Source organism: Streptomyces sp. NPDC047014 (assembly GCF_040644195.1).
GTDB lineage: Bacteria > Actinomycetota > Actinomycetes > Streptomycetales > Streptomycetaceae > Streptomyces.
In genome coordinates, this window is sequence record NZ_JBEYVX010000038.1 from 1 (window position 1) to 57299 (window position 57299).

Below are 57299 nucleotides of genomic sequence, written 5' to 3' on the forward strand. Positions count from 1 at the left end.
GACGAACAGCACGAGCAGCGCCGCCCCGAGCAGCAGCGGCACCAGCGCCTGCGCGCCGGGGGCGGTGGCGGAACCCGCGCCGGAGAGCGCCTGCACGGCCGGTACCGGCCCCTACCAGCGGGAGCTGGAGGCCCACCTCGGCCGCCCGGTCGACGGGACGCAGTCCGCCGGGGACTGCACCGCGGTCCGCGCCTTCCAGCGGCAGCACGGGGTCAGCCCCGCCGACGGCTACCCGGGCGTGGCCACCTACCGCACGATGCTCGTGGTGACCGCCCGCCCCGACCCCAACGCCGCGGGCGACTGCCCCGTACGCGAACACCGCGTCACCTGCGTGGACATGGACCGGCAACTGCTGTGGGTGCAGCGGGGCAGCCGGGTGGTCTTCCCGCCCGTGCCCATCCGGACCGGCCGCGACGCCCAGGAGACCCGGCCCGGCTGGCACGAGGTGTACTGGCGCAGCAGGCACCACGTCTCCACGCTCTACGACTCACCCATGCCCTACGCCCAGTTCTTCGACGGCGGCCAGGCCCTGCACGGCACCCCCGGCTCCCTCTACGGGTACGGCGGTTCGGCGGGCTGCGTGAACCTCACCGAGCCGGACGCGGCCCGGCTCTGGGACCTGCTCACGGAGGGCGACGCCGTCTACGTCTGGGGCACCAAACCCGGCACCGAGGACTGAGCCCCGGGCCGGGCCCGGGACGGGCTCCGACACGGGCCCGGGCCGGGCTCCCCGCCGAGGTCAGAGCCCCTTCCGCACCCCGCGGCCCGGTCCCCGCAGTTGGGACGGAACGGTGACAAGACCGTGGCTCGTCGTGATCCTCCCGTGTGATTACCTGTCGACATGCGCGCGACTGTCCGCGCGCGGGGGACATGGGGAGAACACGAGTGAACCTGCAGCCGATACGCGGCCGCGCCCGTGCGGGCCTGCCGGCCCTTCTGCTGGGGGCGGCCCTGCTGTTCACCACGGCGTGCAGCGGTGGTGGCGGCAACGGCGGCGGTGGCGGCACCGACAACGCCGGGGGCGGCGCGAAGACCGGTACCGAGGCGTCCAAGGCCGTCGTCAGCGTCAAGCCCGACGACGGGGCCAAGGAGGTCGCCACCAGCGGCATCCTGAAGATCACCAGCTCCGGCGGCAAGCTCACCACGGTGACCGTCGCCGACACCAAGGGCAACGCGGTCGAGGGCAAGCTCGCCGCCGACGGCGCCAGCTGGGAGCCGGCCCGGCACCTGGCCTCGGCCACCGAGTACAAGGTGCACGCGGTCGCCAAGGACGACGCGGGCCGGGAGTCCGCGAAGGACACCAGCTTCACCACCCTGACCCCGACCAACACCTTCGTCGGCCACTACACCCCCGAGGACGGCGCCACCGTCGGCGTGGGCATGCCGGTCTCCATCAACTTCACCCGCGGCATCACCAACCCCGAAGCCGTGGAGAAGGCCATCACGGTGACGGCCGAGCCGCCCGTGCAGATCGAGGGCCACTGGTTCGGCAACGACCGCCTCGACTTCCGCCCCGAGAACTACTGGGCCGCGGGCACCAAGGTCACCGTGAAGCTCTCCCTCGACGGAGTCGAGGGCCGGCCCGGCGTCTACGGCAAGCAGACCCGCACGGTGAACTTCACCATCGGCCGCTCCCAGGTCTCCACCGTCGACGCGAGCGAGAAGCAGATGCAGGTCGTCCGGGACGGGCAGGTCCTCAAGACCGTCCCGATCACCGCGGGCGCCCCCTCGACCACCACGTACAACGGGCAGATGGTCATCAGCGAGAAGTACGAGGTCACGCGGATGAACGGCGCGACCGTCGGCTTCGGCGGCGAGTACGACATCGCGGACGTCCCCCACGCCATGCGCCTGTCGCAGTCGGGCACCTTCGTGCACGGCAACTACTGGGCCTCCGCCGGTACCTTCGGCTCCGCCAACGTCAGCCACGGCTGCGTGGGCCTGCGCGACCAGCGCGGCGGCGGCGACCCGAACGCGCCCGCCGCCTGGTTCTTCAACGAGTCGCTGATCGGCGACGTGGTCATCGTGAAGAACTCCAAGGACAAGGAGATCGCCCCGGACAACGGCCTCAACGGCTGGAACCTGCCGTGGGCGGAGTGGATCAAGTAGGAGACCGCTCCTCAGGTGCGCGTGGCCCGGTGCTGTGACTGACAGCACCGGGCCACTTCACGTTAACCGGCGCTAACCTGAGCCGTATGACCCTCTCTCTCGAAGTCTCCGAAGGCGTCGGCACGATCCGCCTGGACCGGCCGCCGATGAACGCCCTGGACATCGCCACCCAGGACCGGCTGCGCGAGCTCGCGGTGGAGGCCACCGAGCGGGCCGACGTCCGCGCGGTCATCCTCTACGGCGGCGAGAAGGTGTTCGCGGCGGGCGCGGACATCAAGGAGATGCAGACGATGGACCACGCGGCGATGGTCGCCCGGTCCCGCGGCCTCCAGGACGCCTTCACCGCCGTCGCCCGTATCCCCAAGCCCGTGGTCGCGGCCATCACCGGCTACGCGCTGGGCGGCGGTTGCGAGCTGGCGCTCTGCGCCGACTACCGGATCGCGGCCGACAACGCCAAGCTCGGCCAGCCCGAGATCCTGCTCGGTCTGATCCCGGGCGCGGGCGGCACCCAGCGGCTGTCCCGGCTGGTCGGCCCCTCCCGGGCCAAGGACCTGATCTTCACCGGCCGCATGGTGAAGGCCGACGAGGCGCTGACCCTGGGCCTGGTGGACCGCGTGGTCCCGGCGGCCGAGGTCTACGAGCAGGCCCACGCCTGGGCCGCGAAGCTGGCGCAGGGCCCGGCCATCGCGCTGCGCGCCGCCAAGGAGTGCGTCGACGCGGGCCTGGAGGCCGACATCGACACCGGTCTGGCCATCGAACGCACCTGGTTCGCGGGGCTGTTCGCCACCGAGGACCGCGAGCGCGGTATGCGCAGCTTCGTCGAAGAGGGGCCCGGCAAGGCGAAGTTCGTCTGAGGGGGTCCGGTCCGGCGGTCCTCCCTGGGGGTGGATTAGCCAGGGCTTAAGGCAGCCTTAAGCGCGCGGAGTGATCCACTCGCTGTGATCGCTTCCCTGCGGTGCGTCACAGCAGTTCAGGGCCGGTACGAGACCCCTCCGGCGGCCTCCCGCCCCCCTCGGGGCACCCCCGCGGACCGGTGCGCGCCAGGGGGCGTATTCGCGGGGAACGGCCCGGCGGGGCGGGCGGGCCGTCCATGATGGGTCCATGGCGGGCCTGGAGGGTGTGGAACAGCCGCGGCAGCGCGGTGGTGCTTCGGCGGTACGGCTCACGGCGGCCCTTGGGGACGAACAGGGTCTCAAGGCGCTGGAGCTGTACGGGAATCCGGCCGAGGCGGAAGTGACCCTGCCGTCCATGCCGGAATCGGCGGGCACCGCCCGCCGACTCACCCAGTGCGTGGTGATCCGCCTCTGGGGGCTCTCCCCGCAGATCGCCGAGCACGCCGTCCTGCTGGTCTCCGAACTCGTCGGCAACGCGGTCCGCCACACCGGCGCCCGCTCCTTCGGCTTACGGCTGCTGCGGCGGCGCGGCTGGATCCGGGTGGAGGTGCGCGACCCCTCGCGCGGGCTGCCCTGTCTGATGCCGGTCCACGAGCTGGACACCACCGGCCGCGGCCTCTTCCTCGTCGACAAGCTGTCCGACCGCTGGGGCGCCGATCTGCTGCCGCGCGGCAAGATCACCTGGTTCGAGATGCGGGTGGCCGACCGCCAGAACGCCTGAAGCCCCCGCTCGCCGGTTGGGCGGGGTGGGGGCTTCATGGGTCCGCCGAGGATCGAAGGGGGTGTGATCCTCGGCGTAAGGACTTCGCTCGGGTCAATGGGGAAGTCGTGGTTCCGACTATGGCAGACGCGCGCCCGAACGCCAAAAGTCCCTACTCGGACATAAGTGTGCAAATCATAAGACTTTCTAGCTAAATCCTAGGTGAGGTGGGCCACGCACCTCGCAATCCATGAATAAGTATCGACTGCTCTGAGTAAATCGTTGATCACATGGCGATGAGACCCCTCGTTCGGCCGTTTGTGGGGGGCGTCCCGAAATGGGTCAATCGTTATCTTCCGGGTCATCGCGCACTTAAATGGGCAGGTGCTCTCACTTCCAGACCGCCGCGAAGCCCTGCGCACGGCCCTGCGCGCGGCCGGTCTCGGCGCGGCGGCCGCCCTCGCCGCCGGCTGCGGGCCGGGCCGCCCCGCCGCCGGAGCCTCCGCCGCCGCCTCGTCCCCGCCTCCCGGGCCGGCCCGCCCCGCGCGGGCGGCTCCGGCCGCCGCCCCGCGCCGGTTCCCCGGGCAGCCCGCCGAGATCGCCCACGGCCCCCGGGACGGCTCCCGGGTCGCCCTCACCTTCCACGGCAACGGGGACCCCGCCGTCGCGCGCGCGGTGCTGGCCGCGGCGGAGAAGGGGGGCGCGCGGATCACCGTACTGGCGATCGGCAGCTGGCTCGACGCCCACCCGGAGATGGCCCGCCGGATCCTCGACGGCGGCCACGAGCTCGGCAACCACACCCAGCGCCACCTCGCCCTCAACGAGCTGCCCGAGGCGGAGGCGCTGGCCGAGATCACCGGATGCGCGCAGCGCCTCAAGCGGCTCACCGGCTCCATCGGCACCTGGTTCCGGCCCTCCCAGACCCAGTACGCCACCCCGCTCGTCCGGCGGCTGGCCCAGCGGGCCGGCTACCCGCACGTCCTCTCGTACGACGTGGACTCCCTCGACTTCACCTCGCCCGGCGCCGCGGCCGTCCTCCGCAACGTCACCGGGACGATCCGCCCCGGATCGGTGGTGAGCCTGCACTTCGGCTACGCGGACACGGTCGACGCGATGCCCTCCCTCCTCGAAGAACTCGCGCGCCGCCAGCTGCGCGCGGTGACCACCACGGAGCTGCTGACGCCATGACCACCACCCGCCTCCACCGCAACGCCGCCGTGCTGCTGGCCGGTCTGGCCCTCGCCGCCCTGGCCGGCTGCGGATCGTCGGACGGGCCCGCCGAGGCCCTGGGCTCCAAGGCCCCGGCCGCGCCCGCCAAGGCCGTGCCCGCCGCCCCGCCCGGCCTGCCGGGCATGCCGCCGCTCCTCGACCCGAACGACGTCTACGCGGCGGACCGCCCGAACAAGCTCTCCCCGGTGGTGAAGGACTTCCCCTCCCGGGTCTACGTACCGAACACCAACTCCAACACGGTGTCCGTCATCGACCCGGAGACCTACCAGGTCATCGACACCATCCCGGTCGGCGTCCAGCCGCAGCACGTCGTCCCCTCCTGGGACCTGAAGACCCTGTGGGTCAACAACAACCGCGGCCACACCCTCACCCCCATCAACCCGGCCACCGGCGAGGCGGGCAAGCCGGTGGAGGTGCACGACCCGTACAACCTGTACTTCACGCCCAACGGCAAGTACGCCGTCGTCATGGCCTCCCTGGACAAGGAGCTGGTCTTCCGCGACCCGCACACCATGGACCGGGTGAAGACCGTCCCCGTCTCCTGCTTCGGCGTCAACCACGCCGACTTCTCCGCCGACGGCCGGTACTTCATCGTCAGCTGCGAGTTCTCCGGCGAGCTGCTCAAGGTGGACACGGAGAAGATGGAGGTCATCGGCCAGCAGAAGCTGCCCTTCGAGGGGGCGATGCCGCAGGACGTGAAGGTCTCCCCGGACGGCAAGACCTTCTACGTCGCGGACATGATGGCCCACGGCATGTGGGTGCTCGGCGGGGACAGCTTCGAGACGCCCAAGCTGCTGCCCACCGGCAAGGGCTGCCACGGGCTGTACGTGAGCCGCGACTCCAAGGAGATGTACGTCTCCAACCGCGGCGAGGGCACCATCTCGGTCTACAACTTCCCGCAGAAGAAGCTGACCAAGAAGTGGACCCTGCCCGACGGCGGCAGCCCCGACATGGGCGGCGTCTCCGCCGACGGCAAGGTCCTGTGGCTCTCCGGGCGCTACAACGGCGAGGTGTACGCCGTCGACACCACCACCGGCAAGCAACTCGCCCGGATCCCGGTGGGCGGCGGCCCCCACGGCCTCGCGGTCTACCCGCAGCCGGGCCGCTACTCGCTCGGGCACACGGGCATCTTCCGCTAGGCCGTCGCTTCCGGATCCTGCCGGGCCCGCGCCGCGGATCCCGGCGGGTCCGCCCCGGCCGGACCCGGGGGGCCCGCCCGCCCCGGGTGCCGCTACCCTGAGCCGGTCAACAAGCACCAAGAAGGGGTGGACCCAGTGGCGGACATCGAGAGCGCACGGGCTACGTTCGACAGGTTCGACGTGAACGGTGACGGCTTCATCACGGCCGACGAGTACAGCGCCGCGATGCGCGCCATGGGCGACGCCCACGTGAGCCCGGCGGTGGCGGACTCCGTCGTCGCCTCCAAGGACGCCAACGGCGACGGCCTGCTGAGCTTCGACGAGTTCTGGGCCGCCCTGAACAAGTAGTTCCCCGCGGACACGCGGTCTCCCGCGCTCCCGCTCCCCGGCCTCCGGCCCCGGGGGCGGGAGCGTACCCGTGTCAGGCCGCCGGGCCGGGCGGGTCCTCCATGTCGCCGACCTCGGCCAGGGCCTCCTCCAGCCAGTGCAGCCAGAACGTCTCCAGGGCGATCCCGCCGTGCAGCACGAGCCGGCGCAGCCGGTCCTCCACCGCGTCCCGGCCGGGCGGGAAGTCCTTCGCCTCGATGGCCTCGTACTGGGACAGCTGGCGCCGGTGCAGCTCCAGATGGCGCCGCAGCTCGGGACCCAGCCCCTGCGGCCCGACCACACCCGCCGCCCGGATCCGCAGCAGCAGCGGATCCCGCATCGGCTTCGGGTCCTGGCTCTCGGCGACCCACCGGGCCAGCTCCGCACCGCCCGCGGGCAGGACCTCGTACTCCTTCTTCTGCCCCCGTACGGGCACCTCGCTGGGCAGTGCCCGGATCAGCCCCGACTCCTCCAGCCGGCCCAGCTCGCGGTAGATCTGCTGGTGCGTGGCGGACCAGAAGTACCCGATCGACTTGTCGAACCGCCGGGTCAGCTCCAGCCCGGACGAGGGCTTTTCGAGCAGCGCGGTGAGGATGGCGTGCGGCAGGGACATGCCGCCCATCCTAGATTTGCCCGGGACGGCTCCCGACGGGCCCCGACGGGCCCCGCGTGAGCAACGTCACCGTCACCGAACCGACCGGAGGAAGCCCGTGCCGCAACTGCTGAGGGTCCAGAACTTCAACGTCTCCCGCGACGGCTTCGGAGCCGGGGAGCACCAGAGCCTGGAGCGGCCCTTCGGCCATGCCGATCCCGGCACCATGTTCGCCTGGGCGGGGGCCACCGCGAGCTGGCCGAACCGCACCGCACCCGGCGGCAGCCGCGGTCTCGACGACTACCTCACCCGGGACTTCTCGCACCACATCGGCGCCGAGATCATGGGCCGCAACAAATTCGGCCCGCAGCGCGGGCCCTGGGCCGACCACGAGTGGCGCGGCTGGTGGGGCGAGGAGCCGCCGTTCCACACGCCGGTGTTCGTCCTGACCCACCACCCGCGCCCGTCCTTCACGCTCTCCGACACCACCTTCCACTTCGTGGACGCGGACCCGGAGACCGTCCTGGCCATGGCGCGCGAGGCGGCCGGGGGCAAGGACGTCCGGCTCGGCGGCGGGGCCACCACGGTCCGCGCCTTCCTCGACGCGGACCTGGTGGACACCCTGCACGTGGCGGTCTCACCGGTGGAGCTCGGCTCGGGCAGCCGGCTGTGGGAGTCCCCCGAGGACCTGCTCGACCGCTTCCACCGCGATGTCGTGCCGAGTCCGGGCGGGAGCGGGGTCGTCCACCACCTGTTCTGGCGGAAGTAGGGCCTACGGCTCAGTGGGCGATGTCCACGACGAGCCGCTCCGGTGCGTGCAGGGCGTAGGCGCGGTAGTAGGGGAGGGTGTCGAAGGCGGCGCCGAAGGTCACGTACCCCTCGTAGTCGCCGGTCAGGGCGAGCCCCTTGAGCTTGCCGAGCGGGATCTTCTGGAGCTTGGGCCCCTGGTAGACGCTGTGCCCCGCGTCGTCGTGCGCGGCAGCGGGGTGCAGGCGGATCTCCAGGAAGTACCGCCCGGCGAGCGGCACGGGCTGCCCGGAACCGTCGTACCGCAGCTGTGCGACGGGAGTGACGGTGACTCCGGGGGAGCCGCCCTGGAGGTCGACGACGATCCGGTCGAAACCGGCGTGCCCGCCCCACCGGGCATTGACCACGAGCGGCGTCTGCGCGGCAGGGGCGGCGGAGAGCGAGGAGGCGGAGGCGGGCGAGGCGAACGCGAGCCCGGCGGCAAGCAGCGCACCGGAGGCCAGAGCCACGAACCGCCGAAGACGTGTGTGGATCATGTGGTCCCCTCGATTCCGAGAGACGGGGACTGATGGCACAGATACAGACGCCGCCACGGACCCCACGGTTCCGCGCTCCGCCTCACCCGCCCAGGGTCAGCACTCGATGACGTTGACCGCCAGGCCGCCGCGGGCGGTTTCCTTGTACTTGATCTTCATGTCGGCGCCCGTCTCCTTCATGGTCTTGATGACCTTGTCCAGGGAGACCTTGTGGGAGCCGTCGCCGCGCATGGCCATCTTGGCGGCCGTGACCGCCTTGACCGCCGCCATTCCGTTGCGCTCGATGCAGGGGATCTGGACCAGGCCGCCGACCGGGTCGCAGGTCAGGCCCAGGTTGTGCTCCATGCCGATCTCGGCCGCGTTCTCCACCTGCTCCGGGGTGCCGCCCAGGACCTCGGCGAGGGCGCCCGCCGCCATCGAGCAGGCCGAGCCGACCTCGCCCTGGCAGCCGACCTCGGCACCGGAGATCGAGGCGTTCTCCTTGAACAGCATGCCGATCGCGCCCGCGGCCAGGAGGAAGCGGACCACGCCGTCCTCGTCCGCGCCCGGGACGAAGTTCATGTAGTAGTGCAGGACGGCCGGCAGGACGCCCGCGGCGCCGTTGGTCGGGGCCGTCACCACGCGGCCGCCGGCCGCGTTCTCCTCGTTCACCGCCATCGCGTAGATCGTCGTCCACTCGCTGCGGTGCATCATCGGGTCGCCCTCGGTGCGCAGCTGGCGCGCCGTGGCCGCGGCGCGGCGCTTGACGCGCAGGCCGCCGGGGAGGATGCCCTCGCGGGACATGCCGCGCGAGACGCAGGACTGCATGACGCGCCAGATCTCCAGCAGACCCTCGCGGATCTCCTCCTCCGTGCGCCACGCCTTCTCGTTCTCCAGCATGAGGGAGGAGATCGACAGGCCGGTCTCGTTCGCCAGGCGCAGCATCTCGTCGCCGGAGCGGAAGGGGTAGCGCAGGGCCGTGTCGTCGAGCTTGATCCGGTCCTCGCCCACCGCGTCCTCGTCCACGACGAAGCCGCCGCCGACCGAGTAGTAGGTCTTCTCCAGCAGCGGGGTCCCGGCCTCGTCGTACGCGAAGAGCGTCATGCCGTTCGCGTGGTACGGCAGGGAGCGCCGGCGGTGCAGGATCAGCTGGTTCGGCTCGTCGAAGGCGATCTCGTGGCCGTCACCTATCTCGGCGCCCAGCAGCCGCAGGCGGCCGCTCTTGCGGATGCGCTCCACCTCGTCGTCGGCGGTCTCCACGTTCACGGTGCGCGGGGAGTGGCCCTCCAGGCCCAGCAGGACCGCCTTGGGGGTGCCGTGGCCGTGGCCGGTGGCGCCGAGCGAGCCGAAGAGCTCGGCGCGTACGGCGGCGGTCTGGGCCAGCAGGCCGTCCTTCTTCAGCCGCGTGACGAACATCCGCGCGGCCCGCATCGGGCCGACCGTGTGGGAGGAGGAGGGACCGATGCCGATGGAGAAGAGGTCAAAGACGGAGATGGCCACGGTTGGGGGCTCCCTAGTCTGCTCGTGGGGTGGGAGGGGGCAGGAGGGGGGATTGTTCGGATTATGTCCGACAGACGAGCTTAACGCGGTGCGGTGAACACCCCGGCTGTGGGAAGGGGTGGCGAGGATGACACCGACGTGACCGGCCGGAGCCGGGCCCCGCGCCGCCGGGAGGCGCGGGGGCAAAGGGGAAGGGCCCGGCCCTGTGCGGTGCGCAGGCCGGGCCCTTCCACCCCACCGCTAGAGCGACGGGTACAGCGGGAACTTCTCGGCCAGGGCCGAGACGCGGGCCTTGAGGGCCTCGGCGTCGTAGGCGGGCTTGAGCGCCTGCGCGATGATCTCGGCGACCTCGGTGAACGCCTCCGCGTCGAAACCGCGGGTGGCGAGCGCCGGCGTACCGATCCGCAGACCCGAGGTGACCATCGGGGGCCGCGGGTCGTTCGGGATGGCGTTGCGGTTGACCGTGATGCCGACCTCGTGGAGGCGGTCCTCGGCCTGCTGCCCGTCCAGCGCGGAGTTGCGCAGGTCGACCAGGACCAGGTGCACGTCGGTGCCGCCGGTGAGGACGTCCACGCCCACGGCCTTGACGTCGTCCTGGACCAGGCGGGCGGCGAGGATCTTCGCGCCCTCCAGGGTGCGCTCCTGGCGCTCCTTGAACTCGGGCGAGGCCGCGACCTTGAAGGAGACGGCCTTGGCCGCGATCACGTGCTCCAGCGGACCGCCCTGCTGACCGGGGAAGACCGCGGAGTTGATCTTCTTGGCCAGCTCCTGCGTCGACAGGATCACACCGCCGCGCGGACCGCCGAGGGTCTTGTGCGTGGTGGTGGTGACGACGTGGGCGTGCGGCACCGGGTTCGGGTGCAGGCCCGCGGCCACCAGGCCGGCGAAGTGCGCCATGTCGACCATCAGGTACGCGCCGACCTCGTCCGCGATGCGGCGGAAGGCGGCGAAGTCCAGCTGGCGCGGGTAGGCGGACCAGCCGGCGACGATCAGCTGCGGCTTGGACTCCTTGGCCAGGCGCTCGACCTCGGCCATGTCCACCTCGCCGGACTCGTCCACGTGGTAGGGGACCACGTTGTAGAGCTTGCCGGAGAAGTTGATCTTCATGCCGTGGGTCAGGTGACCGCCGTGGGCCAGGTTCAGGCCCATGATCGTGTCGCCCGGCTTGAGCAGCGCGAACATCGCGGCGGCGTTCGCCTGCGCACCGGAGTGCGGCTGGACGTTCGCGGCCTCGGCGCCGAACAGCGCCTTGATGCGGTCGATCGCGATCTGCTCGACCACGTCGACGTGCTCGCAGCCGCCGTAGTAGCGGCGGCCGGGGTAGCCCTCGGCGTACTTGTTGGTCAGGACCGAGCCCTGGGCCTCCATGACGGCGACCGGGGCGAAGTTCTCCGACGCGATCATTTCGAGCGTGGACTGCTGGCGCACGAGTTCGGCGTCGACGGCCGCGGCGACGTCGGGGTCGAGCTCGTGGAGCGGGGTGTTCAGTACGGACATCAGGATCCCCTGGGGTCAGTTACCGGCGGTGAGCTTGGTGTACTCCTCGGCGGAGAGCACGTCCTTGGGCTCCTCCGAGATGCGAACCTTGAACAGCCAGCCGCCCTCGAAGGGGGCGGTGTTCACGAGCGCCGGGTCGTCCACGACGTCCTGGTTGGCCTCGACGATCTCGCCGGAGACCGGGGAGTAGAGGTCGGAGACCGACTTGGTCGACTCCAGCTCGCCACAGGTCTCGCCCTCGGTGACGGTGTCGCCGACCTGGGGGAGCTGGGCGTAGACGACGTCACCGAGCGCGTCGGCCGCGAACGCCGTGATGCCGACCGTCGCGACGCCGTCCACGACGTCCGACAGCCACTCGTGCTCCTTGGTGTAACGCAGATTCTCGGGGGTGCTCATGGCCTGATTCTCCTGGATGCGGGGGAGTGGATACGAACTGCGGTCTTGGGTACTGAGACGGCACCGTACGGGCCGTACGGGCTGCCCGTACGGCGGACGCGGTGCGCGGAGCTACTTCTGCCGCTTGTAGAACGGCAGCGCCACGACCTCGTACGGCTCATGCGTACCGCGAATGTCGACGCCGACACCGGAGGTCCCGGGCGCGGCGTGCGCCGCGTCCACGTAGGCCATCGCGATCGGCTTGCCCAGCGTCGGGGACGGGGCGCCCGAGGTGACCTCGCCGATCACCTCGCCGCCGGCGACCACGGGGAAGCCCGCGCGCGGGACGCGGCGGCCCTCCGCGATCAGGCCGACCAGCTTGCGCGGCGGGTTGCCGGCGGCCTTCTCGGCGGCGGCCTCCAGCGCGGCGCGGCCCACGAAGTCCCCCTCCTTCTCGAACTTCACGACCCGGCCCAGCCCCGCGTCGAACGGGGTGAGGGCGGTGGTCAGCTCGTGGCCGTACAGCGGCATGCCCGCCTCCAGCCGCAGGGTGTCCCGGCAGGACAGGCCGGCCGGGACCAGGCCCGCGCCCGCACCGGCCTCGGTGAGCGCCTGCCACAGCTGCACCGCGTGCTCGGGCGCCACGAACAGCTCGAAGCCGTCCTCGCCGGTGTAGCCCGTACGCGCGATCAGCGCGGGCACGCCCGCCACGGTGCCCGGGAGCCCCGCGTAGTACTTGAGGCCGTCCAGGTCGGCGTCGGTGAGGGAGGCGAGGATGCCGGGGGACTCCGGGCCCTGCACGGCGATCAGGGCGTAGGCGTCCCGGTCGTCGCGGACCTCGGTGTCGAAGCCGGCCGCGCGCTCGGTGAGGGCGTCGAGGACGACCTGGGCGTTGGAGGCGTTGGCGACGACCATGTACTCGGTCTCGCCGAGGCGGTAGACGATCAGGTCGTCGAGGATCCCGCCGTCCTCCTGGCAGATGTGCGTGTAGCGGGCCCGGCCGACGCCGACCGTGGAGATGTTGCCGACCAGCGCGTAGTCCAGGGCCTTGACGGCCTCCGGGCCGGTCAGGGTGATCTCGCCCATGTGGGACAGGTCGAAGAGACCGGCCCGGGTGCGGACGGCGTTGTGCTCGTCGCGCTCGCTGGCGTACCGCAGCGGCATGTCCCAGCCCGCGAAGTCGGTCATGGTGGCACCGAGCGAGCGGTGCAGCGCATCGAGGGCGGTCAGGCGGGGGGCAGTGCTCATGGGTGTGGCTCCCGGGTCCCAGGGCATCGACATGACATGACGAGGACGTTCCTCCCCATCTGTCATCGGAACCTGAGAGGTTCGCCGAGAGTTCCGCCGATCGTCCGATCACCGGTCTTCTTGACTTGCACCTTGGGTGGAGCCGCCGCGCGGCTCGCTTTTCAGATCTGCCTCATCCACGCGGTACGGGGCCTGAGAGATTCAAGGGAGGTTCTTGCTCCTTCGGCGCCCGCGCACGCCGTCGGGCGTGCCGGGACTCTCCCGCGCGGATTCAAGCGGCCGGTATGCAGTTGGTCCAGATGGCGCACATCATTGCACGGCATGTCCCTGATCGGGGGTGCGGGTCCGAAAGTTCGTACGCCTCTCCGAACGGGCCCCGCGGAACCGTAGCTGCCGGATTACCGTCTCTTTACACTCGGTGGGGAAGGGTCCTGGTGACCCGATGCGGGGGAAGGCGAGCACTGTGCGGAGATTCGGAGTGGTGGCGACGACAGGGGCCGTGGAGGCGGTGCCGGCCCAGCGGCGCGGTGCGCACGGGCGCGGCGCGGCGGCGGGCGCCGGGCGCGTGCGGGACCTGCGCGGGGCGGCGGGGCACGGGCCGCGCCGGCTCGGCTTCGCCGCGGGGGACATCGTCGTGGTCTCCGGGCTCCCCGGCGGCGGCAAGAGCACCCTGATCGAGCGGGCCGCGCCGGAGGGCGGGGCGGTGGACTCGCAGAACACGCGCGAGCGCTGGGAGCGGCGGATGCCGGGGGCGCTGCCGTACGCGGTGTACCGGCCGCTGGTGCGCGTCGCGCACTACTGGGGGCTGTGGCGGATCCTGCGCTCCGGGGCCTCGGTCGTCGTGCACGACTGCGGTACGCAGAGCTGGGTGCGCGGGCTGCTCGCGGCGGCCGCGCGGCGCCGGGGGCGGGCGCTGCACCTGCTGCTGCTGGACAGCAGTCCCGAGGAGGCGCTGTCCGGGCAGGCGGCCCGGGGGCGGCGGGTCTCGGCGTACGCGTTCGCGCGGCACCGGCATGCGGTGGGGCGGTTGCTGCGGGGGGCGGAGGCGGGGGTGCCGCCGCGGGGCTGTGCGTCGGTGGTTCTGCTGGACCGGGGCTCCGCGGCGTCGGTGGACCGGATCGCGTTCCACGCCTGAGCGGTCGGTGTGGCGGGGCGGGCCGGGCCGGGCCGGTGCGGCGCCGTTGCCGGGCTCTGCCCGGACCCGCTCCTCAAACGCCGGAGGGGCTGGATCTGCGCTCCGCGGAGGGCGGAGGGGCTGAACAGGGCGCCGGGCCGGTAGCCTGCGGGGCGACAGGCAGTGGAGTGCGGAGGCGGGGGACATGCAGGGCAGTGGCTGGCCGGAGAATGAGCTGGAGCAGGTGCTCGGGGCGGCCCTCGGGCAGCCCGATGCCGGCGGCCGGATCCTGGAGGTGCTGGGCCGCAGCCGGCTGTGGGTGCCGCTGCCCGGTGGCGGCGGGCCCGAGCAGGGCGGGGCCGAGGGGCTGACCCTGCCCACCATGGACATCGGCGGTGCGGCCTACGTACCGGTCTACAGCTCCGCGTCCCAGTTCCTGGCCTGCGTCGGCCCCGGTACGGACTTCGCGGTGGCCCCGGCGGTCGAGTTCGCCCGCGGCCTGCCCCCGCAGCTCGGCATCGCCGTGAACCCCGAGGGCGCCGTCGGCGTCCCGCTCCCGCCGCCCGCGGTCGCCGAGCTCTGCCGCGCCGGCCGGACCCCCCTCGACGGGCCCGCCACCGGTGGTCGCGTCCGCCTCTTCGAGCCGGACTGGCAGGAGGACCCGGTGGACTTCCTGGCCGCCGCGGCCGAGGAGTTCCGCGCCACCGGTGTGGTCGGCTCCGCCCACCGCTGCCTCGCCAGCGTGGAGGGCGAGGCGCCGCAGCTCTTCGTGGGTGTCCGCCTGATGGGATGGGAGCCCGAGATGCGCGAGGCCCCGATGCGGGCGCTGGAGCGGGCCCTGGAGCGTGTCCGGCCGCCGTGGCCGGTCCAGTTGATCCTCCTGGACGCTGCCGAGGACCCGGTCACGGACTGGATTCGTGAGCGCGTACGCCCCTTCTACCTCCCGTAGGGCCGCTTAAGCTGGTTACCTCTCCCGGCCGCACGCACGAGCGGGGCGGAGAGCACACGTGGACCGACGGGCGGACGAAGAGACGAAGAGGGGTACCGGGTGAGTGCGTCAGGCACGGCCGCGGCCGGGCAGGTCGAGCACATGATGCGCCAGGTGACCCCCGGGCGCTACGAGAGCTACGAGTCGCTTCTGCACGCCCTGGCCGAGGGCCGGCTGTGGATGCTGCTCTGGCAGGGGCAGCCGGGCTCCCCGGACGCCCAGTACGGCGGCATGGAGGTCGACGGCCTCGGGTACGCGCCCTGCGTCACCTCCCCGCAGGAGCTGGCCGCCAGCGGCTGGAACCGGGGCTACGAGGTGGTCACCGGGCGCGACATCGCCCGCGCGCTCTACCCCGACCGCTGGGGCCTGTGGCTCAACCCGCACGCCCAGGGCGGCGGCCTCGGCGTGCCGTGGGCCGACCTGCGCCGCATCGCGACCGGGCTGGACCGGATGCCGGCCGGCCCGCTGCGGCTCTCCGAGCCCGCCATCGAGCTCCCGCAGTTCTACGGCCTGCTGACCCAGCACGCCCACCGCACCCCGGCCGTGCGCTCGCTGCGCCGCGCCTGGGTGCAGCCCGCGCTGGGGTCGCCGTACCTCGCGGTGGGGCTCGACCTGTACGACGCCTCCTCGCCCGCGCTGGAATCCGTACGGGAGATGATGCGGCAGTCGGTGGGGGCGGTGCCCGAGGGGGTGCCCGTGTGCACCGTCGCGCTGGCCGACGAGCACGACCCGGTGGCGATGTGGCTGCGCGCGCAGACCCGCCCCTTCTACGACCGCGAGGGCCAGGCGCCCGCGTACTGAGCCCTGTACTGAGTCGCGACTCGAAGGCCCCCGCCGTACGGCGGGGGCCTTCGCCGTACCCGGGTACCGGATTCCTCGCATCCGCCGGATCGCTCCAAGATCCGCGCCCTAAAGGGCAGTTGGGCGGGATGTCCGATCCGCGCCGAACGGGCGCTCTTTCACCGCTCAACAGGTCTGGCGGTTCGGATAACGGAAGGTGTAGGCGCAGATCACGGTTGCGCATCACATCCCCGGGGGGTCTGGCGGGCGGTTGAGAGGGCGTTGAAGACTCCCCCCACCGAAGGCCGGTCCCAGTCCCGATCACCAGCTCTTCACGTGCACTTCCGGCACATTTTCTCGCCAATCGCACCACCAGCGACGCCGATTGAACCAAGCCGCCACAGCGGCGGGCATGGGCCGGCCACCGTCGGCCGAGAGGGGTCCCCACCACGATGACGGCACCACTGCACGACACCAGCGCGGCCGAGCCCGCAGCCGTGGCCGCCCCCGGCGTTCCGCAGAAGGCGATCGAGGGGCGCTCCCCCTGGAAGATCGCCTGGCTGCGCCTCAAGCGCGACAAGATCGCGCTGGCCGGCGGCGTGATCGTGCTCCTGCTGATCATCGTGGCGCTCTTCGCGCCGCTGATCGTCAAGGCGTTCGGCCACCCGCCGGACGAGCTGCACGAGGACATGCTCGACCCGCTGCTCGGTCTGCCGCTCGGCGACTGGGGCGGTATGAGCGGGGACTTCCTGCTCGGCGTCGAGCCGGTCAACGGCCGCGACGTCTTCAGCCGCATCGTCTACGGCGCCCGGATTTCGCTGCTGGTGGCCTTCCTGTCCGCCTTCGTGGCGGTCTCGCTCGGCACCGTCTTCGGCATCATCGCCGGCTACTTCGGCGGCTGGGTCGACGCGGCGATCAGCCGGGTCATGGACCTGCTGCTGGCCTTCCCGCAGCTGCTCTTCATCATCGCGCTGATCTCCGTCATCCCCAACAAGCTCTGGGGATTCGAGGGTTCGGGCCTGCGCATCGCCGTCCTGGTGCTGGTCATCGGCTTCTTCGGCTGGCCGTACATCGGCCGCATCGTCCGGGGCCAGACCCTCAGCCTGCGCGAACGCGAGTACGTGGAGGCCGCGCGCAGCCTCGGCGCGGGCCGCCTCTACATCCTCTTCCGCGAACTGCTCCCGAACCTGGTGGCGCCCATCACCGTCTACGCGACGCTGATGATCCCCACCAACGTGCTGACCGAGGCCGCCCTGAGCTTCCTCGGAGTCGGCGTCAAGCCGCCCACGCCGTCCTGGGGGGAGACCCTCTCCACGGCCGTGCGGACCTACGAGGACGATCCGCTCTTCATGATCTTCCCCGGCGTGGCGATCTTCATCACCGTGCTGGCCTTCAACCTCTTCGGCGACGGCGTTCGCGACGCCCTCGACCCGAAGGGCTCCCGCTAGCCACCGCAGGGCAAACCAGGACCCGGCCTCGTGCCGTACGTACACCGGAACTACAACGGAGGGTTGCGAGCATCGTGACTACCCATCGCACGTCGAAGCGACGACTTGCTGCCGGCACGGCCGTCGTGCTCGCGGCCATGCTGACCGCGACCGCCTGCGGCGGCAACGCCAAGGACGACGAGAAGACGGCCGCCTCCGGCGGTGCCTTCAACGCCGGTATCGACAAGGTCTCCAACCCTTCGGACAAGAAGGGCGGCGAGCTCAAGTTCGTCGGCACCCAGGACGCCGACTCCTGGGACCCGCAGCGCGGTTACTACGGCTTCATGTGGGACTTCTCCCGCTACTACACGCGCCAGCTGGTCAGCTTCAAGCCCGCCCCCGGTCAGCAGAGCACCGAGCTCGTCCCGGACCTCGCCACCGCCAAGGCCGAGATCAGCGACGCCGGCAAGACGTACAAGTACACCCTCAAGGACAACGTCACCTGGGAGGACGGCACGCCCGTCACCTCCCAGGAGATCAAGTACGGCATCGAGCGCACCTGGGCCCAGGACGTCATCTCCGGCGGCCCGGTCTACATCCAGCAGGTCCTGGACCCGAAGGCCGAGTACGCCGGCCCGTACAAGGACGCCGCTCCGGACAAGCTCGGCCTCAAGGCCATCGAGACCCCGGACGCGAAGACCATCATCTTCAAGCTCCCCGCCGCGAACGGCGACTTCGAGCAGATGCTGGCCATGCCCGCGGCGAGCCCGGTCAAGCCGGACAAGGACACGGCGGCCAAGTACGGCCTCAAGCCCTTCTCCAACGGCCCGTACAAGATCGACTCGTACGAGCCCAACAAGAGCATGAAGCTCTCGCGCAACGAGAACTTCAAGGCCGACACGGACACCATCCGCAAGGCGCTCCCGGACACCATCTCGGTCACGTTCATGGCGAACGCGGACGACATGGACAAGCGCCTGATGAACGGCGAGTTCGACGTCGACATCAACGCCACCGGCATCGGCCAGGCCGCCCGCGCCACCGCCCTCAAGGAGCACAAGGGCAACCTGGACAACGGCCAGACCGGCTTCATCCGCTACGCGGTGATGCCGCAGACCGTCGCGCCGTTCGACAACATCGAGTGCCGCAAGGCCGTCATCTACGCGGCGGACAAGAAGTCCCTGCAGACCGCCCGCGGCGGCCCGCAGGCCGGTGGCGACATCGCCCCCAACATGCTCCCGCTGGGCATCAAGGGCTCCGACGCCAAGTACGACCCCTTCGAGGTCCTGAAGAACGACGGCAAGCCGGACCTGGAGAAGGCCAAGGCGGCCCTCAAGGCGTGCGGCAAGGAGAGCGGCTTCAAGACCACCATCGCGGTCCGCAACAACAAGCCGGTCGAGGTCGCCACCGCGGTCTCGCTGCAGAACGCCCTCAAGCAGATCGGCATCGAGGCCGACGTCGACCAGTTCGACGGTGCCCAGCACTCCGGGATCATCGGTTCGCCGAAGGTCGTCAAGGAGAAGAACTACGGCATCATCATCATGGGCTGGGGCGCCGACTTCCCGACCGGTCAGGGCTTCTCCCAGCCGCTGGTCGACGGCCGCTTCATCCTGCAGAGCGGCAACAACAACTACTCCGAGCTGAACGACCCGGCGATCAACAAGCTGTTCGACGAGGCCATCGCGGAGACCGACCCGGCCAAGGCCGGCGACATCTACAAGAAGATGAACGAGAAGGTCTCGGAGGCCGCCGTCTACCTCCCCTTCGTCTACGACAAGACGATCACCTGGCGCAGCAGCCGTCTGACGAACGCCTACACCACCGACGCCTACAACGGCCGCTACGACTACGCGTCCCTGGGTGTCACGAAGTAAAAGTCCGTCAGTCCGGTTCCAGTGTTCCAGTGCCACACCCGCTAGGCACGAAGGGCAGGTGATGGCCGCGGCCACGGCGTGGGGGCGCCCTCCAGAAGAGGGTGCCCCCGGGCCGCGGCCAGGCCGAGCGCAGTGCTTGCATACCTCATCCGACGGATCTTCGCCGTCATCGTCATGCTGTTGGTCATCTCGCTGGTGACCTTCGGAATCTTCTTCCTCTTCCCGAAGCTGATCGGGACGGACCCGGCGCTCTACTTCGTCGGCAAGCAGTCCGACCCCGTCGCCATCGAGGGCATCCGGCAGAAGATGGGTCTCGACGACCCGATCCTCGTCCAGTTCGGCAAGTTCGTCGTCGGGCTGGTGGCGGGTCGCACGTACGCCAACGGCTCCGACGTCACGCAATGCGCCGCGCCCTGCTTCGGCTACTCCTTCAAGACCGAGCAGGAGGTGTGGCCGCTGCTGCTCGACTGGTTCCCGGTCACCCTCTCCCTCGCCCTCGGCGCGGTCGTGCTCTGGGTCGCCGGAGGTGTCGCCACCGGCGTCGTCTCCGCCCTCAAGCGCGGCACGCTCGTGGACCGCTCGGCCATGGGCGTCGCCCTCGCCGGCGTCTCCCTCCCCATCTACTTCACGGGCATGCTCGCCATCGCCCTCTTCTCCGACCAGCTCGGCTGGTTCTCGCGCCCCGAGGCGACCTTCGCCGACGACCCGGCGAAATGGATCAACGGCATGATCCTGCCGTGGGTCTCGCTCGCCTTCCTCTACGCGGCGATGTACGCCCGCCTCACCCGCGCGACCATGCTCGAAGTCCTCAACGAGGACTACATCCGCACCGCCCGCGCCAAGGGCCTGACGGAGCCCGTGGTCATCGGCAAGCACGCCATGCGCTCGACGATGACCCCGATCCTGACCGTCCTGGGCCTGGACCTCGGCGCCCTGATGGGCGGCGCCGTCCTGACCGAGTACACGTTCTCGCTGCACGGCCTCGGCTACAGCGCCGTCCGCGCCATCAGCGAGCACGACCTCCCGGTCATCCTGGGCATCACCCTGATCTCCGCCTTCTTCGTGGTCGCGGCGAACCTCGTCGTCGACCTCCTGTACGCGGTGATCGACCCCCGAGTGAGGCTGTCATGAGCGACACGACCAAGACCGCAGCCCTCAACCAGCCCTACGACGGGTCACCGGCGCCCACCGCCTTCCTGGAGGTCCGCGACCTCAAGGTGCACTTCCCGACCGAGGACGGCCTGGTCAAATCGGTCGACGGGCTTTCCTTCACGCTGGAGAAGGGCAAGACCCTCGGCATCGTGGGCGAGTCCGGCTCCGGCAAGTCGGTCACCTCGCTGGGCATCATGGGCCTGCACCGCGTGGGCCAGTACGGCCGCCGGCGGGCCCGGATCTCCGGCGAGATCTGGCTCGACGGCAAGGAACTGCTCTCCGCCGACGAGGACGAGGTACGCCGGCTACGCGGCCGGGAGATCGCGATGATCTTCCAGGACCCGCTCTCGGCGATGCACCCGTACTTCACCGTCGGCAAGCAGATCGCCGAGGCGTACCGGGTCCACCACAAGGTCGACAAGAAGACCGCCCGCAAGCGGGCCGTGGACCTGCTCGACCGGGTGGGCATCCCCGAGCCGCACAAGCGGGTCGACAGCTACCCGCACGAGTTCTCCGGCGGTATGCGCCAGCGCGCGATGATCGCGATGGCGCTGGTCAACAACCCCGAACTGCTCATCGCGGACGAGCCGACCACCGCCCTGGACGTCACCGTGCAGGCGCAGATCCTGGACCTCATCCGGGACCTGCAGAAGGAGTTCGGCTCCGCCGTCATCATGATCACGCACGACCTGGGCGTGGTCGCGGAGATGGCCGACGAACTGCTCGTCATGTACGGCGGCCGCTGCGTGGAGCGCGGTACCGCCGAGAAGGTCTTCTACGAGCCGCGGCACCCCTACACCTGGGGCCTGCTCGGCTCCATGCCGCGCATCGACCGGGAGCAGACCGAGCGCCTGATCCCGGTCAAGGGCTCGCCGCCCAGCCTCATCAACATCCCGAGCGGCTGCGCCTTCAACCCGCGCTGCCCGTACGCCGACGTCCCCAAGGGCGATGTGACCCGCACCGTACGGCCGGAGCTCACGGCGGCGGACGGCGCGGGGCGGGACGGCGGCCGCCACTGGTCCGCCTGCCACATGTCGCAGGAGGAGCGGACCCGGATCTGGACCGAAGAGATTGCGCCGAAGCTGTGACCGACACCACGAAGACGGAGCCGGCCGCGCACATCCCGGCGCAGGCCGCGGACTCTCCTGGGCCGCTGCTCAAGGTCACCGGCCTGACCAAGCACTTCCCCATCACCAAGGGGCTGCTGCGCCGGCAGGCCGGTGCGGTCAAGGCCGTCGACGGCCTCGACTTCGACGTCCGGCGCGGGGAGACCCTCGGCATCGTCGGCGAGTCCGGCTGCGGCAAGTCCACCATGGGCCGGCTGATCACGCGGCTGCTGGAACCGACCGGCGGCAGCATCGAGTTCGAGGGCACGGACATCACGCACCTCGGCGTGGCGGGCATGCGGCCGCTGCGCCGCGATGTGCAGATGATCTTCCAGGACCCCTACGGCTCGCTGAACCCGCGCCACACGGTGGGCACCATCGTCAGCGCCCCCTTCAAGCTCCAGAAGGTCACCCCGGAGGGCGGGCTCAAGGCGGAGGTCCAGCGGCTGCTGTCGCTGGTCGGCCTCAACCCCGAGCACTACAACCGCTATCCGCACGAGTTCTCCGGCGGGCAGCGCCAGCGCATCGGCATCGCGCGGGCGCTCGCGCTCAAGCCGAAGCTGGTGGTCGCGGACGAGCCGGTGTCCGCGCTGGACGTGTCGATCCAGGCGCAGGTGGTCAACCTGCTGGACGACCTCCAGCAGGAGCTCGGCCTCACCTACGTGATCATCGCGCACGACCTGTCGGTCATCCGGCACGTCTCGGACCGCATCGCGGTGATGTACCTGGGCAAGATCGTCGAGCTGGCGGACAACGCCTCGCTGTACGGGGCGCCGATGCACCCGTACACCACGGCCCTGATGTCGGCGGTGCCGGTGCCGGACCCGCGGCGGCGGGGCGTGAAGAGCGGCCGCATCCTGCTCAAGGGCGATGTGCCGTCGCCGATCTCGCCGCCGAGCGGCTGCCGCTTCCACACCCGGTGCTGGAAGGCCACGCAGGTCTGCGCGACGACGGAACCGCCGCTGCTTTCGTTGAAGCCGGGGCACCAGGTGGCCTGCCACCACCCGGAGAACGCCCCGGACCAGTCCCCGGACGACACCCCGCTCCCGGGCGCGGCTACGGAGTAGCGAGGCCGAGGCTGAGGCGGGCCCCTCGGGGGGCCCGCCGCTCCAGCCCGGCGGGCGTTTGAGGCGCGGGGGTCCGGGGGCGGCGCCCCCGCAACGGCGCGGCACCGGCGACCGGGCCGGTGACCATGACCCGGCGGGTGACAATGACCCCGTGCTCCACGATCTCTTCCCGCCCGGGATCCAGCATGCCCTGGACCTCGCCGGCATCTTCGTCTTCGCCACCGCGGGCGCCCTGCTCGCCGTCCGCAAGAACTTCGACGTCTTCGGCATCGCCGTCCTCGCCCTGGTCACGGCCCTCGGCGGCGGCCTCTTCCGCGACCTCGTCATCGGCGCCGTCCCCCCGGCCGCCTTCGGCGAGCTCAGCTTCTTCGTCACCCCCCTGATCGCCGCCGCCCTCGTCTTCTTCCTGCACCCCGAGGTCCAGCGGATCAACCGCGCCATCAACGTCTTCGACGCCGCCGGCCTCGGCCTGTTCTGCGTGACCGGCACCACCAAGGCGTACGAGTACGGCCTCGGCCTCACCGCCTCCGCCGCGCTCGGCCTGGCCACGGCCGTCGGCGGCGGCGTCCTGCGCGACGTGCTCGCCAACGAGGTCCCCTCGCTGCTGCGCGACCGCGAGATGTACGCCGTGCCCGCCGTCATCGGCGCCGCCATGGTCGCCGTCTTCATCGGCCTGGACGCCCTGAACGCCGTCACCACCGCCCTGGCGATCGTGACCACCTTCGTTCTGCGGCTCCTCGCCATGCGCTACCACTGGCGGGCCCCGCTGGCCTGGAACCGCCGCTCGGCCGTGGCCGAAGAGCCCTGAGCAAAGAAAGCTACCGCTTAGTAGCACGCGGATGTATCGTCGTTCCATGTCATACGCAGCCGCCCAGGCATCCATCGGCGACAGTGAGTTCGACCGTGACACCCGCATCGCCGAGCGCGCGGACGAGCCCGGCGTCTACGACGCGGAACTCTCCGCCGGCTGGACGATCATCGCCGCGGTCAACGGCGGCTACCTGCTGGCCCTGGTCGGCCGGGCCCTGGCCGCGGCCCTGCCGCACCCGGACCCCTTCACGGTCTCCGCGCACTACCTGACCTCCTCCGTGCCCGGCCCCGCCGTGATCCGCACCGAGGTGGTCCGCGTCGGCCGCACCCTCTCCACCGGCCAGGCGTCGCTGTTCCAGTTCGACGCGAACGGCCACGAGGTGGAGCGCATCCGCGTCCTCGCCTCCTACGGCGACCTCGCCGCCCTCCCCGACGACGTGCGCACGGTCGCCACCCCGCCCGTCATGCCCTCCTACGAGGACTGCATCGGCCCCGAGGCCGGCCCGGCCCCGATCCCCGGCAGCTCCGCCATCGTGGACCGGCTGCGGCTGCGCCTGGATCCGGCCACCGCGGGCTGGGCCGTCGGCGCCCCCTCCGGCAAGGGCGAGATGCGCGCCTGGTTCGAGCTGGCCGACGGCCGCGACGCCGACCCGCTGTCCATGCTGCTCGCCGTGGACGCGCTGCCGCCCACCGCCTTCGACCTCGGCCTCGTCGCCTGGACCCCGACGGTCGAGCTCACCACCCACATCCGCCGCCGCCCCGCCCCGGGCCCGCTGCGGATCTCCATCACCACCCGCAACCTGGCCGGCGGCTTCCTGGAGGAGGACGCCGAGGTCTGGGACTCCACCGACCACCTGGTCGCCCAGTCCCGCCAGCTGGCCCGCGCCCTGCGCCCCGCCTGACCCGCCGCGGCGGGAGCCCGGCCCGCCGCGCGGGCCGGGACCGGCGGGCTCGTAGAATCGGGGGATCATGGCCTACCTCGACCACGCCGCAACCACCCCGATGCTGCCGGAGGCCGCTGCGGCGATGACCGCGCAGTTCGCCGCCACCGGCAACGCCTCCTCACTGCACGCCGCCGGCCGCCGGGCCCGCCGTACCGTCGAGGAGGCCCGGGAAGCCTTCGCCGAGGCCGTCGGCGCCCGCCCCAGCGAGGTGGTCTTCACCGCCGGCGGCACCGAGTCCGACAACCTCGCCGTCAAGGGCCTCTACTGGGCCCGCCACGACGCCGACCCCGCCCGCACCCGCGTCCTCGCCAGCCCCGTCGAGCACCACGCCGTGCTCGACGCGGTGCACTGGCTCGCCGAGCACGAGGGCGCGCGCGTCGAATACCTGCCCGTCGACCGGTACGGGCGCGTGCACGCCGACGCCTTCCGGGAGGCCGTCGCACGCAACCCCGACGACATCGCCCTGGCCACCGTCATGTGGGCCAACAACGAGATCGGCACCGTCATGCCGGTCCACGAGCTCGCCGCCATCGCCCGCGAGGCCGGGATCCCGCTGCACTCCGACGCCGTCCAGGCGTTCGGGCAGCTCGACGTCCGCTTCGGGGACAGCGGCCTGGCCGCCATGACCGTCAGCGGCCACAAGGTCGGCGGCCCCTACGGCATCGGCGCGCTGCTCCTCGGCCGTGACCAGAGCCCCGTACCCGTCCTGCACGGGGGCGGGCAGGAGCGGCACGTCCGCTCCGGCACCCTGGACGTGCCGGCCGTCGCCGCCTTCGCCGTCGCCGCCGTGCTCGCCGCCGAGCGGCGCGAGCGGTTCGCCGCGGAGATCGGCGCGCTGCGCGACGAGCTCATCGCCGCCGTCCGCGCGGCCGTGCCCGACGCCGTCCTCGGGGGAGACCCCACGGAGCGGCTGCCGGCCAACGCCCATTTCAGCTTCCCCGGCTGCGAGGGCGACTCCCTGCTGCTCCTGCTCGACGCCCAGGGCATCGAGTGCTCCACCGGATCCGCCTGCACCGCGGGCGTCGCCCAGCCCAGCCATGTCCTGCTCGCGGCCGGCACCGATCCGCGGCTGGCCCGCGGCACCCTGCGCTTCTCCCTCGGCCACACCTCCACCAAGGAGGACGTCGAAGCCCTGGCCGCCGCCATCGGCCCGGCGGTCGAACGCGCCCGGACGGCCGGCCTCAGCTGACCGGCTGACCATCCGACCGGTGGAACGGTCCGGGAGGCTCAGGCCGGAGCGGCCAGGGCCTCCCGGACCATGCGTATGTAGCGGTCCCAGTCCCAGTGGCCGCCGGGATCCGTGTGGTCGGCGCCCGGCACCTCGGAATGGCCGACGATGTGCGTCCGGTCCGCGGGGAACCCGTAGCGCCGGCAGACATCCGCCGCCAGCCGCGCCGACGCCGCGTACATCGCGTCGGTGAAGTCCTTCGGCCGGTCCACGAAGCCCACGTGCTCGATGCCGACACTGCGCTCGTTCATCGAGCGGTTGCCCGCGTGGTACGCCACGTCCAGCTCGCGCACCATCTGCTCCACATGGCCGTCCCCGCGCACGATGTAGTGCGCCGACGCCTTGTGCCAAGGATTCCGGAAAGCGTCCACCGAGGACTGGAATCCGCCCTGTGTGACATGCACGACGATCCGGTCCACCCGGTAGTCCTCGGGCCGGTCGGCCCGCCGCCAGTTCGCCGGGGAGGCCGCGGTCCAGCCCACCCCCGCGTGGTCCGTCTCGCCCTCCTTGCGCGGCTTGGAGACCCCCGGCAGCAGCCACCAGCCCCGTCTGATCTCGTCCCGGCCCGCGACCGCCGCCGCCGCGGCCAGGCCGAGGCCGCCGAACAGCACCGCCCTGCGCGTGCGGCTCCCCGGCTTCGGTCCCGCGTTCCCCTGCTCGGTCATGTGATCCACCCCCTGACCCGACAACGCGCTGTGACCCCGCGCGGTTCCCCCGTACCCTGGGAAGCGCTATGACTCAGAACCTGCCGCGCACCGACCGCCCCCTCCGCGTCCTGGCCGCCATGTCCGGCGGTGTGGACTCCGCCGTCGCCGCCGCCCGCGCGGTCGAAGCCGGGCACGAGGTGACCGGCGTACATCTGGCGCTGTCCGCGAACCCGCAGTCCTTCCGGACCGGCGCCCGCGGCTGCTGCACCATCGAGGACTCCCGCGACGCCCGCCGCGCGGCCGACGTCATCGGCATCCCCTTCTACTGCTGGGACCTCGCCGAGCGCTTCCGCGAGGACGTCGTCGAGGACTTCGTCGCCGAGTACGAGGCCGGGCGCACCCCGAACCCCTGCCTGCGCTGCAACGAGAAGATCAAGTTCGCGGCGCTGCTGGACAAGGCGCTCGCCCTCGGCTTCGACGCGGTCTGCACCGGCCACTACGCCACCGTCGTGGAGAACCCCGACGGCACCCGCGAGCTGCACCGCGCCTCCGACATGGCCAAGGACCAGTCCTACGTGCTCGGCGTCCTCGACGAGAAGCAGCTCGCGCACGCGCTCTTCCCGCTCGGCGACACCGTCACCACCAAGGACGAGATCCGCGCCGAGGCCGAGCGCCGGGGCCTCGCCGTGGCCAAGAAGCCCGACAGCCACGACATCTGCTTCATCGCGGACGGCGACACCCAGGGCTTCCTCGCCCAGCGCCTCGGCACCGCCGAGGGCGACATCGTCGACGAGGCCGGCACCAAGGTCGGCACCCACGAGGGCGCCTACGGCTTCACCATCGGCCAGCGCAAGGGCCTGCGCATCGGCCACCCCGCCGCCGACGGCAAGCCGCGCTACGTGCTCGACATCTCGCCGGTGAACAACACCGTCACCGTCGGCCCCGTCGAGGCGCTCGACGTCACCGCGCTCACCGCGATCCGCCCGCGCTGGTGCGGGGCCCGGGCCGCGGAGCCCGGTACGTACACCGCGCAGCTGCGCGCCCACGGCGGCGAGACCGAGGTCTTCGCCGAGCTCGTGGACGGCGAGCTGCGGGTCTCCTTCACCGAACCGGTCCGCGGCGTGGCCCCCGGCCAGGCGATCGTGCTCTACGACGGCACCCGCGTGGTCGGCTCCGCCACCATCGCGACGACCACCCGCGCGGCCGCCGCCTCCGTCTGAGGGCGGGCGGCGGCGGGCGGCGCGTCGCCCCGGGCTCAGACCACCGTCAGGACGATCTTGCCGGTGGTGCGGCCCTGCTCGCCGATCTCGTGGGCCCGGGCGGCCTCCGCCAGCGGGAGCACGGTCTCCACCAGCGGCTTGAGCAGCCCCTTGTCCGCGAGCTCCGCGATCGCCTCCAGGCCCTTGGGGTCGGGCTCGACCAGCACCCAGGAGGCGTGCACCGCGTCGACCCCGGACGGCACCGAGTCCGGGCCGGGCAGCGAGACCAGGTGCCCGCCGGGCCGGAGCACCTTCAGCGAGCGCTCGGCGGTGTCCCCGCCCAGCGCGTCCAGGACGACGTCGACGTCCGCGACGGCCTCCGCGAAGTCCGCCGAGCGGTAGTCGATCAGCTCGTCGGCGCCCAGCTCGCGCAGCACCTCGTGCTTGGCCGCGCTCGCGGTGCCGATCACGTACGCCCCGCGCGCCTTGGCGATCTGCACCGCCAGGTGGCCGACGCCGCCGGCCGCGGCGTGCACCAGCACCCGCTGCCCGGCGGTGACCCCGGCCGTGTCCACCAGGGCCTGCCAGGCGGTGAGCGCCGCCAGCGGCAGGGCCGCCGCCTGTACGTGGTCGAGGGAGGCCGGCTTGCGGGCGAAATGCCGGGCCGGGGCCACCACGTACTCGGCGTAGGCGCCCGCCTGCCGCGGGAAGTGCGGCATGCCGTACACCTCGTCGCCGGGGGCCCACAGGGTCACGCCGGGGCCGACGGCCTCGACGGTGCCGGAGACGTCCCAGCCGACGATCGGGGTCTCGCCCCACGTGATCAGGGCGCCGCTGGCCCGGGTCTTCCAGTCCACCGGGTTGACGCCGGCCGCGTGGACCCGGACCAGGACCTCGCCCAGACCGGGCTCGGGCCGGTCGATCTCCCGCTCGACCAGGTTCTCCGGGCCGCCCCACTCGTTCACGACGATCGCGCGCATGTTCCGTCCGCCTCTTTCATCCGGGTGTGTCCGCCTCCGGGTCGTTTCCCGGTGACGTGTCTCAGATTCGGGGACGGCGTACGCTCATGGTATTGGCCGTTTGGCCACTATGTGACAGGATCTGGCCATGAGTGAGACGCGGGACGACAGCACCGGGGGCGGCAGACCCACGCCCCGCCCCGGGCGCGGTACGGACGGCCGGCACCTGGTCGCCGTACTGGCCCTGCCCGGCTTCCCGCCCTTCGAGCTCGGGATCCCCTCCCGGGTCTTCGGCAGCGCCGTGGACGAGGACGGGGCCGCGCTCTACGAGGTCGTCGTCTGCACCGCCGACGGCGGGCCCGTGCTCAGCGACTCCGGCTTCACCCTCCAGCCCGCCGCCGGGCCGGAAGCCCTCACCGCCGCCGACACCGTGATCGTCCCGCCCACCCACGCCATGCCCGAACTGGCCCTCGGCGGGCCCCTGCCGCCCGCCGTCGCCGCGGCCGTCGCCGGGATCCGGCCCGGCACCCGGCTGGTCTCGATCTGCTCCGGCTCCTACGTGCTCGCCGCCGCGGGCCTGCTCGACGACCGGCCCGCCACCACGCACTGGAACCTCGCCCAGGAGTTCCGCCGGGCCTACCCCCGGGTCCGCGTCGACGAGGACGTCCTCTTCGTGGACGACGGCGACGTTCTCACCTCGGCCGGGGTCTCCTCCGGCGTCGACCTGTGCCTGCACCTGATCCGCCGCGACCACGGCGCGGCCGTCACCAACCGGGCCGCCCGCATGTGCGTCGTACCGCCCTGGCGCGACGGCGGGCAGGCCCAGTACATCGACCGGCCCGTGCCGGAGCCCACCGTGGCCACCACCACCGCCACCCGCGCCTGGGCCCTGGAACGCCTCGCCGGCCCCATCAGCCTCAACGAGCTGGCCGCGCACGCCCGGATGAGCCTGCGCACCTTCACCCGGCGCTTCCGCGACGAGGTCGGCATGACCCCCGTGCAGTGGCTCACCGCCCAGCGCCTCGAAGTCGCCCGCGGCCTGCTCGAATCCAGCGACCTCCCCGTCGACCTGGTCGCCCACCGCTCCGGCTTCGGCTCGGCGAACTCCCTGCGCCAGCACATGCGCGCCTCCCTCGGCGTCTCCCCGATCGCCTACCGCCGCACCTTCCAGCCGCACGCGGCGGCATGACCCCGGAGGTAATCGCCCCCGCGCCCCCGCCCTGCCAGGATCGGACCAACGGCCGCTACCGGCGGGCCGGTTGACACCGACAGGGGAGCAGACCATGACCGCCTACGCCATAGCCCACCTCCGCCCCGCGGCGATGAACGAGGACATCCTCGGCTACATCGAGACCATCCAGTCCACGATGGACCCCCACGAAGGCCGCTTCCTCGTGCACGGTCAGGAGGCCGAGGTCCTGGAGGGCCCCTTCCCCGGCACCGTGGTCGTCATCGCCTTCCCGGACATGGCACGGGCCCGCGCCTGGTACACCTCGGACGCCTACCAGGCCATCCTCCCGCTCCGCACCCGCCACATCCCGGGCGAGGCCATCCTCATCGAGGGCGTCCCCGCCGACTACGACCCCGCCCGGACGGCGGCCTCCCTGCGCGCCGCGTCCGGACTCTGACGGCCCCCCGGGCCTGTGCCCCCGGGCCGCCCGCGACCTGCGAGCATGGGCGGTATGGCTACTCATCTGATCACCGGTGCCGGGTCCGGTATCGGCGCTGCCGTCGCCGCTCGGCTGCACGCCCGGGGCGACGAGCTCGTCCTCCTCGCCCGTGACGCCGCACGCGGCAAGCAGCTCGTCGAGCGGTACCCCGGGGCGCGGGCCCTCGTGGGGGACCTCGCCGATCCCGACCGGCTGTCCTGGGCCTTCTCGAAGCAGGCCGTCCCGGAGCGCATCGACTCGCTGCTGCACATCGCCGGGATCGTCGACCTCGGGCCGGTGGGGGAGCTGCGGCCGAAGACCTGGCACCAGCAGCTCAACGTCAACCTCATCGCCCCCGCCGAGGTGACCCGGCTGCTGCTGCCCACCCTGCGGGCCTCCCGGGCCACCGTCGTCTTCGTGAACTCCGGCGCCGGCCTCACCGCCCACGCCGACTGGAGCGCCTACGCCGCCTCCAAGCACGGGCTCAAGGCCCTCGCCGACTCGCTGCGCGCCGAGGAGCGGGCCCACGGCATCCGGGTCACCTCCGTGTACCCCGGCCGCACCGCCAGCCCGATGCAGGCCAAGGTGCACTCGCAGGAGGGCAAGGAGTACGACCCGGCCGCCTGGATCGACCCCGAGTCCGTCGCGACCACCGTCGTCATGGCCCTCGACCTGCCCCGCGACGCCGAGGTCAACGACCTCTCCGTGCGGCCCGGCCGGTGAGCGCCGCCGCGACCGGTGTCGGCTCGCTGCCCGGCGGCGACGCCCGCGAGGCCGCGAAGACGGCGACCGGCTCCTTCGAGGACTTCCCGTACCTGCCCGAGCTGCCCGCGCGCGGCCCCGGCGCGGACATGATCGGCCGTTCCCTCGGGCTGCTGGTCGACCTGTACGCCCACGTCGAGCCCAGCGGCTGGCGGATCAGCGACCGGCCCGGCCGGGACACCCGCCGGGCCCGTTCCTGGCTCGGGGAGGACCTGGACGCCCTGGAGGAGTTCACCCAGGGCTACACCGGCAGGCTCAAGCTCCAGGCCGTCGGGCCCTGGACCCTGGCCACCGCCCTGGAACTGCACGGCGGCGAGGCCGTGCTCCAGGACCCCGGCGCCTGCCGGGACCTGGCCGCCTCCCTGGCCGAGGGCCTGCGCGCGCACCTCGCGGACGTCCGCCGGCGCGTCCCCGGCGCCGAGATCGTGCTCCAGTACGACGAGCCCTCGCTCACCGCCGTGCTGCGCGGCCGGGTCCGCTCCGCGAGCGGCTACCGCACCTACCGGGCCGTCGACCGGCAGGTCGTCGAGGGCACCCTGCGCGAGGCGTTCGCCGTCCACGACGGCGAGGTGATCGTGCACTCCTGCGCGCCCGAGGTCCCCTTCGGACTGCTCCGGCGGGCGGGCGCCGCCGGCGTCTCGTTCGATTTCTCCCTGCTCACCGAGCGCGAGGACGAGGCCCTCGGCGAGGCCGTCGAGGGCGGGACGAAACTCTTCGCCGGAGTGGTGCCCGGCACCGATGCCCCGTTGTCGGACCCGGGCGGTAGCGTCATGGGTGTCAGGAAGCTCTGGCGCAGGCTGGGCCTGGCCCCGGGGACCCTCGCGGGGTCCGTCGTGGTCACCCCGTCGTGCGGCCTGGCGGGCGCCTCGCCCGCCTACGCGCGCGCGGTGCAGGCCCATTGCGTCAGAGCGGCGAGGTCGCTCGCCGACAACCCTGAGTGACGGACGAGACGGGTCACGGGAGGAACGGCATGGCAGCCGAACAGCAGGACATGGCAGTACCGGCGGCGGTGCGCGAGCAGCACCAGCTGCTGGCCGAGCAGGTCGAGGAGCACCGCTTCCGGTACTACGTGAACGACCAGCCGGTCGTCAGCGACGCCGAGTTCGACAGGCTGCTGCGCTCCCTGGAGGCCCTGGAGGACCAGTACGCGGAGCTGCGCACCCCCGATTCGCCCACCCAGAAGGTGGCCGGGGCGTATGAGACGGACTTCGCCTCCGTGCAGCACCGCGAGCGCATGCTCTCCCTCGACAACGCCTTCGACGACGAGGAACTGGCCGCCTGGGCCGAGCGCGTGGCCCGCGATGTGAACACCTCGGACTACCACTACCTCTGCGAGCTCAAGGTGGACGGCCTCGCCGTCAACCTCACCTACGAGAAGGGCCGCCTGACCCGCGCGGCCACCCGCGGCGACGGCCGCACCGGCGAGGACATCACGCCCAACGTCCGCACCATCGCGGAGATCCCGGACCGCCTCGCGGGGGACCGGATCCCGGACCTCGTCGAGATCCGCGGCGAGGTCTACTTCCCGATGGAGAAGTTCGAGGAGCTGAACGCCCGGCTCGTCGCCGCCGAGGGCAAGCCCTTCGCCAACCCGCGCAACGCCGCAGCCGGTTCGCTGCGCCAGAAGGACCCGAAGGTCACGGCGAGCCGCCCGCTGCACATGGTGGTGCACGGCATCGGCGCCCGCGAGGGCTTCGAGATCGAGCGCCAGTCGCAGGCGTACGAGCTGCTGCGCGAGTGGGGCCTGCCCACCGCCCGGCACAACAAGGTGGTCTCCTCCCTCGCGGAGGTACGGGAGTTCATCGCGGGGTTCGGTGAGAACCGGCACTCCGTGGAGCACGAGATCGACGGGGTCGTCGTCAAGCTCGACGAGGTCGCGCTCCAGGGGCGGCTGGGCTCCACGGCGCGCGCGCCGCGCTGGGCCATCGCCTGGAAGTACGCCCCCGAGGAGGTCAACACCAAGCTGATCGACATCAAGGTCGGCGTGGGGCGCACCGGGCGCGTGACCCCGTTCGCGCAGGTGGAGCCGGTGACGGTGGCGGGCTCCGAGGTGGAGTTCGCGACCTTGCACAACCAGGAGGTCGTCAAGGCCAAGGGCGTGCTCATCGGGGACACGGTGGTGCTGCGCAAGGCCGGTGACGTCATCCCCGAGATCCTGGGCCCGGTGGTGGACCTCCGGGACGGCACCGAGCGCGAGTTCGAGATGCCGTCGGAGTGCCCGGCCTGCGGGACGGCGCTGCGGCCCATGAAGGAGGGGGACATCGATGTCCGCTGCCCCAACGGGCAGACCTGCCCGGCCCAGTTGCGCGAGCGGCTGTTCTACCTCGGCGGCCGGCAGTCCCTGGACATCGAGCACTTCGGCATGGTGGCGGCGGCCGCGCTGACCGCCCCGCTGGAGCCGGCGCAGCCGCCCCTGCTCGACGAGGGCGATCTCTTCGGCCTGACCATCGAGCAGCTGCTGCCGATCAAGGCGTACGTCCTGGACCAGGACAGCGGTCTGCCCAAGCGCGATCCGAAGACCGGCGAGGAGAAGGTCGTCACGGTCTTCGCCAACCAGAAGGGCGAGCCGAAGAAGAACGCCCTGGCGATGCTGGAGAACATCGCCGCGGCCAAGACGCGCCCGCTCGCCCGGGTCATCAACGGCCTGTCCATCCGCCACGTCGGCCCCGTCGCGGCCGAGGCCCTGGCGCGCGAGTTCCGGTCGATCGCGGCGATCGAGGCGGCCACCGAGGAGCAGCTGACCGCCACCGACGGGGTCGGCGCGATCATCGCCGCCTCCCTCAAGGAGTGGTTCGCCGTCGACTGGCACCAGGAGATCCTGCGCAAGTGGCGGGAGGCCGGGGTGCGGATGGAGGAGGAAGGTTCCGCCGAGGAGCAGGGCCCGCGGCCGCTGGAGGGGCTGACCGTGGTCGTCACCGGCACTTTGCAGAGCCACACGCGCGACGGCGCGAAGGAGGCCCTGCAGAGCCGCGGCGCCAAGGTGACCGGATCCGTGTCGAAGAAGACCTCCTTCGTCGTGGTCGGCGACAACCCGGGCTCGAAGTACGACAAGGCCGTGCAGCTGAAACTGCCCGTCCTGGACGACGCCGGCTTCGCGGTGCTGCTGGAGCAGGGCCCGGACGCGGCGAGAGAGGCCGCCCTTCCGGTGGATGGCGGGGCGGCGGAGGAGTAGTACACACAGGGGCGATGCCCGCGGGGGAGTGGCGAAGGCGAACGGATGCGTGGCGTGCGGCCGTACGGGCGGGCGCACGCCAGGCGCGGCGGGCGGTGGTAAACGGCCGGTACAAGGCTGTTGCCGGGGCGGTGACCTGTCGGATCATCGGAGGGGTGACGGGGGGTCCTGGTCCAAACTCACCCGTTCGGCGGATACCGTACTGATGAGGATGGCTGGGTCGCATTCGGGCAACCACTGCCGACCGCTGCCCCTGGGAGCCTCCCGCGTCCTACTGTTGAGGCGTGCGCCTGTCGTGCGCGGCTGCAGGATGCGATCTCGGCCGTGGTGACACGACACCGGGGCCATCGCGTGACATCGGCATCGCCGGCTGTGAGAGGTACGGGCATGAAACCCACCGAAAGCGCCGACCCGTCACCCGAATTCGGCGGGGATCCCCCCTCCATGCGGGCGGGCAGGTTCGGGCTGCTGGGTGCCAGGACACCGGAGACCACCCGGCCGGTCGACACCGGCGAGGGCGGGCAGGGACGGCGCGGAGTGCTGCCCTTCCTCGTGGTCGGGCTCGCGCTGGCGGTCCTCGTCACCGGCGTCGTGTCCGCCCTGAACGACCGTCAGGCCCTGTTCCCCGGCGGCCCGGTCGGCTGGGCCCTGGCCCTCCTCACCGGCATCATCGTCGGCCACCTCGTCGCGCTGGGCCGCGACCGCTGGTGGGGCGGCACCGGATCGGGCGCGGCCCTCACCCTCGGCGTCCTCATCCTCTACGGCTGGGTGCCCGCGGGCCTGGTCTCGCTGGCCGTGGTCTCCCTCGTCGGGGCCGCGCGCCGGCACCGCTGGCGGCAGGGCCTGCTGCACGGCTCCGTCGACATCCTCGGCATCGGCGCCGGCGCCCTCGTCCTCGCCACCTTCGGCGAGACCCCCACCGTCGAAGCCCCCTGGCTGCCCACCACCTGGGGCCTGGACGCCGTCCCCGAGATCGTCTTCGTCGCCGTCGCCTACCTGGTCTCCACCCGCCTGCTGCTGTGGATCGCCCTCGCCCCGCGCGGGGCCGGCCTGCCCAGCGTCGCCCGCACCGCCCTGCTCCGGCAGGCGTTAGTGGCCGTCGCGCTGCTCGGTATCGCACCCCTCATCGGCGTCGTCGCGATCACCCTGCCCGTCCTGCTGCCGCTGTTCGCCGTGCCGCTGATCGCCCTGGACTCCACCCTGTGGATCGCCCGCGCCCGCGCCGAGGAGCAGCTCCGCGACCCGCTGACCGGGCTGCCGAACCGGCAGTGGCTGCTGGAGCGCGCCTGGTCCGCCCTGGACGAGGCTGAACGTTTGGGCAGCCGCGCCGCGCTCGTGCTGATCGACCTGGACCGCTTCCGCGCCGTCAACGACACCCTGGGCCACCTGGCCGGGGACCGGCTGCTGCTCCAGATCGCCGACCGGCTGCGCCAGGCCCTCCCCGAGGACGCCGAGGCCGCCCGGCTCGGCGGTGACGAGTTCGCCGTCCTGCTGCCCGTGGCCGACTCCACCACCAGCGCCCAGCGCATCGCCCGTCACCTCGTGGCCGAGCTCAGCTCCCCGCTGGACCTGGACGGGCTCACCCTCGTCCTGGAGGCCAGCGCCGGCCTCGCCGTCTTCCCCGACCACGCGCTCGACGCCGAGGGGCTGCTGCGGCGCGCCGACGTCGCCATGTACCAGGCCAAGCGCGACCGTACGGGCGTGGAGGTGTACGAGTCCAAGCGGGACAGCAACACCCCCGACCGCCTGGGACTGCTCGGGGATCTCCGCAGAGCCCTGGACGCCGGCGAAGTGGAACTGCACTACCAGCCCAAGGTCCGCTTCGACGGGCAGGTCGCCGGGCTGGAGGCCCTGGTGCGCTGGGTGCATCCGGAGCGCGGCCGGGTCCCCCCGGACGAGTTCATCGCGATCGCCGAGACCTCCGGGCTGATGCCGCATCTGACCGAGTACGTACTGGAGACCGCGCTCGCCCAGGTGGCGCGCTGGCGGGCCCAGGGGCTCAAGGTCCCGGTCGCCGTCAACGTCTCGCCGCGCGATGTCCACACCCCCGGCTTCGCGGGCGCCGTCGCCGCGCGCCTCGCCCGGCACGGGGTCCCCGCCAGCGGTCTCCAGCTGGAGATAACGGAGCACGTCCTGCTGGAGGACCCCCAGCGGGCCGCGGACACCATGGCCGGGCTCACCGGGCACGGCGTGAAGATGTCCCTGGACGACTTCGGCACCGGCTACTCCTCGCTGGTCCACCTGCGCCGCCTGCCGGTCAGCGAGTTGAAGATCGACCGCTCGTTCGTGGGCCGGCTGGCCGTCGACACCCAGGACGCGGAGATCGTCCGCTGCACGGTGGACCTCGCGCACTCGCTGGGCCTGCTGGTCGTCGCCGAGGGCGTCGAGGACGACGAGACCTGGGAGCGCCTGCGGGACCTGGGCTGCGACGCCGTCCAGGGCTGGCTGGTGGCCGCCGCCATGCCGCCGCAGGAGGCCACCGCCTGGCTGCTGGCCCGCGGCGAGCGCGGCTGGCGCCGCCCGGCGGACATCACGGCGGAGCTGGCGGCGGCCGAGGCCGACGCGGTCTGACCCGGCCTCCGGCCCCGCCGGGGCTCCGCGCGGGGGTGCGGTTCGGGCCATGCCCCAAACCGTTTCGCAGGCCGCCCGCCCCGCCCCATAGGATTGAGCCCGAAACTACACATCCACCCACCCCCAGAGGATCGCTGCATGCCTGGCATTACGCGCGAGGAGGTCGTCCACCTCGCTCGGCTGGCGCGCCTTGAGCTGTCCAGCAACGAGCTGGATCACTTCGCCGGACAGCTCGACGACATCATCGGCGCGGTCGCCCGCGTCTCCGAGGTCGCCGACCAAGACGTCCCGCCGACCTCCCACCCGCTGCCGCTGACCAACGTCATGCGCGCGGACGAGGTCCGTCCGTCGCTCACCCCCGAGCAGGCGCTCTCCGGTGCTCCCGCCCAGGAGCAGCAGCGTTTCAAGGTGCCGCAGATCCTGGGGGAGGACTAACAGCCATGGTCGACATCATCAAGCTCACGGCCGCCGAGACCGCCGAGAAGATCGCCTCCGGCGAGCTCACGGCCGTCGAGGTGACCGAGGCCCACCTGGCCCGCATCGACGCCACCGACGAGAAGGTCAACGCCTTCCTGCACGTGGACCGCGAGGGTGCCCTCGCCCAGGCCCGCGCCGTCGACGCCAAGCGCGAGGCCGGCGAGAAGCTGGGCCCGCTGGCGGGCGTACCGCTGGCCCTCAAGGACATCTTCACCACCGTCGGGGTCCCGACCACCGTCGGCTCGAAGATCCTCGAAGGCTGGATCCCGCCCTACGACGCCACCCTGACGCGCAAGCTCAAGGAAGCCGACGTCGTCATCCTCGGCAAGACCAACATGGACGAGTTCGCCATGGGGTCCTCCACCGAGAACAGCGCCTACGGCCCCACCGGCAACCCCTGGGACCTCACCCGGATCCCCGGCGGCTCCGGCGGCGGCTCCGCGGCGGCCCTCGCCGCCTTCCAGGCCCCGCTCGCCATCGGCACGGACACCGGCGGTTCCATCCGCCAGCCCGCCGCCGTCACCGGCACCGTCGGCGTGAAGCCCACGTACGGCGGTGTCTCCCGCTACGGCATGGTCGCCTTCTCCTCCTCCCTCGACCAGGGCGGCCCGTGCGCCCGTACGGTCCTGGACGCGGCCCTGCTGCACGAGGTGATCGCCGGCCACGACCCGCTCGACTCCACCTCCATCGACGCCCCGGTCCCGCCGGTCGTCGAGGCCGCCCGCAACGGCTCCGTCGCCGGGATGCGCGTCGGTGTGGTCAAGCAGTTCGCCGGCGAGGGCTACCAGGCCGGTGTCGTCCAGCGCTTCAACGAGTCGGTGGAGCTCCTCAAGGAGCTCGGCGCCGAGATCGTCGAGCTGGACTGCCCCTCCTTCGACCTCGCGATGGCCGCGTACTACCTGATCGCGCCCTCCGAGTGCTCCTCGAACCTGGCCCGCTTCGACGCCATGCGCTACGGCCTGCGCGTCGGCGACGACGGCACCAAGTCCGCCGAGGACGTCACCGCCCTGACCCGCGAGGCCGGCTTCGGCGACGAGGTCAAGCGCCGCATCATCCTCGGCACGTACGCGCTCAGCTCCGGCTACTACGACGCGTACTACGGCTCCGCCCAGAAGGTCCGCACGCTCATCAGCAAGGACTTCGAGAAGTCCTTCGAGCGGGTCGACGTCATCGTCTCACCGACGACCCCGACCACCGCCTTCCCGATCGGTGAGCGCACCGACGACCCCCTCGCGATGTACCTCGCGGACCTGTGCACCATCCCGACCAACCTGGCCGGCAACTCCGCCATGTCGCTGCCCTGCGGCCTGGCCCCGGAGGACGGTCTCCCGGTCGGGCTCCAGATCATCGCCCCCGCGATGAAGGACGACCGGCTCTACAAGGTCGGCGCCGCCGTCGAGGCCGCCTTCGTCGCCCGCTGGGGTCACCCGCTGCTTGAGGAGGCACCGTCGCTGTGAGCGCACTGACCAAGGCCAAGGGCTTCAAGAAGTCCAAGTCGGGCATGTACCTGTCCATCGGCACCACCGCCTTCGGCGCCATCAGCGTGATCAAGCAGGCCCGCATGGCCCGCTCCGAGAACGACACGCTCAAGCTCGTCGACGCCGTCGTGTCCGCCGCCGCCATCGCCACCGGCCTCGCGATCCTGTACCGCGAGCTCAAGCGTCTGGGCGACGACGACGTCCTGATGGGCTGAGAGGGAAGTTTTCACCGTGACCACCTTCACCGAACTGCTGTCGTACGAGGACGCCCTGGCCTCGTACGACCCCGTCATGGGCCTGGAGGTCCATGTCGAGCTCGGCACCAGGACCAAGATGTTCTGCGGCTGCTCCACCGAGCTGGGCGCCGAGCCCAACGCGCAGACCTGCCCGACCTGCCTCGGCCTGCCCGGCTCCCTCCCGGTCGTCAACGCGATCGGCGTCGAGTCCGCCATCAAGATCGGTCTCGCGCTGAACTGCGAGATCGCCGAGTGGTGCCGCTTCGCCCGGAAGAACTACTTCTATCCGGACATGCCGAAGAACTTCCAGACCTCCCAGTACGACGAGCCCATCGCCTTCAACGGCTACCTCGACGTGCAGCTGGAGGACGGCGAGATCTTCCGCGTGGAGATCGAGCGCGCCCACATGGAGGAGGACACCGGCAAGTCGCTGCACGTCGGCGGCGCCACCGGCCGTATCCACGGCGCGTCCCACTCCCTGCTGGACTACAACCGCGCGGGCATCCCGCTCATCGAGATCGTCACCAAGCCCATCGAGGGCGCGGGCGAGCGGGCCCCCGAGGTCGCCAAGGCGTACGTCGCCGAGCTGCGCGAGGTCATCAAGGCGCTCGGCGTCTCCGAGGCCCGCATGGACAAGGGCCAGATGCGCTGCGACGTGAACCTGTCGCTGCGCCCGAACGGCACCGAGAAGTTCGGCACCCGCTCGGAGACGAAGAACGTCAACTCGCTGCGCTCCGTCGAGCGCGCGGCGCGCTTCGAGATCCAGCGCCACGCGGCCGTGCTGTCCTCGGGCGGCTCGATCGTGCAGGAGACCCGGCACTTCCACGAGGAGGACGGCTCCACCACGGCCGGCCGCATCAAGGACAACGCCGAGGACTACCGCTACTTCCCCGAGCCGGACCTGGTCCCCGTGGCCCCGGCCCGCGCCTGGGTGGAGGAGCTGCGCGGCGGTCTGCCCGAGATGCCGCGCGTGCGCCGCAACCGGCTCCGCGAGGAGTGGGGCGTCAACGAGCACGACATGCAGTCGATCCTCAACGCGGGCGCGGTGGACTCCATCGTCGCCACCATCGAGGCGGGCGCCGACTCGGCCGCCGCGCGCAAGTGGTGGATGGGCGAGCTGGCCCGCAACGCCAACGAGCAGGGCGTCGTCGTCGACGAGCTGCCGATCACCCCGGCGCAGGTGGCCCGGGTCGCGGCGCTCGTCGCGGCCGGCGACCTGAACGACAAGCTGGCCCGCCAGGTCATCGAGGGCGTGCTCGCCGGGGAGGGCACCCCGGACGAGGTCGTCGACAAGCGCGGCCTCAAGGTCGTCTCGGACGAGGGCGCGCTCGGCGCGGCCGTGGACGAGGCCATCGCGGGCAACGCGGGGATCGCCGACAAGATCCGCGGCGGCAAGATCGCCGCGGTGGGCGCCCTGGTCGGCGCGGTCATGAAGACCACCCGGGGCCAGGCCGACGCGGCACGCGTCAAGGAGCTCATCCTGGAGAAGCTGGGCGTCAGCGAGGGCTGATCCCCCGCTCCCGGTTGTCGTACGAGGGCCCCGCACCCCGGGTGGTGCGGGGCCCTCGGCATGTCCGGCGTGCCCTCGGGGAGCCGGGCCGTCAGCGCGTGAGCACCGGCGCGGCGAGAACGGCGCCGGGCGGTGACTTCCTCAGTGGGGCGGGGCGCCGAGGAAGGCCAGCCGGGCCTTCTTCGCCGGGATATGGACCTCGGGGAGGTCGATCTCCGGCAGTTCCACCTCGGGGCCGAGCACGAAGCCCGTGCGCTCCAGCCGGGCGATGGCCTTCGCGTTGCGGGAGTCGGGCTCCGCGACCACCCGCCGGGTGGCCGGGTCGGAGAAGACGAAGGCGAGGAAGGCGGTCATCAGGCCGCCGCTGAAACCGCGCTGCGGGGCGCCCTCGATCGGCCCGATCAGCAGGTGCACGCCGACATCCCCGGGCAGCACCTCGTAGCACTCGCCGACCCGGTCCTCGGCGCAGTCGTACGTCTGGAACAGCGCGACCGGCTCGCCCTCCAGGCGGACGAGGAACGCGTGGTGCGTGGTGCGGCGGTCGAGGTCCTCGTAGATCTCCTGGACCAGCTCGCGGCTGACCCCGGCCATGCCCCAGAACCGCGCCCGCTCCTGAGTCACCCACCCGTGGATCAGGGCGGAGTCGGCGGCCGGGTCGACGGGGGAGACGGTGACCTCGCCGAAGCCCTCCACGAGGTGGGTGTACACGGCCTCGGCCGCGCCGGCGGGGGGTGTCATGCCGACTCCTTCGTGAGGCGGGCCCAGTCCGTGACGACGGGGACCAGTTCGCATCGCGCCCACAGGGGCAGCTGGTCCCGGTGGTGCGGGCTGCCGGTGACCCCGTCGGCGCCCAGCGGCACGGCCCACAGGCTGTCCTCGCGGCGGGCGAGGTCCCAGACGTAGCGGGCGGCCGAGGCGCGGGCGGTGAGGTCGGTGAAGCCGGGGACCGAGGAGCTGGCGTTGACGCAGTCGTGGTCGCCGCCCAGGCCGGGCCACTCGGGCGCGTCCGCGTCGGGCAGGGCCTGCCAGGGGGTCAGGCGGTGCACCTGCGACCACGGGGCGTCGAGGGTGCCGGCCGCGGCCGTCTCCTCCAGCGCGGCGCGGACGTGCGCGGCCCGGTCCAGCTCCGGGACGAGGGAGCTGGTGAGCAGGCCCTCCAGGGCGTAGCCGATCTTCGGGAGCAGGTACTGCCAGGGGTGGAAGACGTCCGGGCCGGGGGGCGTGCCCCACAGGCCGGTGAAGACGGGATCGGCGGCGAGCCGCCGGACGGTCGCGGTCCGGAAGGCCGCGAAGACGGTGGCGTCGGCGCTGTCCGCCTCCATCCGCCGGTCCCAGCCGAGCAGCCGGGTACGCAGCTCCCGCGCGGCCGACGTCAGGTCCTCGAAGCCGGGCAGCAGGGCGAGCAGCGGCTCGGCCGAGGCCAGGTAGGTGTCCCGGTGTACGTCGGCCATCGCCTTCGGGGACCAGTCCGCGGAGCCGCTGAGCAGCTCGCGGATGCGGTCGGCGCGGTGCGGGGGCGCGAACTCCACGCCGAGCGGGGAGGCGATCCCGCGCGCGTTCGCCATGACGGCGAAGCCCTGCACGGGCTCGGCGGGGGTCGGGGCCCAGCCCTGCCAGGCGTGCCGCGGCTCCCAGGCGGGCACCGGGCGCAGCCGGTTGAGGGGGTCGCGCAGCGGGACCACCCCGGCCACGCGGTGCAGCAGCCCGCCCTCGGTGTCGGCGGCGTGCACGACGTTGACCGGCTCGGCCCAGCCGTCGAGGGCGCGGTCGATGTCGGCGACGGTACGGGCGCGCAGCAGCGCGGGCAGCACGGCGAAGCCGAGGTCGCGGCGGACGCGGGGCGGGTAGCGCAGGGAGAGGGTCTGCGGGCTGCCCCCGCTGCCGCCGATGCCGTCGGTGCCGTCCGCGTCGGTGCCGTCCGCGGCGGTGCCGGGGTCGCCGTCCGCGTCGATGATCACGGGGCCGCGGGCGGTCTCCAGGACCTCCACCTCGACGTCCTCGCCGCCCGCCACGGTGATCGTCTCGGTGTGCCGGGAGACGGGCTCCCACACCCCGTCCGGGCCCAGCGCCTCGACGGGGGCGCCCGCACCGTCCGGGCCGCGGCGCAACTGCTCGACGTACAGGTCCTGGTAGTCGGACATGGCGTTGGTGATGGCCCAGGCGGCGCTGCCGGTGTGCCCGAAGTGGGCCAGGCCCGGGACGCCGGGGACGGCCAGGCCCAGTACGTCGTACTCCGGGCAGGAGAGGCGGATCTGCTGGTAGACGCCCGGGTCCTCGATGAAGCGGTGCGGGTCGCCCGCGATGATCGCCGCGCCGCTGGTGGTGCGGTCGCCCGGCACCATCCAGCCGTTGCTGCCGGCGATGCGGGGGCCGTCGGTGGCGAAGAGGGTCATGGTCTCGTCGCCGAGGGCGCGGGCCACGCGCTCGCGCCACAGCTTGGTGGGGAAGCCGGCGAAGAGGATGTGCGTGGCGACCCAGATCGCCAGCGGCACCCACGGCTCCCAGGGGGCGGGGACCAGGCCGGTGCGGGCGAAGCGCTCGTCGCGGGCGGCGCCGGCGGCCAGGCCCTCGTTGACGCCGTCCACATAGGCGCGCACCCAGGCGGCGGTGGCCGGGTCCTCGGCCTCCATGGCCTCGTAGCAGCGGCGGGCGGTGTCCGCGAGGCGGCTGCGGCGGGCGAAGCGGTCCCAGGTGACGGACTCCGCGCCGAGGAAGGAGGCGCTGGAGCCGGCGGCACGGTGGCGCTCGACCTCCAGCTGCCAGGCCCGGTCGAAGGCGGTGACCCGGCCCTGCGCGTGGACGAGCCGGAGCTCGTCCTCCGCACGCAGGTGGGGTATGCCCCACGGGTCGCGGAAGACGCCGTAGGATTCCGGGGTCCGCGCGTGGGGGCCGCCTTCGGCGCCCCCGGTGTCCGCGTTCGACTCCGGGTCGCTTCCGCTGCTCAGACTGCTCACGCTGCTCACACTCTCCCCGATGGCGCATTAGGTTAGGCTGACCTAACTATAGGCGCGTCAGGGGAGGGGTCGTACATGGCTGTCGGCAAGGGCTGGGAGGGCGTCGTCCTCAAGCTCCTTCGGGGCAAGGACTTCACGTTCACGGTCACGGGGGCGGAGGACGTCACGGACCACTACCGTCGCGTGCACTTCACGGACGGCGGGCTGCTGGCGGCGGTGGGCGATTCGCTGCACCCCACGATGTGGGTGCGGGTGTGGTTCCAGAACGCCGGCAAGCCGCACCAGCGCGCCTACACCCTCGTCGACCCGGACCCCGCAGCGGGCACCTTCTCCTTCGAGTTCGCCCTGCACGACGGCGCCGCCAGCGCCTGGGCGCGCGAGGCGGCGCCCGGCGACACGATCGAGGCCACGGTGCAGGGCACCGGCTACACCGCCCCAGCGCCCGCGCCGGAACGGCTCCTGGTCATCGGCGACTCCGCCTCCCTGCCGGCGGTCAACTCGCTGCTCGACTCCTTCCCGGACACCCCGGCGACCATCTGGTTCGAGACCCAGCACGCCTCGGACACGGGGCTGCCGGTACGGCTGGACGCGGACCGGCACGACATCCGCCGCGTGGAGCGCTCCGGTTCGGCCCTCACGGACCGGGTGCGCGCGGAACTGCCGGAGCTGATCGGCGCGGACGCGTCCTCGGCGTACGTCTGGCTGGCCTGCGACACGGCGACGACCCGCGACCTGACCTCGTACCTCCGCAAGGACCTCGGCCTGCCGAAGCAGCGGGTGAACGGCCTGGGGTACTGGCGGCCGAGCGCGGCCTAGTCGTAGCGGTGGGGCGGGGGCCTCGTGCTCCCGCCCCGGCTACGGGCGCGTCCAGACGTACGGGACCGTGGTGCCCAGGACCGCGAAGCCCAGGCGTTCCAGGATCGGGCGGCTGTCCTCCGAGGCGTCCACCTGGAGGTACGGGATGCCGAGGTCCGCCGCGATCCGCGCCCGGTGCGCCACCAGCAGGCGGTAGATGCCCCTGCCCCGCCATCCCGGCACCGTGCCGCCGCCCCACAGGCCCGCGAAGGCCGTCCCCGGACGCATCTCCATCCGGGCCGCGCTCACCGGCGTACCGCCCGCCATCGCGACCACCGCGGCGATCGTCTCCGGCTCGTCCCGCAGCCGGTCCAGCAGCGCCTGCCGGAGCCGCGGCCGCTCCCTGCCGAAGGCCCCGGTGTGGACCTCCGTCATCAGGTCCACGCCCGCCTCGTCGGTCACCACCCGCAGCGTGACCCCCGCCGGGGGGTCCAGCGGCAGCAGGGCCAGGTCGGCGGTGCGTCCCACCATCAGCGTCTCGGGCGGCTCCGGGACCAGACCCGCCGCCCGCAGCCGGGCCCCGAGGTCCGCGGGGCGGTCGTGGCCGTACAGCTTCCACTCGAACTCCGGGCAGCCGGTTCCGGAGAAGAAGGCCAGCTGCGCGGCTATCTCCGCGTCCGCGCTTTCTTCGTCGAGGTCCGACCAGAGCACGCCGTTCCACCCCGGCCCGGGGCTGCTCTGCCGCACCACCCGCCCCACCCGTTCCACGCGCGCCCCGGCGCCGTCCGGCTGCGCGGCCTCGCGCACCTCGGCGTCGTACCGGGTGCGGACCGCCGTCAGGTCATCCCCATCGATCGTCATCGCGCCAGCTCACCAGTGTCCGGAGGGCCGCCACAACTGCATTAGCCTCACGTCCGTGAACGACAGCCCCGCCTCTGTGAACGACAGCCTCACGTCCGTGAACCACAGCCCCGCCTCTGTGAACGACGACCTCGCCATCTACACCGGCAAGGCCGGCCCCGACGCCGCCGCCGACCGCGGCTGGCTCCTCGGCCATTTCAAGGACCCCGCCGACCTCCGCCACAGCGAGGACGTCGAGATCAAGTGGGGCGTCCACCCCAAGGGCGACGCCCGCGAGCGCTGGGCCACCGCCGAGAAGCGCGTCGCGCTGCTCGTCCTCATCAGCGGCCGCTTCCGGCTGGAGTTCCCGGGCCGGACCGTCGTCCTGGAGGAGCAGGGGGACTACGTGCTCTGGGGGCGCGGGGTCGACCACTCCTGGTACGCGGAGGAGGACGCCGTCGTCCTCACCGTGCGCTGGCCCTCCATTCCCGGCTACCGGGTGGACGAGCCGGAGGGGCCCGCCGCGGCCCTGTGACACTGCACACGAAACGGGCCGACGATCACCGAATGCTGGGATCGTGGGCCCGCGGTTCCTCCGCGGCCGGACGACGGGGCGACCCCCCCCCGCGCTGCCGGCCACGCCTTCACGAGTTCACGCGTTCTTTGCGACGGGCTGTCTCCCGGTAAAGATCCGAACCCACCAGGGAGCACGTCCGTTGGCAGAATTCGCGCGGTGGTGCATGCGCCACCGTCTCCTCGCCGTGCTGATCTGGCTGCTCGCCCTCGGCGGGACCGCGACGGCCGCGCTGACCGCCGGAACGGCCTTCTCCAACGACTACGAGGTCCCCGGCACCGAGTCCGGCCGGGCCAACGCCCTGCTGCGCGAGGGCTTCCACGGGCAGGGCGGCGACACCGACACCATCGTGTGGCGGGCCCCGGACGGGCAGACCGTACGCGCCCCCGACATCGAGCAGCGCATGAGCCGCGCGCTCGACTCCGTCGCCCAGCTCCCCGGCGTCGGCTCGGTCGCCGGACCCTACGGGCCGGACCCCCGGAGCGCCGCCCAGATCAGCCCCGACGGGCGCACCGCCTACGCGGTGGTCACCTTCGACAAGCTGGCCGACGCCGTGCCCAAGGCCCAGGCGGAGGCCGTGGTCGACACCGCGAAGAACGCCCGCACCGAAGCCGGCGGGCTCCAGGTCGAGCTGGGCGGTCGCGCCATCCAGCTCACCGAGGCCCCCACGGCCCACCTGGCCGAGGTCATCGGCGTGGCCGTCGCCGCCCTGGTGCTCTTCCTCGCCTTCGGCTCGCTCGCGGCGAGCCTGATACCCATCGCCACCGCCCTGGTCAGCGTGGGCACCGCCTACTTCGGCATCACCCTGCTCGGGCATGTGATGCCGGTGGCCGACTTCGCGCCGATGCTCGGCACCCTCGTCGGCCTCGGGGTCGGCATCGACTACGCGCTGTTCATCGTCACCCGGCACCGCAAGGGCCTCGCGCGGGGCCTGCCGGTGGAGGAGGCGGCCCTCAACGCCGTCGCCACCACCGGCCGCGCCGTCGTCTTCGCCGGCGCGACGGTCTGCATCGCGCTGCTCGGCATGCTGGTGCTGCGGCTGAACTTCCTCAACGGCGTGGCCGTCGCCGCCTCCGTGACGGTGGTGCTGACCGTCGCCGCCTCGGTGACGCTGCTGCCCGCGCTCCTCTCGTACATCGGCATGCGCGCCCTCTCCGGGCGCGAGCGCCGCCGGCTCGCCGCCGAGGGGCCGCGGCCCGAGAAGACCTCCGGCTTCGCCGCCCGCTGGTCCGGCTTCGTCGAGCGCCACCCCAAGCTGCTCGGCGCCCTCGCCACCCTCGTCATGGTGGTGCTGGCCCTGCCGACGCTCTCCCTCCACCTGGGCACCTCCGACCAGGGCAACAACCCCGCCACCTCCACCACCCGGCAGGCGTACGACCTGCTGGCCGAGGGCTTCGGGCCCGGCAGCAACGGCCCGCTCGCCGTCGTGGCCCGGCTGGACGACGCCGCCGACCGGTACGCGGTGGACCGCCTCGGGGAGGTCCTGCGGACCACCGAGGGCGTGGCCTCCGTCGGCCCGGCCGTCGTCAACCGCGCCGGGGACACCGCCGTCCTGACCGTCGTACCGGAATCGGCCCCGCAGTCCCGGGCCACCAGCGACCTGGTCGACACCCTGCGCCAGGACGTGGTCCCGGGCGCGGTGCACGACAGCTCGATGGAGGTCCACGTCGGCGGTGTGACCGCCGCCTACGACGACTTCGCCGATGTCATCGTCGGGAAGCTGCCGCTCTTCGTCGCCGTGGTCATCGCCCTCGGCTGCGTCCTGCTGCTGCTGGCCTTCCGCTCGATCGGCATCCCGCTCAAGGCGGCCGCGATGAACGTCGCCGCCGTCGCCTCCTCCTTCGGCGTCGTCGTGGTGATCTTCCAGTGGGGCTGGGGGAGCGAGCCGCTGGGCCTGGGCAGCGCCGGGCCCATCGAGCCCTTCCTGCCGGTGATCATGGTGTCGGTGCTCTTCGGCCTGTCGATGGACTACCAGGTCTTCCTCGTCAGCCGGATGTACGAGGAGTGGCTGGAGACCGGCGACAACAGGCGGGCCGTGCGCGTGGGCCTCGCCGAGACCAGCCGGGTCATCAACTCGGCGGCCGTGATCATGATCTCCGTCTTCCTCGCCTTCGTGCTCAGCGGGGACCGGATCATCGCGATGTTCGGCATCGCGCTCGCCGCGGCCGTGGCCCTCGACGCCTTCGTCCTGCGCACCCTCCTGGTCCCGGCCCTGATGCACATGCTCGGCGGCGCGAACTGGTGGCTGCCCGCCTGGCTCGACCGCCTGCTGCCCAAGATCAGCATCGAGCCCCCGGACCGCGTCCCCCATGCGACACTTCCCGCACAGCGGCCCGGCGCGGCCGGCGCCACGAGCGAGGACGGCGCCGAGCCCGCCACCGCCTCCCGGTGACCGGCGACCCGCCGCACGAGCCCCAAGGAAGAAGCCGCATGTTCTCCATAGACCTGGCCGAAGGCGCCCAGCTGTTCCCGCTGGAGGCCCGGCACGCCGAGGAGTTCTTCGCGCACATCGAGCGCGGCCGCGAGTTCATCGGCCGGTACGTCGGCTTCCCCGACCGGTCCCCCGACGTGGAGGCGGCCCGGCAGCTGCTCGCGACCTACGCGGTGAAGGCCGGCGAGGACGGCGCGCGCTTCTTCGGTATCCGGCTCGACGGCACGCTGGTCGGCGGGGTCCTCTTCCCCGCCTTCGACGCGGCCACCGGGAACTGCGAGATCGGCTGCTGGCTGGAGCCCGCCGCCGCCGGCCGCGGCCTGGTCACCGCCGCCTGCCGGGTGCTGATCGACTACGCCTTCGGCGAGCGCGGCATGCACCGTGTCGAATGGCACGCCGCGACGGGCAACACGAAGAGCCTCGCCGTCGCCCAGCGCCTCGGCATGACCCGTGAGGGCGTCATGCGGCAGAACCACCTCCACCGGGGCGTCCGCCAGGACACCGAGGTCTGGTCGGTCCTCGCCCCGGAGTGGGCCGCGACCCGCTCCGCCTGAGCCGCGTCCCGCCGCCCCCGGGGCCGTCCGCCCCGGGGCCGGGGGATTCTCAGAGAACTCTCAGACACGGCACCTACGGTGCCCCGCATGGACACCAAGAAGACCCCCGCCCCGCAGCCCGCCGAGGCGGACCCCACCCCCACCGACCTCACCAAGGCCGAGACCTCCCCGACCCCCGAGGCCGCCGCCCCGGCCAAGGCCGAGGTTCCGGCGCAGGCCGATGCCAATGCCGACGCCGCGTCCGCCGAGGCGGAGCTCGCTGACGCGGACCTCGACGACGAGAGCTTCGACGAGGACCTTGCCGAGGACCGCAAGCCCGGCCACGTCGGCTCCGCCGCCTTCGCGATCGTCTCCGCCGGCCTCGGCGTCGTCGCCCTCAGCGGGAGCTGGGTCTCCGGCATCGTGTCCGAGCGCGCCAGTGTCCTCGCCCGCCTGGAGCTGACCCAGGCCGCCGACGCCAACGCTCAGATCGCCGCCCAGTTCGTCGACCCGTGGCACGCCACCGCCATGGTGAACGGGATCTTCGCCGTCCTCGCCCTGATCATCGCCACCTTCGTGCTGGCCCTGCCCGCCTTCAGCTCCCCCGAGCGCCACCTCCCCACCTGGGTACGGTCGGTCTCCTGGGCGGGCATCGGCCTGGGCGCCCTCGGCGTACTGCTCTTCGTCCTCATGTACTTCGACCTCCTCCTCGCCGTCCCCAAGGCGGCCGGCGCCGGCGCCTAGCCCCACGGGGCGCCCCGGCCCCCGGCGGTCCGGTCAGCGGCCGCCCGCAGGCCGCCCGGCCGGGCGTATGAGCACCTTGCCGGAGGCGAGGTCTATCGGTCCCCGTCCCGGATCGGCGTCATCGACGTCGGTCCGGGACAGCTCCAGCCGCTTCCGTTCCTCCTCGGTATGCCTGCGCCCCGGGCCGAACAGTTCCTCGATCATGTTGAACACCGCGTCCACCGCACCTTTCGTCCCCGGCCGGGGACTTGCCGGTCACCGCACCGTCAGGGTCAGGATCCTGTCGTCACCGGCCTCCGGCGACCCGCGACCGTCCGTCTCGCTCGTCACCAGCAGCAGCTTGTCCCCACCGAGCGGGACCACCGTGCGCAGCCGCCCGTACTTCCCTTGCAGGAAGGACTCCGGCTCCGCCGCCTGCGCGGCCCCGGCCAGCGGTATCCGCCACAGCCGCTCGCCCCGCAGTCCGGCCATCCACACCGACCCCTCCGCCCAGGCGATCCCGCTCGGAGAGGCTTCCTCGGTCTTCCACACCGCCACCGGATCCCGCATACCCGGTTTTCCGGCCTTTCCCTCGGCCTCCGGCCAGCCATAATTGGCCCCGGGCTCGATCAGGTTCAGCTCGTCCCAGGTGTTCTGGCCGAACTCGGCCGCCCAGAGCCGCTTCTCCTTGTCCCAGGTGAGGCCCTGCACATTGCGGTGGCCGTAGGAGTAGACGACGGAATCCGGCTCCGGATTGCCGTGCACCGGTTCCCCGTCCGGGGTCATCCGAAGGATCTTGCCGCCCAGCGACGCCTTGTCCTGCGCCAGCCCGGTGACGCCCGTCTCGCCCGTGCCCGCGTAGAGCATCTTGTCCGGGCCGAAGGCGATCCGCCCGCCGTTGTGGATCAGTCCTTTGGGGATGCCCCGGAACACCGTGTCCGGGGCGCCCAGTTGCTGGCCGGCCGGTCTCTGCTCGTCATAGCGCAGCCGTGCGATGCGGTTGTCGGACGCGGTGGTGAAGTACACGTAGACCAGGCGGTCCGAGGCGAAGGAAGGCGACAGGGCGAGCCCCAGCAGCCCGCCCTCGCCGCCCGGATCCACGCCGGGCACCTCGCCGATCCGCGTCACCGCGCCGGAGCCCGCCGCGACCCGGCTGATCGTGCCCCTGTCCCGCGAGGCCACCAGCAGATCGCCGCCCGGCAGCGGGGCCACGCCCCACGGGGACTCCAGCCCCTTGGCCACCTCGCCCGTGACGGTCACCGCCCCCTTCGCGGGCGGCACCGGAACCGAGGGGGAGACCTGCGCACCCCCGGAAGCCCCCGGCGACCCGGACCCGGAGGCCGCCGGTCCCGGTGGTGAGCCGCCCGGCCCGCTCCCCGGCCCGCCCTCCGGCGCGCAGCCCGCCGCCAGCAGCGCCCCGCACCCCGCCAGCACGGCCGCCGCCAGCAGGCCCCGGCGCCGCGCGCCCGGGCCCTCGTACCCCCTCGGTCCGGGAGACCCCGCCCGCCCGAAAGAACGTCCCCATCGCATCGCCCTGCTCCCTTCCGGTCCTCCGATCCTGCCCTTCACCCGTCTCAACAGCTCCGGCAGTTCTCGAAGTTCCACCACTCGTACACTCGATCGAGTGGTCATGGGCGCTCAGTCCCAGGCTCCCACCTCGACCGGAAGCTCCGCGATCTCCGCCAGATCCCCGGCCGAGAGCCGCAGCCACGCCGCCCCCGCGTTCTCCACGGCCCAGTGCGAGCGGTCGGCCCCCGGGACCGGCACCACCTGCGGCCCCTGCGCCAGCACCCACGCCAGCGCCACCTGCGCGACCGTGACCTGCGGACCGTGCCGCCGCGCCACCCGGCGCAGTCCCGCCAGCAGCACCTGGTTCGAGGCCATCGCCTCGGCCGTGAACCGGGGGTGCCGGGCCCGTACGTCCTGCGACTCGAAGCCCTCGCCCGGCGTGAGCGTCCCCGTCAGGAACCCGCTGCCCAGCGGCATCGCCGCCAGGAAGCCCACCCCGCGCGCCGCGCACCACGGCAGCAGCTGCCAGGCCGCCTCCGGCGACCACACCGACAGCTCCGCCTGCACCGCGCTCACCGGGAACACCTGCTGCATCCGCTCCAGGTGCCGCAGGGTCGTGCGGTACGCCCGGTCCCCGCGCCGCCCCGCGCCCGGTCCGGCCCCGGCGCCCAGCGCGCAGTAGCCGAGGGCCCGGACCTTGCCCGCGCCCACCAGCTCCGCCATCGCCCCCCAGGTCTCCTCCACGGGCACGTCCGGATCCACCCGGTGCAGCTGGTAGAGGTCGATGACGTCGGTCCGCAGCCGCCGCAGCGAGGCGTCGCACGCCCGCCGCAGATAGCCCGGCCGGCCGTCCGCCACCACGTGCTGCTCGCCCGCCCGCAGCCCCACCTTCGCCGAGACGAACGCCTCCGGGCGCCGCTCCCGCAGCACCCGCCCCAGCAGCAGCTCGTTGGTGAACGGCCCGTACACATCGGCCGTGTCCAGCAGGTTCGACCCCAGGTCCAGCGCCGCGTGCACGGCGGCCAGCGACTCCTGACCCCGCCGCCGCGAAGGCGCGTACGCCCAGCTCATCGGCATGCAGCCGAGGCCGACGGCGCCCACGGTCAGCGCCCCCGCCCCGATCGACCTGCGCTCCACCCCGTGGTCCCCCTTACGCTCCGGTGAACAAACTAACGGCTTGATCAAGACGGCTTGGCATAGCCTCGCGATCATGACTGCAACGCCCCATGACGTCTGGCTCCCCTTCCCCGCCGAAGAGGTCCCCGGTCTGCCCGGTTCCTTCCGGTACCGCCGCTGGGACGGAGAGGACGCGTTCCCGGCCGATCCGGCCGACTGCGTCTTCTACGTGACCCCCTACATGAAGTCGTCCGAGGTCACCGTGCGCCCGCTCGCCGCGATGCCGGCCGTCCGCGTCGTCCAGACCCTCACCGCCGGCATCGACCACGTCATGGGCGGCCTGGGGGAGCTGCGTCCCGGCGTCCGGCTGTGCAACGCCGCGGGGGTCCACACGGCCAGCACCGCCGAACTGGCGCTCACCCTGACGCTCGCCTCCCTGCGCGGGATCCCCGGAATGGTCCGGGGCCAGGACCGCGAGGAGTGGCGCTCCGGCTTCTACGACGCCCTCGCCGACCGGACAGTTCTGATCATCGGCTACGGATCCATCGGCTCCGCCATCGAGGACCGTCTGGTGCCCTTCGAGTGCGAACGCGTCCTACGGGTCGCCCGCACGGCGCGCACCACCGCGCGCGGGCCTGTGCACGCCCTCTCCGAGCTTCCCGCGCTCCTCCCGCAAGCCGATGTGGTGATCCTCGTGACCCCGCTGACCGAGGCCACCCGGGGGCTGGTGGACGCCGGCTTCCTGAGCCGCATGAAGGACGGCGCCCTGCTCGTGAACGTGGCGCGCGGTCCCGTCGTCGACACCGAGTCCCTGCTGGCGGAGGTGGAATCGGGCCGGCTGCGCGCGGCGCTCGACGTCACCGACCCCGAACCGCTGCCCGCCGGACACCCGCTCTGGCACGCCCCGAACGTGCTCATCACCCCCCATGTGGGCGGCAGCAGCTCGGCGTTCGAGCCGCGGGCCAAGCGCCTGCTCGCGCGCCAGCTCACGCGCTTCGCCGCGGGGGAGCCCCTGGAGCACGTCGTTCACGTCACCGAGTGACCCGATGCGGGTACGCTCCGCATTTGTCCGGGTGCGCGCCCCGCTGCAACTCCCCGATGGTGACGCTGAGTAGAGAAGCTATGTCCCTGAGTGACGAAAGTGGTGTATCGTCCGGAAGAAGGGGCTGCGCCACGAACGTCTGGCGCTGGGGAGTGATCGGACACTTTGGGGGGCGACGGGCGATGCACGGCCAATGGACGAAGGATCCGACGCGGTACAGCCGCCGGAGGCGACGCAGCCGCAACTGGGCCGCGCCGGAACCAGCCGGCGAGGGGCACCGGTGAGCACCCAGGGGGCGGCGCTGCTCGACCGGCCCTCCGTCTCGGGCGGGAGCCGGGGGCTGGCCATACAGCTGCTCCTCGCGGTCGTCAGCGGCGGATACGCCGTCGGCGCCGCCCTCAACTGGGGCTCGGAGGAACTGGCCGAGATCATGGGCGACTTCGGCCTCAGCTCCGCCGGGCTGCTCGCCGCCGTCTCCTGCTACACGTACGCGCGGACGATCGACAGCCGCGAGCGGCCCGCCTGGCTGCTCTTCGCCTTCTCCTCGCTCATGGGCGCCTGCGGGAACGCCGTCTGGGGCTGGTACGAGGTGGTCCTCGGCCAGGACGTGCCGAAGCCCTCCGTGGCGGACTTCGCCTTCCTCTGCTTCGCCCCGCCCGCCATCGTCGGCCTGCTCGTGCTCGCCAAGCGCCCGGTCACCCGCGCCGGCTGGGTCTGCCTCGGGCTCGACTCCTGGCTCATCGGCGGCTCGCTGCTCACCCTCTCCTGGAGTCTCGCGCTCGCGCACGCGGCGCGCACCGCCCAGTCCGGCGCCCCCGGCAGCGTCCCGCGCGCCGCCCTCTCGCTGGCCTACCCGCTGCTGGACATCGCGCTCGTCTCGATGGTGCTCGTCCTGCACTTCCGCCGCAGCGAGACCAACCGCTCCGCCGTCAACACCGCCATCGCCGCGCTCGCCCTGACGGTCCTCAGCGACGCCCTGTTCACCTCGCCGCTGCTGAGCGCCGAGTACCAGTCCGGCCAGCTGCTCGACGCCGGCTGGTTCGCCGGCTCGCTGCTCCTCGCGTACGCGCCCTGGGGCGCCCGGCGGCTCCACCCGGGGCCGGTGCCCGCCGCCCCGCCCCGCAGGGACCGCCCGCACAGCCGGCCGATCACCGGATCGCTGCCCGCGCTCACGCCGTACCTCGCGGCCGCCGTCTGCACCCTCGGCATCCTGTACAACGTGGTCGACGGCCGGAAGGTCGACCGCATGGTCGTCTTCACCGGCTGCACCGTGGTCCTCGCCCTCGTCATCCGGCAGGGCATCATGCTCCTCGACAACATCGCGCTCACCCAGGAACTGGCCCAGAAGGAGAACCACTTCCGCTCCCTGGTCCAGGGCTCCAGCGACGTCATCATGATCGCCGCCCCCACCGGGACCCTGCGCTACGTCAGCCCCGCAGCCGCCGGGGTCTACGGCCGGGAGGCCGAGGAGCTGGTCGGCACCGAGCTGGCCACCCTGATCCACCCCCACGACCTCGGCCGGGTGGTCCACGAGGTGCGCCGCTTCCTCGCCGCGCCGCCCGCCGAGGAGCCCACCACCCGCATCGAGTGCCGCTTCAAGTCCGGCACCGGCGAGTGGCTGAACGTGGAGTCCACCGTCAACCGCCACCAGGGCGGGCTCATCCTCAACAGCCGCGACGTCACCGAGCGCGTCCGGCTCCAGGCCCAGCTCCAGCACAGCGCCGAGCACGACCCGCTGACCGACCTGCCCAACCGGGCCCTCTTCACCCGGCGCGTGCGCCAGGCCCTGGCCGGCCGCCGCGCGGGCGACCACAGCACCGCCGTGCTCTTCATCGACCTCGACGGCTTCAAGGCGGTCAACGACACCATCGGCCACCAGGCCGGGGACGAACTGCTCGTCGAGGCCGCGCGCCGGCTCCAGGACTCCGTACGGGCGGGGGACACCGCAGCCCGGCTCGGCGGGGACGAGTTCGCCGCGCTCATCCTGGGCGACGGCGGCCGCGACCGCGGGGCCCGCGAGTACCAGGTCAGGGAGATCGCGGACCGGCTGCGCACCACCCTCTCCCAGCCCTACCGCATCGGCGGCAACGAGGTCCGGGTCGCCGCCAGCATCGGCGTGGCCTTCGCGGACCCCGGGATCACCCCCTCGGACCTCATGCGCAACGCCGACCTCGCGATGTACCGGGCCAAGGCCGGCGGCAAGGACCGGGTCGAGCTGTACGCGCCCCAGATGCAGGCCGAGGTGGTCCGCAAGGCCGAGCTGGCGGGCCGACTGCGCACCGCGCTGCACGAGGGGGAGTTCGCGCTGCTCCACCAGCCCGTGGTCTCCCTGGCCACCGGCGAGATCGCGGCCGTCGCCGCCCAGGCCCGGTGGCGCTCCGCCCAGGGCATCCTCTTCACCCCGGCCGAGTTCCTGCGGGTAGCCGAGTACAGCGAGGGCGGCGCGGGCGGTCCGGGGCACGGCCCCCCGGACGCCTCGCGCACCGCCGAGCTGGGGCGCTGGCTGCTGGAGCAGGCCGTGGAGCAGGCCGCCGACCGGCACCGGGCCGGGCACGACGTGCCCGTGGCCGTACGGATGACCGCGCAGCGCCTCCTGGACAGCGCCGTGCCCCTCAGCTCCGTCGAGGCCCTGCTGACCCGCCACGGGCTGCCCTCCGGGGCGCTGGTGCTGGAGCTCGCGGTCTCCGACCCCCGGGTGCCCTTCGACGACCTGGAGCGCCGCCTGGCGGCCCTGCACCGGCTCGGGGTGGGCATCTCGCTGGACGGCTTCGGCAGCGGCTACGCGGCCATCAGCGCCCTGCGCCGGCTGCCCGTGGACATGCTCAAGCTGGACCGGGGCCTGGTGGAGGGCGTGGCCGAGTCCGCCCGCCTGCACAAGATCACCGCCGGGCTCCTGCGCATCGCGAACGACCTGGGCATGCGCTCGGTGGCCGACGGGGTGGACCTGCCCGAGCAGGTGATGGCGCTGCGCGCCATGGGATGCACGCACGGTCAGGGGAAGGCGTTTTCCGGCCCCCTCGACGAGTACCGGCTGCGCCGCGCACTGGTGCGCGGTACGTTCGCCGTACCGGGTGGAGCGGCGCAGCCCGCGCTGGCGGGCGGTTCCCCCGGCGGCCCCCTGGCCCTCCACCGAGGCTCACATGATGAGACGCCCGTCCCACCTACTTGACATCACCCTCCCGCCAGGGGGAGGGTCAATGCCATGCGCACCCGAATTCTCGTACTTGGAAAGCGCGTCGGCTGAAGCAGGGACCTGCATGTTCCCCGCTCGACACACCCGACGCGCTCCCCTCGCTTGCCTCCGGCACGAGGGGTTTTTTGTTGCACTGGCACAGAATCGAATCCGCGTGAAACCCTCAGCTTCGAGAAGAGAATGCCGATGACCGAGCAGGCCACCGGGGCCCACCATCCGCAGCCGCGGCCCCGTTCCGGCGGACAGCAGCCCGCCGCAGTTGAGCACGTCACGGGTGCGCAGTCCCTCATCCGCTCTCTCGAAGAGGTGGGGTGCGACACCGTCTTCGGAATCCCCGGAGGCGCCATCCTCCCCGCGTACGACCCGATGATGGACTCCAAGAAGGTCCGTCACATCCTGGTCCGCCACGAGCAGGGGGCCGGCCACGCCGCCACCGGCTACGCGCAGGCCACCGGCAAGGTCGGCGTCTGCATGGCCACCTCCGGCCCCGGCGCCACCAACCTGGTCACCCCCATCGCGGACGCCCACATGGACTCCGTCCCGCTGGTCGCGATCACCGGCCAGGTCTCCTCCAAGGCGATCGGCACCGACGCCTTCCAGGAGGCGGACATCGTCGGCATCACCATGCCGATCACCAAGCACAACTTCCTGGTCACCCGTGCCGAGGACATCCCGAGGACCATCGCCGAGGCGTTCCACATCGCCGCCACCGGCCGCCCCGGCCCGGTCCTCGTCGACATCGCCAAGGACGCCCTCCAGGCGAAGACCACCTTCGCGTGGCCGCCCAGCCAGGACCTCCCCGGCTACCGCCCGGTCACCAAGCCGCACGCCAAGCAGATCCGCGAGGCGGCCAAGCTCATCTGCCAGGCCAAGCGCCCCGTGCTGTACGTCGGCGGCGGCGTCATGAAGTCCGGCGCCACCGCCGAGCTCAAGGTCCTGGCCGAGCTGACCGGCGTCCCGGTCTGCACCACCCTGATGGCGCTGGGCTCCTTCCCCGACAGCCACCCGCTGCACGTCGGCATGCCCGGCATGCACGGCTCCGTCACCGGGGTCACCTCCCTGCAGAAGTCGGACCTGCTGATCGCCCTCGGCACCCGCTTCGACGACCGCGTCACCGGCAAGCTGGACAGCTTCGCCCCCTTCGCCAAGGTCATCCACGCCGACATCGACCCGGCCGAGATCGGCAAGAACCGCGCCGTCGACGTCCCGATCGTCGGCGACGCCCGCGAGGTCATCGCGGACCTGATCCAGGCGGTCCAGGCCGAGCACACCGAGGGCAACGCCGGTGACTACAGCGCCTGGTGGAGCGACCTCAGCCGCTGGCGCGAGACCTACCCGCTCGGCTACGACCTGCCCGAGGACGGCAGCCTCTCCCCGCAGCAGGTCATCGAGCGCATCGGCGCCCTGGCCCCGCAGGGCACCGTCTTCGCCGCGGGCGTCGGCCAGCACCAGATGTGGGCCTCGCACTTCGTGAAGTACGAGGAGCCGCGCACCTGGCTGAACTCCGGCGGCGCCGGGACCATGGGCT

General features: G+C 72.4%; 51 protein-coding genes, 1 pseudogene and 1 riboswitch (1 of these 53 running past the window's edge). Of the genes and pseudogenes, 38 read left to right on the plus strand and 14 right to left on the minus strand.

Annotation, left to right across the window (positions count from 1 at the left end):
• Nucleotides 1-64: 64 nt before the first annotated feature.
• From ABZ873_RS20655 to ABZ873_RS20685, 7 genes are all read left to right on the plus strand, one after another.
• Entirely contained in the window at nt 65-679 is a 615-nt protein-coding gene (locus ABZ873_RS20655; RefSeq protein WP_360874012.1) for a L,D-transpeptidase family protein, read from the plus strand.
• A 212-nt stretch (nt 680-891) separates the two neighbouring features.
• Nucleotides 892-2109 (plus strand): Ig-like domain-containing protein, encoded by a 1218-nt coding sequence (locus ABZ873_RS20660; RefSeq protein WP_360874015.1) that lies wholly within the window; start codon nt 892-894, stop codon nt 2107-2109.
• A gap of 86 nt (nt 2110-2195) precedes the next feature.
• The gene (locus ABZ873_RS20665) at nt 2196-2963 is read left to right on the plus strand and encodes an enoyl-CoA hydratase-related protein (RefSeq protein ID WP_360873890.1); all 768 of its coding nucleotides are present in this window, start codon (nt 2196-2198) and stop codon (nt 2961-2963) included.
• Nucleotides 2964-3210: 247 nt separating this feature from the next.
• On the plus strand, nt 3211-3723 hold the full coding sequence (locus ABZ873_RS20670) for an ATP-binding protein (protein WP_360873893.1): 513 nt from the start codon (nt 3211-3213) through the stop codon (nt 3721-3723).
• Nucleotides 3724-4086: 363 nt separating this feature from the next.
• Nucleotides 4087-4890 carry a polysaccharide deacetylase family protein gene (locus ABZ873_RS20675; protein ID WP_360873896.1) on the plus strand — a complete coding sequence of 268 codons (804 nt, stop codon included), beginning with the start codon at nt 4087-4089 and terminating at the stop codon, nt 4888-4890.
• Complete coding sequence (locus ABZ873_RS20680; RefSeq protein WP_360873900.1) at nt 4887-6071, plus strand: YncE family protein; 1185 nt, start codon at nt 4887-4889, stop codon at nt 6069-6071. The genes ABZ873_RS20675 and ABZ873_RS20680 overlap by 4 nt, the downstream gene beginning before the upstream one ends.
• A 135-nt stretch (nt 6072-6206) precedes the next feature.
• Nucleotides 6207-6419, plus strand: coding sequence for an EF-hand domain-containing protein (locus tag ABZ873_RS20685; protein WP_360873903.1), 213 nt, complete (start codon nt 6207-6209; stop codon nt 6417-6419).
• A gap of 73 nt (nt 6420-6492) precedes the next feature.
• Here ABZ873_RS20685 and ABZ873_RS20690 read toward each other — a convergent pair whose 3' ends face one another.
• Entirely contained in the window at nt 6493-7050 is a 558-nt protein-coding gene (locus ABZ873_RS20690; protein WP_360873906.1) for a PadR family transcriptional regulator, read from the minus strand.
• Between the two features lie 97 nt (nt 7051-7147).
• Here ABZ873_RS20690 and ABZ873_RS20695 point away from each other — a divergent pair, with 97 nt between their 5' ends.
• Entirely contained in the window at nt 7148-7798 is a 651-nt protein-coding gene (locus ABZ873_RS20695) for a dihydrofolate reductase family protein (RefSeq protein WP_360873909.1), read from the plus strand.
• Between the two features lie 10 nt (nt 7799-7808).
• On the opposite strand, the gene ABZ873_RS20700 is transcribed toward ABZ873_RS20695, so the two are convergent.
• The 5 genes from ABZ873_RS20700 to gcvT form a co-directional block, all read right to left on the minus strand.
• Nucleotides 7809-8312, minus strand: coding sequence for a hypothetical protein (locus ABZ873_RS20700; RefSeq protein WP_360873912.1), 504 nt, complete (start codon nt 8310-8312; stop codon nt 7809-7811).
• Between the two features lie 96 nt (nt 8313-8408).
• A complete protein-coding gene (locus ABZ873_RS20705; protein ID WP_360873915.1) occupies nt 8409-9791 on the minus strand; it encodes an L-serine ammonia-lyase in 1383 nt (460 codons plus the stop codon).
• A gap of 240 nt (nt 9792-10031) precedes the next feature.
• A complete protein-coding gene (gene glyA, locus ABZ873_RS20710) occupies nt 10032-11288 on the minus strand; it encodes a serine hydroxymethyltransferase (protein WP_360873918.1) in 1257 nt (418 codons plus the stop codon).
• A gap of 15 nt (nt 11289-11303) precedes the next feature.
• Nucleotides 11304-11684 (minus strand): glycine cleavage system protein GcvH, encoded by a 381-nt coding sequence (gene gcvH, locus ABZ873_RS20715; RefSeq protein WP_360873921.1) that lies wholly within the window; start codon nt 11682-11684, stop codon nt 11304-11306.
• 111 nt (nt 11685-11795) lie between these two features.
• On the minus strand, nt 11796-12911 hold the full coding sequence (gene gcvT, locus ABZ873_RS20720; protein WP_360873924.1) for a glycine cleavage system aminomethyltransferase GcvT: 1116 nt from the start codon (nt 12909-12911) through the stop codon (nt 11796-11798).
• A 171-nt stretch (nt 12912-13082) separates the two neighbouring features.
• A riboswitch (glycine riboswitch) is annotated at nt 13083-13185 on the minus strand.
• Nucleotides 13186-13419: 234 nt separating this feature from the next.
• On the opposite strand from gcvT, the gene ABZ873_RS20725 reads away from it, so the two are divergent.
• From ABZ873_RS20725 to ABZ873_RS20775, 11 genes are all read left to right on the plus strand, one after another.
• A complete protein-coding gene (locus ABZ873_RS20725) occupies nt 13420-14046 on the plus strand; it encodes an AAA family ATPase (protein ID WP_360874018.1) in 627 nt (208 codons plus the stop codon).
• Nucleotides 14047-14230: 184 nt separating this feature from the next.
• Nucleotides 14231-14974: an enhanced serine sensitivity protein SseB C-terminal domain-containing protein gene (locus ABZ873_RS20730; protein WP_360873927.1), complete on the plus strand. Its 744-nt coding sequence runs from the start codon at nt 14231-14233 to the stop codon at nt 14972-14974.
• A gap of 99 nt (nt 14975-15073) precedes the next feature.
• Nucleotides 15074-15814, plus strand: a complete 741-nt coding sequence (locus ABZ873_RS20735; RefSeq protein ID WP_360873930.1) for an enhanced serine sensitivity protein SseB C-terminal domain-containing protein — start codon at nt 15074-15076, stop codon at nt 15812-15814.
• A gap of 431 nt (nt 15815-16245) precedes the next feature.
• A complete protein-coding gene (locus tag ABZ873_RS20740) occupies nt 16246-17241 on the plus strand; it encodes an ABC transporter permease (RefSeq protein WP_360873933.1) in 996 nt (331 codons plus the stop codon).
• 74 nt (nt 17242-17315) lie between these two features.
• Nucleotides 17316-19094, plus strand: a complete 1779-nt coding sequence (locus ABZ873_RS20745) for an ABC transporter substrate-binding protein (protein ID WP_360873936.1) — start codon at nt 17316-17318, stop codon at nt 19092-19094.
• Nucleotides 19095-19226: 132 nt separating this feature from the next.
• Nucleotides 19227-20225, plus strand: coding sequence for an ABC transporter permease (locus ABZ873_RS20750; protein WP_360873939.1), 999 nt, complete (start codon nt 19227-19229; stop codon nt 20223-20225).
• Nucleotides 20222-21334: an ABC transporter ATP-binding protein gene (locus tag ABZ873_RS20755; RefSeq protein ID WP_360873942.1), complete on the plus strand. Its 1113-nt coding sequence runs from the start codon at nt 20222-20224 to the stop codon at nt 21332-21334. The genes ABZ873_RS20750 and ABZ873_RS20755 overlap by 4 nt, the downstream gene beginning before the upstream one ends.
• A gap of 32 nt (nt 21335-21366) precedes the next feature.
• Nucleotides 21367-22419, plus strand: a complete 1053-nt coding sequence (locus tag ABZ873_RS20760; RefSeq protein WP_360874021.1) for a dipeptide ABC transporter ATP-binding protein — start codon at nt 21367-21369, stop codon at nt 22417-22419.
• A 151-nt stretch (nt 22420-22570) separates the two neighbouring features.
• Complete coding sequence (locus tag ABZ873_RS20765; protein ID WP_360873945.1) at nt 22571-23227, plus strand: trimeric intracellular cation channel family protein; 657 nt, start codon at nt 22571-22573, stop codon at nt 23225-23227.
• Between the two features lie 46 nt (nt 23228-23273).
• The gene (locus tag ABZ873_RS20770) at nt 23274-24131 is read left to right on the plus strand and encodes a thioesterase family protein (protein WP_360873948.1); all 858 of its coding nucleotides are present in this window, start codon (nt 23274-23276) and stop codon (nt 24129-24131) included.
• 67 nt (nt 24132-24198) lie between these two features.
• Complete coding sequence (locus tag ABZ873_RS20775; RefSeq protein WP_360873951.1) at nt 24199-25362, plus strand: cysteine desulfurase family protein; 1164 nt, start codon at nt 24199-24201, stop codon at nt 25360-25362.
• Nucleotides 25363-25400: 38 nt separating this feature from the next.
• On the opposite strand, the gene ABZ873_RS20780 is transcribed toward ABZ873_RS20775, so the two are convergent.
• Complete coding sequence (locus ABZ873_RS20780; RefSeq protein WP_360873954.1) at nt 25401-26066, minus strand: N-acetylmuramoyl-L-alanine amidase; 666 nt, start codon at nt 26064-26066, stop codon at nt 25401-25403.
• A gap of 68 nt (nt 26067-26134) precedes the next feature.
• On the opposite strand from ABZ873_RS20780, the gene mnmA reads away from it, so the two are divergent.
• Entirely contained in the window at nt 26135-27268 is a 1134-nt protein-coding gene (gene mnmA, locus ABZ873_RS20785; protein WP_360873957.1) for a tRNA 2-thiouridine(34) synthase MnmA, read from the plus strand.
• A 35-nt stretch (nt 27269-27303) separates the two neighbouring features.
• On the opposite strand, the gene ABZ873_RS20790 is transcribed toward mnmA, so the two are convergent.
• Nucleotides 27304-28227, minus strand: coding sequence for an NADP-dependent oxidoreductase (locus ABZ873_RS20790; protein WP_360873960.1), 924 nt, complete (start codon nt 28225-28227; stop codon nt 27304-27306).
• A 127-nt stretch (nt 28228-28354) separates the two neighbouring features.
• Between ABZ873_RS20790 and ABZ873_RS20795 the strand changes: the two genes are divergently transcribed.
• The 10 genes and pseudogenes from ABZ873_RS20795 to gatB all read left to right on the plus strand — a co-directional run bounded on the left by ABZ873_RS20795 (nt 28355) and on the right by gatB (nt 40061).
• The gene (locus ABZ873_RS20795) at nt 28355-29395 is read left to right on the plus strand and encodes a helix-turn-helix domain-containing protein (RefSeq protein ID WP_360873963.1); all 1041 of its coding nucleotides are present in this window, start codon (nt 28355-28357) and stop codon (nt 29393-29395) included.
• Nucleotides 29396-29489: 94 nt separating this feature from the next.
• Complete coding sequence (locus ABZ873_RS20800) at nt 29490-29834, plus strand: DUF1330 domain-containing protein (protein ID WP_360873966.1); 345 nt, start codon at nt 29490-29492, stop codon at nt 29832-29834.
• 54 nt (nt 29835-29888) lie between these two features.
• Nucleotides 29889-30578: an SDR family oxidoreductase gene (locus tag ABZ873_RS20805; protein ID WP_360873968.1), complete on the plus strand. Its 690-nt coding sequence runs from the start codon at nt 29889-29891 to the stop codon at nt 30576-30578.
• Nucleotides 30575-31558: a methionine synthase gene (locus tag ABZ873_RS20810; protein WP_360873971.1), complete on the plus strand. Its 984-nt coding sequence runs from the start codon at nt 30575-30577 to the stop codon at nt 31556-31558. Before ABZ873_RS20805 ends, ABZ873_RS20810 begins: the two co-directional genes overlap by 4 nt.
• A 29-nt stretch (nt 31559-31587) precedes the next feature.
• Complete coding sequence (ligA, locus tag ABZ873_RS20815; protein WP_360873974.1) at nt 31588-33789, plus strand: NAD-dependent DNA ligase LigA; 2202 nt, start codon at nt 31588-31590, stop codon at nt 33787-33789.
• A gap of 615 nt (nt 33790-34404) precedes the next feature.
• A pseudogene (locus tag ABZ873_RS20820) lies at nt 34405-36360 on the plus strand (EAL domain-containing protein); the annotation flags it as partial.
• A 138-nt stretch (nt 36361-36498) separates the two neighbouring features.
• Nucleotides 36499-36795, plus strand: a complete 297-nt coding sequence (gatC, locus tag ABZ873_RS20825; protein WP_030030671.1) for an Asp-tRNA(Asn)/Glu-tRNA(Gln) amidotransferase subunit GatC — start codon at nt 36499-36501, stop codon at nt 36793-36795.
• Between the two features lie 5 nt (nt 36796-36800).
• Nucleotides 36801-38294 (plus strand): Asp-tRNA(Asn)/Glu-tRNA(Gln) amidotransferase subunit GatA, encoded by a 1494-nt coding sequence (gene gatA, locus ABZ873_RS20830; protein ID WP_360873977.1) that lies wholly within the window; start codon nt 36801-36803, stop codon nt 38292-38294.
• Between the two features lie 44 nt (nt 38295-38338).
• A complete protein-coding gene (locus ABZ873_RS20835; protein ID WP_360874024.1) occupies nt 38339-38530 on the plus strand; it encodes a hypothetical protein in 192 nt (63 codons plus the stop codon).
• Between the two features lie 76 nt (nt 38531-38606).
• On the plus strand, nt 38607-40061 hold the full coding sequence (gene gatB, locus ABZ873_RS20840; protein WP_360874027.1) for an Asp-tRNA(Asn)/Glu-tRNA(Gln) amidotransferase subunit GatB: 1455 nt from the start codon (nt 38607-38609) through the stop codon (nt 40059-40061).
• Nucleotides 40062-40202: 141 nt separating this feature from the next.
• On the opposite strand, the gene ABZ873_RS20845 is transcribed toward gatB, so the two are convergent.
• A complete protein-coding gene (locus tag ABZ873_RS20845) occupies nt 40203-40799 on the minus strand; it encodes a GNAT family N-acetyltransferase (RefSeq protein WP_360873980.1) in 597 nt (198 codons plus the stop codon).
• Nucleotides 40796-42898, minus strand: a complete 2103-nt coding sequence (locus ABZ873_RS20850) for a penicillin acylase family protein (RefSeq protein WP_360874030.1) — start codon at nt 42896-42898, stop codon at nt 40796-40798. Before ABZ873_RS20850 ends, ABZ873_RS20845 begins: the two co-directional genes overlap by 4 nt.
• 192 nt (nt 42899-43090) lie before the next feature.
• Here ABZ873_RS20850 and ABZ873_RS20855 point away from each other — a divergent pair, with 192 nt between their 5' ends.
• On the plus strand, nt 43091-43831 hold the full coding sequence (locus ABZ873_RS20855; protein WP_360873983.1) for a siderophore-interacting protein: 741 nt from the start codon (nt 43091-43093) through the stop codon (nt 43829-43831).
• 39 nt (nt 43832-43870) lie between these two features.
• On the opposite strand, the gene ABZ873_RS20860 is transcribed toward ABZ873_RS20855, so the two are convergent.
• Nucleotides 43871-44671, minus strand: coding sequence for a GNAT family N-acetyltransferase (locus ABZ873_RS20860; protein ID WP_360873986.1), 801 nt, complete (start codon nt 44669-44671; stop codon nt 43871-43873).
• 118 nt (nt 44672-44789) lie between these two features.
• Here ABZ873_RS20860 and ABZ873_RS20865 point away from each other — a divergent pair, with 118 nt between their 5' ends.
• The 4 genes from ABZ873_RS20865 (at nt 44790) to ABZ873_RS20880 (ending at nt 48932) form a co-directional block, all read left to right on the plus strand.
• Nucleotides 44790-45185: a signal peptidase I gene (locus ABZ873_RS20865; protein ID WP_360874033.1), complete on the plus strand. Its 396-nt coding sequence runs from the start codon at nt 44790-44792 to the stop codon at nt 45183-45185.
• 181 nt (nt 45186-45366) lie between these two features.
• Nucleotides 45367-47616, plus strand: a complete 2250-nt coding sequence (locus tag ABZ873_RS20870) for an MMPL family transporter (protein ID WP_360873989.1) — start codon at nt 45367-45369, stop codon at nt 47614-47616.
• 38 nt (nt 47617-47654) lie between these two features.
• Nucleotides 47655-48209, plus strand: a complete 555-nt coding sequence (locus ABZ873_RS20875; protein WP_360873992.1) for a GNAT family protein — start codon at nt 47655-47657, stop codon at nt 48207-48209.
• Between the two features lie 87 nt (nt 48210-48296).
• Entirely contained in the window at nt 48297-48932 is a 636-nt protein-coding gene (locus ABZ873_RS20880) for a hypothetical protein (RefSeq protein ID WP_360873995.1), read from the plus strand.
• 33 nt (nt 48933-48965) lie between these two features.
• On the opposite strand, the gene ABZ873_RS20885 is transcribed toward ABZ873_RS20880, so the two are convergent.
• From ABZ873_RS20885 to ABZ873_RS20895, 3 genes are all read right to left on the minus strand, one after another.
• On the minus strand, nt 48966-49145 hold the full coding sequence (locus tag ABZ873_RS20885) for a DUF6191 domain-containing protein (RefSeq protein ID WP_360874036.1): 180 nt from the start codon (nt 49143-49145) through the stop codon (nt 48966-48968).
• 42 nt (nt 49146-49187) lie between these two features.
• Complete coding sequence (locus tag ABZ873_RS20890) at nt 49188-50441, minus strand: PQQ-dependent sugar dehydrogenase (protein WP_360873997.1); 1254 nt, start codon at nt 50439-50441, stop codon at nt 49188-49190.
• A gap of 108 nt (nt 50442-50549) precedes the next feature.
• Nucleotides 50550-51557 carry an aldo/keto reductase gene (locus ABZ873_RS20895; RefSeq protein WP_360874000.1) on the minus strand — a complete coding sequence of 336 codons (1008 nt, stop codon included), beginning with the start codon at nt 51555-51557 and terminating at the stop codon, nt 50550-50552.
• 73 nt (nt 51558-51630) lie between these two features.
• Between ABZ873_RS20895 and ABZ873_RS20900 the strand changes: the two genes are divergently transcribed.
• From ABZ873_RS20900 to ABZ873_RS20910, 3 genes are all read left to right on the plus strand, one after another.
• Entirely contained in the window at nt 51631-52578 is a 948-nt protein-coding gene (locus ABZ873_RS20900; RefSeq protein WP_360874003.1) for a 2-hydroxyacid dehydrogenase, read from the plus strand.
• 301 nt (nt 52579-52879) lie between these two features.
• Complete coding sequence (locus ABZ873_RS20905; RefSeq protein WP_360874039.1) at nt 52880-55747, plus strand: EAL domain-containing protein; 2868 nt, start codon at nt 52880-52882, stop codon at nt 55745-55747.
• Nucleotides 55748-55951: 204 nt separating this feature from the next.
• Nucleotides 55952-57299, plus strand: the 5' portion of a protein-coding gene (locus ABZ873_RS20910) for an acetolactate synthase large subunit (protein WP_360874006.1). 539 nt of this gene lie beyond the right edge of the window; the window shows 1348 of its 1887 coding nt (coding positions 1-1348); it begins with the start codon at nt 55952-55954; the stop codon falls past the right edge of the window.

Excerpts from the sequence above, each read along its gene's own strand:
- ABZ873_RS20855 (WP_360873983.1), top strand. The coding sequence starts at position 43,091 with ATGGCTGTCGGCAAGGGCTGGGAGGGCGTCGTCCTCAAGCTCCTTCGG.
- ligA (WP_360873974.1), top strand. The coding sequence starts at position 31,588 with ATGGCAGCCGAACAGCAGGACATGGCAGTACCGGCGGCGGTGCGCGAG.
- ABZ873_RS20875 (WP_360873992.1), top strand. The coding sequence starts at position 47,655 with ATGTTCTCCATAGACCTGGCCGAAGGCGCCCAGCTGTTCCCGCTGGAG.
- ABZ873_RS20790 (WP_360873960.1), bottom strand. The coding sequence starts at position 28,227 with ATGCGCGCGATCGTCGTGAACGAGTGGGGCGGCCCGGAGAACCTGGTC.
- gcvT (WP_360873924.1), bottom strand. The coding sequence starts at position 12,911 with ATGAGCACTGCCCCCCGCCTGACCGCCCTCGATGCGCTGCACCGCTCG.
- ABZ873_RS20690 (WP_360873906.1), bottom strand. The coding sequence starts at position 7,050 with ATGTCCCTGCCGCACGCCATCCTCACCGCGCTGCTCGAAAAGCCCTCG.
- ABZ873_RS20845 (WP_360873980.1), bottom strand. The coding sequence starts at position 40,799 with ATGACACCCCCCGCCGGCGCGGCCGAGGCCGTGTACACCCACCTCGTG.
- ABZ873_RS20670 (WP_360873893.1), top strand. The coding sequence starts at position 3,211 with ATGGCGGGCCTGGAGGGTGTGGAACAGCCGCGGCAGCGCGGTGGTGCT.
- ABZ873_RS20755 (WP_360873942.1), top strand. The coding sequence starts at position 20,222 with ATGAGCGACACGACCAAGACCGCAGCCCTCAACCAGCCCTACGACGGG.
- gatB (WP_360874027.1), top strand. The coding sequence starts at position 38,607 with ATGGGCCTGGAGGTCCATGTCGAGCTCGGCACCAGGACCAAGATGTTC.
- ABZ873_RS20700 (WP_360873912.1), bottom strand. The coding sequence starts at position 8,312 with ATGATCCACACACGTCTTCGGCGGTTCGTGGCTCTGGCCTCCGGTGCG.
- mnmA (WP_360873957.1), top strand. The coding sequence starts at position 26,135 with ATGACTCAGAACCTGCCGCGCACCGACCGCCCCCTCCGCGTCCTGGCC.
- ABZ873_RS20805 (WP_360873968.1), top strand. The coding sequence starts at position 29,889 with ATGGCTACTCATCTGATCACCGGTGCCGGGTCCGGTATCGGCGCTGCC.
- ABZ873_RS20890 (WP_360873997.1), bottom strand. The coding sequence starts at position 50,441 with ATGCGATGGGGACGTTCTTTCGGGCGGGCGGGGTCTCCCGGACCGAGG.
- ABZ873_RS20795 (WP_360873963.1), top strand. The coding sequence starts at position 28,355 with ATGAGTGAGACGCGGGACGACAGCACCGGGGGCGGCAGACCCACGCCC.
- ABZ873_RS20775 (WP_360873951.1), top strand. The coding sequence starts at position 24,199 with ATGGCCTACCTCGACCACGCCGCAACCACCCCGATGCTGCCGGAGGCC.
- ABZ873_RS20680 (WP_360873900.1), top strand. The coding sequence starts at position 4,887 with ATGACCACCACCCGCCTCCACCGCAACGCCGCCGTGCTGCTGGCCGGT.
- ABZ873_RS20770 (WP_360873948.1), top strand. The coding sequence starts at position 23,274 with ATGTCATACGCAGCCGCCCAGGCATCCATCGGCGACAGTGAGTTCGAC.
- ABZ873_RS20780 (WP_360873954.1), bottom strand. The coding sequence starts at position 26,066 with ATGACCGAGCAGGGGAACGCGGGACCGAAGCCGGGGAGCCGCACGCGC.
- ABZ873_RS20835 (WP_360874024.1), top strand. The coding sequence starts at position 38,339 with ATGTACCTGTCCATCGGCACCACCGCCTTCGGCGCCATCAGCGTGATC.
- ABZ873_RS20800 (WP_360873966.1), top strand. The coding sequence starts at position 29,490 with ATGACCGCCTACGCCATAGCCCACCTCCGCCCCGCGGCGATGAACGAG.
- ABZ873_RS20880 (WP_360873995.1), top strand. The coding sequence starts at position 48,297 with ATGGACACCAAGAAGACCCCCGCCCCGCAGCCCGCCGAGGCGGACCCC.
- gatC (WP_030030671.1), top strand. The coding sequence starts at position 36,499 with ATGCCTGGCATTACGCGCGAGGAGGTCGTCCACCTCGCTCGGCTGGCG.
- ABZ873_RS20860 (WP_360873986.1), bottom strand. The coding sequence starts at position 44,671 with ATGACGATCGATGGGGATGACCTGACGGCGGTCCGCACCCGGTACGAC.
- glyA (WP_360873918.1), bottom strand. The coding sequence starts at position 11,288 with ATGTCCGTACTGAACACCCCGCTCCACGAGCTCGACCCCGACGTCGCC.
- ABZ873_RS20900 (WP_360874003.1), top strand. The coding sequence starts at position 51,631 with ATGACTGCAACGCCCCATGACGTCTGGCTCCCCTTCCCCGCCGAAGAG.
- gcvH (WP_360873921.1), bottom strand. The coding sequence starts at position 11,684 with ATGAGCACCCCCGAGAATCTGCGTTACACCAAGGAGCACGAGTGGCTG.
- gatA (WP_360873977.1), top strand. The coding sequence starts at position 36,801 with ATGGTCGACATCATCAAGCTCACGGCCGCCGAGACCGCCGAGAAGATC.
- ABZ873_RS20730 (WP_360873927.1), top strand. The coding sequence starts at position 14,231 with ATGCAGGGCAGTGGCTGGCCGGAGAATGAGCTGGAGCAGGTGCTCGGG.
- ABZ873_RS20740 (WP_360873933.1), top strand. The coding sequence starts at position 16,246 with ATGACGGCACCACTGCACGACACCAGCGCGGCCGAGCCCGCAGCCGTG.
- ABZ873_RS20665 (WP_360873890.1), top strand. The coding sequence starts at position 2,196 with ATGACCCTCTCTCTCGAAGTCTCCGAAGGCGTCGGCACGATCCGCCTG.